This is a genomic window from Aeromonas schubertii (assembly GCF_000820105.1).
GTDB lineage: Bacteria > Pseudomonadota > Gammaproteobacteria > Enterobacterales > Aeromonadaceae > Aeromonas > Aeromonas schubertii.
On sequence record NZ_CDDB01000052.1, the window covers coordinates 1 to 54,187 of the forward strand.

The 54,187-nt window shown below is 63.1% G+C and carries 56 protein-coding genes (1 of these 56 cut by a window edge); 27 read left to right on the top strand and 29 right to left on the bottom strand.

The genetic code is table 11. The features are described 5' to 3' along the window. Positions 1-406 precede the first annotated feature (406 nt). Both BN1133_RS10540 and BN1133_RS10545 read right to left on the bottom strand, forming a co-directional pair. A complete protein-coding gene (locus tag BN1133_RS10540) occupies positions 407-1,363 on the bottom strand; it encodes a hypothetical protein (RefSeq protein ID WP_136614211.1) in 957 nt (318 codons plus the stop codon). Between the two features lie 18 nt (positions 1,364-1,381). Continuing rightward, positions 1,382-2,614 (bottom strand): DEAD/DEAH box helicase, encoded by a 1,233-nt coding sequence (locus BN1133_RS10545; protein WP_050666490.1) that lies wholly within the window; start codon positions 2,612-2,614, stop codon positions 1,382-1,384. A 255-nt stretch (positions 2,615-2,869) separates the two neighbouring features. On the opposite strand from BN1133_RS10545, the gene BN1133_RS10550 reads away from it, so the two are divergent. Continuing rightward, positions 2,870-4,327: a DUF2235 domain-containing protein gene (locus BN1133_RS10550; protein WP_050666491.1), complete on the top strand. Its 1,458-nt coding sequence runs from the start codon at positions 2,870-2,872 to the stop codon at positions 4,325-4,327. A 79-nt stretch (positions 4,328-4,406) separates the two neighbouring features. Here the strand turns inward: BN1133_RS10550 and BN1133_RS10555 are convergent, their stop codons facing one another. The 5 genes from BN1133_RS10555 to BN1133_RS10575 all read right to left on the bottom strand — a co-directional run bounded on the left by BN1133_RS10555 (position 4,407) and on the right by BN1133_RS10575 (position 10,288). Then, complete coding sequence (locus BN1133_RS10555; RefSeq protein ID WP_050666492.1) at positions 4,407-5,525, bottom strand: ABC transporter permease; 1,119 nt, start codon at positions 5,523-5,525, stop codon at positions 4,407-4,409. Then, the gene (locus BN1133_RS10560; RefSeq protein WP_050666493.1) at positions 5,515-6,444 is read right to left on the bottom strand and encodes an ABC transporter ATP-binding protein; all 930 of its coding nucleotides are present in this window, start codon (positions 6,442-6,444) and stop codon (positions 5,515-5,517) included. Before BN1133_RS10560 ends, BN1133_RS10555 begins: the two co-directional genes overlap by 11 nt. After that, the gene (locus tag BN1133_RS10565; RefSeq protein ID WP_050666494.1) at positions 6,441-7,385 is read right to left on the bottom strand and encodes an HlyD family secretion protein; all 945 of its coding nucleotides are present in this window, start codon (positions 7,383-7,385) and stop codon (positions 6,441-6,443) included. The genes BN1133_RS10560 and BN1133_RS10565 overlap by 4 nt, the downstream gene beginning before the upstream one ends. Beyond that, positions 7,382-8,023 (bottom strand): TetR/AcrR family transcriptional regulator, encoded by a 642-nt coding sequence (locus tag BN1133_RS10570; RefSeq protein ID WP_050666495.1) that lies wholly within the window; start codon positions 8,021-8,023, stop codon positions 7,382-7,384. Before BN1133_RS10570 ends, BN1133_RS10565 begins: the two co-directional genes overlap by 4 nt. A 129-nt stretch (positions 8,024-8,152) precedes the next feature. Beyond that, a complete protein-coding gene (locus BN1133_RS10575; RefSeq protein ID WP_050666496.1) occupies positions 8,153-10,288 on the bottom strand; it encodes an AsmA family protein in 2,136 nt (711 codons plus the stop codon). 160 nt (positions 10,289-10,448) lie between these two features. Here BN1133_RS10575 and BN1133_RS10580 point away from each other — a divergent pair, with 160 nt between their 5' ends. Then, complete coding sequence (locus BN1133_RS10580; RefSeq protein ID WP_050666497.1) at positions 10,449-10,739, top strand: hypothetical protein; 291 nt, start codon at positions 10,449-10,451, stop codon at positions 10,737-10,739. Between the two features lie 224 nt (positions 10,740-10,963). Here the strand turns inward: BN1133_RS10580 and BN1133_RS10585 are convergent, their stop codons facing one another. After that, entirely contained in the window at positions 10,964-11,164 is a 201-nt protein-coding gene (locus BN1133_RS10585; protein WP_050666498.1) for a hypothetical protein, read from the bottom strand. A gap of 206 nt (positions 11,165-11,370) precedes the next feature. Here BN1133_RS10585 and BN1133_RS10590 point away from each other — a divergent pair, with 206 nt between their 5' ends. After that, complete coding sequence (locus BN1133_RS10590; protein WP_050666499.1) at positions 11,371-12,072, top strand: SDR family NAD(P)-dependent oxidoreductase; 702 nt, start codon at positions 11,371-11,373, stop codon at positions 12,070-12,072. Here BN1133_RS10590 and BN1133_RS10595 read toward each other — a convergent pair. Both BN1133_RS10595 and BN1133_RS10600 read right to left on the bottom strand, forming a co-directional pair. Beyond that, positions 12,069-12,524 carry a 2-amino-4-hydroxy-6-hydroxymethyldihydropteridine diphosphokinase gene (locus BN1133_RS10595; protein WP_050666500.1) on the bottom strand — a complete coding sequence of 152 codons (456 nt, stop codon included), beginning with the start codon at positions 12,522-12,524 and terminating at the stop codon, positions 12,069-12,071. The two genes, BN1133_RS10590 and BN1133_RS10595, sit on opposite strands and share 4 nt — an antisense overlap. 91 nt (positions 12,525-12,615) lie before the next feature. After that, a complete protein-coding gene (locus BN1133_RS10600) occupies positions 12,616-13,593 on the bottom strand; it encodes a preprotein translocase subunit SecY (protein ID WP_050666501.1) in 978 nt (325 codons plus the stop codon). Positions 13,594-13,762: 169 nt separating this feature from the next. Between BN1133_RS10600 and BN1133_RS10605 the strand changes: the two genes are divergently transcribed. From BN1133_RS10605 to BN1133_RS10615, 3 genes are read left to right on the top strand one after another with little or no spacing between them, the layout of a single operon-like run. After that, positions 13,763-15,178 (top strand): sensor histidine kinase, encoded by a 1,416-nt coding sequence (locus BN1133_RS10605; RefSeq protein ID WP_050666502.1) that lies wholly within the window; start codon positions 13,763-13,765, stop codon positions 15,176-15,178. A gap of 7 nt (positions 15,179-15,185) precedes the next feature. Further along, complete coding sequence (locus BN1133_RS10610; RefSeq protein WP_224160258.1) at positions 15,186-15,686, top strand: hypothetical protein; 501 nt, start codon at positions 15,186-15,188, stop codon at positions 15,684-15,686. A gap of 5 nt (positions 15,687-15,691) precedes the next feature. Then, entirely contained in the window at positions 15,692-16,972 is a 1,281-nt protein-coding gene (locus tag BN1133_RS10615) for a sigma 54-interacting transcriptional regulator (protein ID WP_050666504.1), read from the top strand. A gap of 46 nt (positions 16,973-17,018) precedes the next feature. Here the strand turns inward: BN1133_RS10615 and BN1133_RS10620 are convergent, their stop codons facing one another. After that, complete coding sequence (locus BN1133_RS10620; RefSeq protein ID WP_050666505.1) at positions 17,019-17,492, bottom strand: DUF1097 domain-containing protein; 474 nt, start codon at positions 17,490-17,492, stop codon at positions 17,019-17,021. Between the two features lie 357 nt (positions 17,493-17,849). On the opposite strand from BN1133_RS10620, the gene msrP reads away from it, so the two are divergent. Together msrP and BN1133_RS10630 are read left to right on the top strand one after the other, a co-directional pair. After that, positions 17,850-18,827: a protein-methionine-sulfoxide reductase catalytic subunit MsrP gene (gene msrP / locus BN1133_RS10625; protein WP_050666506.1), complete on the top strand. Its 978-nt coding sequence runs from the start codon at positions 17,850-17,852 to the stop codon at positions 18,825-18,827. Continuing rightward, positions 18,818-19,465 carry a protein-methionine-sulfoxide reductase heme-binding subunit MsrQ gene (locus BN1133_RS10630; RefSeq protein ID WP_050666507.1) on the top strand — a complete coding sequence of 216 codons (648 nt, stop codon included), beginning with the start codon at positions 18,818-18,820 and terminating at the stop codon, positions 19,463-19,465. Before msrP ends, BN1133_RS10630 begins: the two co-directional genes overlap by 10 nt. On the opposite strand, the gene BN1133_RS20575 is transcribed toward BN1133_RS10630, so the two are convergent. Then, positions 19,350-19,604: a PepSY domain-containing protein gene (locus BN1133_RS20575; RefSeq protein WP_224160297.1), complete on the bottom strand. Its 255-nt coding sequence runs from the start codon at positions 19,602-19,604 to the stop codon at positions 19,350-19,352. The genes BN1133_RS10630 and BN1133_RS20575 overlap by 116 nt on opposite strands. On the opposite strand from BN1133_RS20575, the gene BN1133_RS20470 reads away from it, so the two are divergent. The 8 genes from BN1133_RS20470 to luxS all read left to right on the top strand — a co-directional run bounded on the left by BN1133_RS20470 (position 19,536) and on the right by luxS (position 25,256). Continuing rightward, positions 19,536-19,685: a hypothetical protein gene (locus tag BN1133_RS20470; protein ID WP_224160300.1), complete on the top strand. Its 150-nt coding sequence runs from the start codon at positions 19,536-19,538 to the stop codon at positions 19,683-19,685. The genes BN1133_RS20575 and BN1133_RS20470 overlap by 69 nt on opposite strands. Positions 19,686-19,721: 36 nt before the next feature. Next, positions 19,722-20,060, top strand: coding sequence for a PepSY domain-containing protein (locus BN1133_RS10640; protein ID WP_050666509.1), 339 nt, complete (start codon positions 19,722-19,724; stop codon positions 20,058-20,060). A 17-nt stretch (positions 20,061-20,077) separates the two neighbouring features. Continuing rightward, complete coding sequence (locus tag BN1133_RS10645; protein ID WP_050666510.1) at positions 20,078-20,734, top strand: AHA_4052 family stress response regulator transcription factor; 657 nt, start codon at positions 20,078-20,080, stop codon at positions 20,732-20,734. Then, positions 20,731-22,080, top strand: a complete 1,350-nt coding sequence (locus BN1133_RS10650) for an ATP-binding protein (protein WP_050666511.1) — start codon at positions 20,731-20,733, stop codon at positions 22,078-22,080. Before BN1133_RS10645 ends, BN1133_RS10650 begins: the two co-directional genes overlap by 4 nt. Positions 22,081-22,158: 78 nt before the next feature. After that, the gene (locus tag BN1133_RS10655; protein WP_050666512.1) at positions 22,159-23,781 is read left to right on the top strand and encodes an NAD+ synthase; all 1,623 of its coding nucleotides are present in this window, start codon (positions 22,159-22,161) and stop codon (positions 23,779-23,781) included. 9 nt (positions 23,782-23,790) lie between these two features. Next, positions 23,791-24,129: a nitrogen regulatory protein P-II gene (gene glnB, locus BN1133_RS10660; protein WP_005358847.1), complete on the top strand. Its 339-nt coding sequence runs from the start codon at positions 23,791-23,793 to the stop codon at positions 24,127-24,129. 5 nt (positions 24,130-24,134) lie between these two features. Further along, positions 24,135-24,728: a transglycosylase SLT domain-containing protein gene (locus tag BN1133_RS10665; protein WP_050666739.1), complete on the top strand. Its 594-nt coding sequence runs from the start codon at positions 24,135-24,137 to the stop codon at positions 24,726-24,728. An 18-nt stretch (positions 24,729-24,746) separates the two neighbouring features. Next, entirely contained in the window at positions 24,747-25,256 is a 510-nt protein-coding gene (gene luxS / locus BN1133_RS10670) for an S-ribosylhomocysteine lyase (protein ID WP_050666513.1), read from the top strand. Positions 25,257-25,324: 68 nt separating this feature from the next. Here luxS and BN1133_RS10675 read toward each other — a convergent pair whose 3' ends face one another. Continuing rightward, a complete protein-coding gene (locus tag BN1133_RS10675; protein WP_050666514.1) occupies positions 25,325-26,347 on the bottom strand; it encodes a GGDEF domain-containing protein in 1,023 nt (340 codons plus the stop codon). Between the two features lie 125 nt (positions 26,348-26,472). Between BN1133_RS10675 and rnr the strand changes: the two genes are divergently transcribed. Beyond that, the gene (gene rnr / locus BN1133_RS10680) at positions 26,473-28,851 is read left to right on the top strand and encodes a ribonuclease R (RefSeq protein ID WP_050666515.1); all 2,379 of its coding nucleotides are present in this window, start codon (positions 26,473-26,475) and stop codon (positions 28,849-28,851) included. 864 nt (positions 28,852-29,715) lie between these two features. Here the strand turns inward: rnr and BN1133_RS19715 are convergent. Continuing rightward, complete coding sequence (locus tag BN1133_RS19715; RefSeq protein ID WP_197273671.1) at positions 29,716-33,621, bottom strand: hypothetical protein; 3,906 nt, start codon at positions 33,619-33,621, stop codon at positions 29,716-29,718. Positions 33,622-34,632: 1,011 nt separating this feature from the next. Between BN1133_RS19715 and rlmB the strand changes: the two genes are divergently transcribed. From rlmB to BN1133_RS10705, 3 genes are read left to right on the top strand one after another with little or no spacing between them, the layout of a single operon-like run. Further along, a complete protein-coding gene (rlmB, locus tag BN1133_RS10695; protein WP_050666518.1) occupies positions 34,633-35,382 on the top strand; it encodes a 23S rRNA (guanosine(2251)-2'-O)-methyltransferase RlmB in 750 nt (249 codons plus the stop codon). Positions 35,383-35,391: 9 nt separating this feature from the next. Next, positions 35,392-35,958 carry a Crp/Fnr family transcriptional regulator gene (locus tag BN1133_RS10700; RefSeq protein WP_050666740.1) on the top strand — a complete coding sequence of 189 codons (567 nt, stop codon included), beginning with the start codon at positions 35,392-35,394 and terminating at the stop codon, positions 35,956-35,958. A gap of 55 nt (positions 35,959-36,013) precedes the next feature. After that, positions 36,014-36,463 carry a GNAT family N-acetyltransferase gene (locus BN1133_RS10705; protein WP_050666519.1) on the top strand — a complete coding sequence of 150 codons (450 nt, stop codon included), beginning with the start codon at positions 36,014-36,016 and terminating at the stop codon, positions 36,461-36,463. A 3-nt stretch (positions 36,464-36,466) separates the two neighbouring features. Here the strand turns inward: BN1133_RS10705 and BN1133_RS10710 are convergent, their stop codons facing one another. The 9 genes from BN1133_RS10710 to BN1133_RS10750 all read right to left on the bottom strand — a co-directional run bounded on the left by BN1133_RS10710 (position 36,467) and on the right by BN1133_RS10750 (position 42,740). After that, the gene (locus BN1133_RS10710) at positions 36,467-37,150 is read right to left on the bottom strand and encodes a hypothetical protein (protein WP_050666520.1); all 684 of its coding nucleotides are present in this window, start codon (positions 37,148-37,150) and stop codon (positions 36,467-36,469) included. 57 nt (positions 37,151-37,207) lie between these two features. Next, positions 37,208-37,546 carry a hypothetical protein gene (locus tag BN1133_RS10715; RefSeq protein WP_136614194.1) on the bottom strand — a complete coding sequence of 113 codons (339 nt, stop codon included), beginning with the start codon at positions 37,544-37,546 and terminating at the stop codon, positions 37,208-37,210. Positions 37,547-37,677: 131 nt separating this feature from the next. Beyond that, the gene (locus tag BN1133_RS10720) at positions 37,678-38,148 is read right to left on the bottom strand and encodes a PACE efflux transporter (RefSeq protein WP_224162234.1); all 471 of its coding nucleotides are present in this window, start codon (positions 38,146-38,148) and stop codon (positions 37,678-37,680) included. A gap of 91 nt (positions 38,149-38,239) precedes the next feature. Next, positions 38,240-38,476 (bottom strand): hypothetical protein, encoded by a 237-nt coding sequence (locus BN1133_RS10725; RefSeq protein ID WP_050666522.1) that lies wholly within the window; start codon positions 38,474-38,476, stop codon positions 38,240-38,242. Between the two features lie 60 nt (positions 38,477-38,536). After that, complete coding sequence (locus BN1133_RS10730) at positions 38,537-39,613, bottom strand: L-dopachrome tautomerase-related protein (protein WP_050666523.1); 1,077 nt, start codon at positions 39,611-39,613, stop codon at positions 38,537-38,539. A gap of 20 nt (positions 39,614-39,633) precedes the next feature. Next, the gene (locus tag BN1133_RS10735; protein ID WP_082177987.1) at positions 39,634-40,428 is read right to left on the bottom strand and encodes a glycine betaine ABC transporter substrate-binding protein; all 795 of its coding nucleotides are present in this window, start codon (positions 40,426-40,428) and stop codon (positions 39,634-39,636) included. Next, entirely contained in the window at positions 40,383-40,832 is a 450-nt protein-coding gene (locus BN1133_RS10740; protein WP_050666525.1) for a VOC family protein, read from the bottom strand. Before BN1133_RS10740 ends, BN1133_RS10735 begins: the two co-directional genes overlap by 46 nt. Before the next feature lie 44 nt (positions 40,833-40,876). Further along, positions 40,877-42,058, bottom strand: a complete 1,182-nt coding sequence (locus BN1133_RS10745) for an MFS transporter (protein WP_050666526.1) — start codon at positions 42,056-42,058, stop codon at positions 40,877-40,879. A gap of 10 nt (positions 42,059-42,068) precedes the next feature. Further along, on the bottom strand, positions 42,069-42,740 hold the full coding sequence (locus BN1133_RS10750; RefSeq protein ID WP_050666527.1) for an SDR family oxidoreductase: 672 nt from the start codon (positions 42,738-42,740) through the stop codon (positions 42,069-42,071). Between the two features lie 124 nt (positions 42,741-42,864). Between BN1133_RS10750 and BN1133_RS10755 the strand changes: the two genes are divergently transcribed. Further along, positions 42,865-43,758 (top strand): LysR family transcriptional regulator, encoded by an 894-nt coding sequence (locus BN1133_RS10755; protein ID WP_050666528.1) that lies wholly within the window; start codon positions 42,865-42,867, stop codon positions 43,756-43,758. Here BN1133_RS10755 and BN1133_RS10760 read toward each other — a convergent pair. Further along, on the bottom strand, positions 43,749-44,600 hold the full coding sequence (locus BN1133_RS10760; RefSeq protein WP_050666529.1) for an alanyl-tRNA editing protein: 852 nt from the start codon (positions 44,598-44,600) through the stop codon (positions 43,749-43,751). The two genes, BN1133_RS10755 and BN1133_RS10760, sit on opposite strands and share 10 nt — an antisense overlap. 100 nt (positions 44,601-44,700) lie before the next feature. Next, a complete protein-coding gene (locus BN1133_RS10765) occupies positions 44,701-45,924 on the bottom strand; it encodes an Nramp family divalent metal transporter (protein ID WP_050666530.1) in 1,224 nt (407 codons plus the stop codon). Between the two features lie 225 nt (positions 45,925-46,149). Between BN1133_RS10765 and rpsF the strand changes: the two genes are divergently transcribed. The 4 genes from rpsF (at position 46,150) to BN1133_RS10785 (ending at position 48,148) form a co-directional block, all read left to right on the top strand. After that, positions 46,150-46,548, top strand: a complete 399-nt coding sequence (gene rpsF / locus BN1133_RS10770) for a 30S ribosomal protein S6 (RefSeq protein ID WP_005349590.1) — start codon at positions 46,150-46,152, stop codon at positions 46,546-46,548. A gap of 30 nt (positions 46,549-46,578) precedes the next feature. Continuing rightward, entirely contained in the window at positions 46,579-46,809 is a 231-nt protein-coding gene (gene rpsR, locus BN1133_RS10775) for a 30S ribosomal protein S18 (RefSeq protein ID WP_005308890.1), read from the top strand. A 48-nt stretch (positions 46,810-46,857) separates the two neighbouring features. Then, positions 46,858-47,304, top strand: coding sequence for a 50S ribosomal protein L9 (gene rplI, locus BN1133_RS10780; RefSeq protein WP_050666531.1), 447 nt, complete (start codon positions 46,858-46,860; stop codon positions 47,302-47,304). A gap of 100 nt (positions 47,305-47,404) precedes the next feature. Next, positions 47,405-48,148, top strand: coding sequence for a ferredoxin--NADP reductase (locus tag BN1133_RS10785; RefSeq protein WP_050666532.1), 744 nt, complete (start codon positions 47,405-47,407; stop codon positions 48,146-48,148). 43 nt (positions 48,149-48,191) lie between these two features. Here the strand turns inward: BN1133_RS10785 and BN1133_RS10790 are convergent, their stop codons facing one another. Continuing rightward, positions 48,192-48,752, bottom strand: coding sequence for a gamma carbonic anhydrase family protein (locus BN1133_RS10790; protein ID WP_050666533.1), 561 nt, complete (start codon positions 48,750-48,752; stop codon positions 48,192-48,194). 105 nt (positions 48,753-48,857) lie between these two features. Next, positions 48,858-50,150 (bottom strand): MFS transporter, encoded by a 1,293-nt coding sequence (locus BN1133_RS10795; protein WP_050666534.1) that lies wholly within the window; start codon positions 50,148-50,150, stop codon positions 48,858-48,860. Between the two features lie 179 nt (positions 50,151-50,329). Here BN1133_RS10795 and BN1133_RS10800 point away from each other — a divergent pair, with 179 nt between their 5' ends. Further along, positions 50,330-51,013, top strand: coding sequence for a Dph6-related ATP pyrophosphatase (locus tag BN1133_RS10800; protein ID WP_050666535.1), 684 nt, complete (start codon positions 50,330-50,332; stop codon positions 51,011-51,013). 33 nt (positions 51,014-51,046) lie between these two features. On the opposite strand, the gene yjgA is transcribed toward BN1133_RS10800, so the two are convergent. Beyond that, positions 51,047-51,571 carry a ribosome biogenesis factor YjgA gene (gene yjgA / locus BN1133_RS10805; protein WP_050666536.1) on the bottom strand — a complete coding sequence of 175 codons (525 nt, stop codon included), beginning with the start codon at positions 51,569-51,571 and terminating at the stop codon, positions 51,047-51,049. Between the two features lie 118 nt (positions 51,572-51,689). Between yjgA and pmbA the strand changes: the two genes are divergently transcribed. Next, complete coding sequence (pmbA, locus tag BN1133_RS10810; RefSeq protein ID WP_050666537.1) at positions 51,690-53,033, top strand: metalloprotease PmbA; 1,344 nt, start codon at positions 51,690-51,692, stop codon at positions 53,031-53,033. A gap of 56 nt (positions 53,034-53,089) precedes the next feature. Here the strand turns inward: pmbA and murA are convergent, their stop codons facing one another. Next, positions 53,090-54,187, bottom strand: the 3' portion of a protein-coding gene (gene murA, locus BN1133_RS10815; protein ID WP_050666538.1) for a UDP-N-acetylglucosamine 1-carboxyvinyltransferase. It continues 159 nt past the right edge of the window; 1,098 of the gene's 1,257 nt are visible here — the last part of the coding sequence; its start codon lies beyond the right edge, outside the window — the gene reads right to left on this strand; its stop codon occupies positions 53,090-53,092.

Consider the following 54,187-nt stretch of genomic DNA (forward strand, 5'->3'; position numbering starts at 1 on the left):
GGCCATCGGTCACGGCGTGGCACGAGAGCGTTACGCCCACCACTGCGGCCAGCGACGGTGTCACCAGCCGGCTTATTGACTCAGCATTAAACCCATCTTGTAAGCCTCTATCCAGTGATGTTAGCGTCATTGGCTGGTCGTTATTGTGCTTGTTTTCAAATCCTCACACAGTGAGCCTGAAATCCTGACAATTCTGGGCGAATCGGGCTGACATCCCACCCATGAACGATGTGCACCGCTTTACCATTACGCGATAGATAAATGATGGATGTCCCACAATAGAAAGTCCCACAATAGAAAGAAGAGATCGGTGAATTGATGGGTGTCCAAAAAAGAGAGGGTTGGAAATGTCGAAAAGGGAGGAAAAGAGGCGGCCCAAAACGCCCATCAGGGCATTTTGGGGGTTTTAGTGGGAGCTTAGCCAGGGAGAGCTGGTGCTCCAAAAGATGATATCGGCCCCCAGATAGTCATCGGCAAAGGCCACAAATTCCTTCTTGGTGAAGGGCTTGCCACTGGCGGGGTTGGTATAGGTGAGGGTCGGCTCTTGCACTGCCATGGCGACCAGCGGGAGCTTGCCCTTGTAGCGGTGGAAGAGGGGGTAGGCATTTTTCATCTGGGCCTTGCGGTGCGGCACTATATCCGGTCCACCGAGGCCGATCCGGTTGGCGTGGGCAAAGGCAAACAGGCGCCCCATGTAGTCGTGGTCGTTATCCCATTCGCAGGGCCAGAAATTGACATACTGCACCAGGTGCGAACGGGTAAAGAGGCGGCGCGCCGCGGCAAGGTTATCCATCTCACCCTCAAAGTAGCGATCGCAGGTAAACCCCTCGGGCGGACGCTTCTCGTCCGGATCGATCGCCGTCTCGGGCAGATTCACGCCATAGACGCGGCCATCAAATTGCCGGGCCAGCGCGGCGAGGAGCGCCTGATAGCGGGCTCGCACCGCCGGATCCCACTGGCGGGCTACCCAGCCCGATCCGACCGGCTTGCCTTCCCCCGGATTGTCGAACTGGGGGGCGAGGCCACCGTGATAGGCGGGATCCTGCATCAGGTAGTCGGGCACATAGCGGGCGTCGGGTTCGAAGAAGCGATCCTGGATCTGGATGAAGAGCTGCTTGCCACTCGCTTGCAGAGTCTTTAAGTCCCGCTCGATGGCGGAGAAATCGTAATGCCCCTTGGTGGGCTCGAGGGCTCGCCAGCTGTAAACAATCTGGGCACCGTCGATGTCGCTGCGCGCGAGCAAGGGCTGTGCTGCGGCCAGTTCTCCTGAACTCGTGTAGATAAAATGGCGTGGTTCAGCCGCCTGCAAGAGCGGGGTGACACACAGGGCGGCGATCAGCGCCAGCTGTCTTGACCACATCATAACGTGCTCCTCTTGCGCTCAGCGTTTACTGCCCTTGCCCAGGGCCTGGCGTCTGGCCTTCTGCTTCAGGGCCCCCTTGCTGCTGCGCCCCTTGCTCGGTGCCTCGCGGGTCAGATCCGGCTCAAAGCCCGGGAACCACTGCTGGGGCAGCCGGGTGTCGAGCACCGCCTCGACTTTTTCCATGAGCGGTGTGTCTTCCGGGCTGAACAGGGTAATGGCTAGCCCCTTGTTGCCGGCGCGGCCGGTGCGGCCGATGCGGTGCACATAGTCCTCGGCCACGAAGGGGAACTCCATGTTGATCACATAGTTGAGATCGCTGATATCGAGCCCGCGCGCCGCCACGTCGGTGGCCACCAGGGCCTGCAGGGTGCCGGCGCGAAACTCGATCAGCACCTTCTCCCGTGCCCCTTGCGTCAGGTCCCCGTGAAAGGCCAGCGCATTGATGTCGCCCTGGGTGAGCCGCTGGGCCAGCTTGTCGGCCCCCTGGCGGGTGCGGCAAAAGATCAGTGCCGGCGCCCACCCCTTGACCTTGATAAGGTGCTGCACCAGCGCCACCTTGCGTTCGCTGTCTACCGCATAGACCCGCTGCTCCACCTCGGCCGCCGTGGTGTTGCGGGCTGCCACCTCAATCAGCTCGGGGTCCTGCAGCAGTACCTTGCTCAAGGCAAACAGGTTGTCATCACAGGTGGCCGAGAAGAGCAGGGTCTGGCGATCCGCCGGGATCTGTTTGAGCAGCGCGGTGATCTCGTCCATAAACCCCATGTCGAGCATGCGGTCGGCTTCGTCAAACACCAGATGGGTCACTGCCGACAGGCTCACCACCCCGTGGCGCAGGTGATCGAGCAATCGGCCCGGGGTGGCGATCAGGATATCCACGCCCGTTTTGAGGGCCTCCACCTGGGCGGCGATGCTGACCCCGCCGTAGACCAGTGTGCTGGTGAGATCTGTGCCCTTGGCGTAACGCACGACGCTCTCTTGTACCTGCACCGCCAGCTCGCGGGTCGGCACCAGCACCAGGGTGCGCACCGGCCGCGCCTCGCCGGCCGGCGCCTTCAGCAGTCGTTCAATCAGCGGCAGCACGAAGGCGGCGGTCTTGCCGGTGCCGGTCTGGGCGCCAGCCAACAGATCGCGTCCGGCCAGGATGAGGGGGATGGCGCGCTCCTGGATCGGGGTCGGCACGCGATAGCCAAGCTCGCAGAGGGTCTGCTGCAGGTGCTGGGATAGGCCGAGTGCGGTGAAGGTCGTGGACATAACAGGCGTCCCTTTGGATTGCATGGCCAGAGGCCGGGATAGAAAAATGGTGACAGGGGGGAATGGTATCAGAGGCGCGGTGTAAAGCGCAGCAGACAGAGCTTCAACCAGAAGGTCGGCGGAACTCATCGGGGAGCCGGCAGATTGTGATCACCTTCTCGGGGCGGATTAACGCATGGTCTAGTATGAGTCTGGTTGTGGGCGTTCGGTATCCTTGATGGACCGAACCGGGTTAGCCAGGATGGGGGACGAGTGATGGCCAGAAAATTGATCGTTTGCTGTGATGGAACCTGGAACAGCGCGGATAACAAAGATGAAGGCGTACCGGCGCCGACCAATGTGTTCAAGCTGTTCAATGCCCTCTGCTGCGATGATTCGCAGTTGACTCGTTATCAGAGCGGAGTGGGTAGTGGTGGCCTGATGGACAAGGTGCTGGGAGGCGCTGTCGGTTATGGGCTCAGCGAAGATATTCGTGACTGCTATCAGTGGTTGGCGACTCATTATCGCGAAGGGGATGAGATCTTCCTGTTCGGATTCAGCCGCGGTGCCTTCACCGCCCGTAGCCTTGGGGGGATGATCGGGCGTTTCGGGCTTGTTCGGTTCCATGCCGATGAGGGGCGCGGCAAGGTGGTGGAGCGTATCTATCGGCAAGGGTATCGGGAGGGGCGCTCGCTCGGCGATCTTGATTTTCACCCCAACTCCACCGCCATTCGCTTTATCGGGGTGTGGGATACCGTTGGTGCTTTAGGCATTCCCGATGACAAGGGGGTGCTCAATTTGTTCGATAACCCCGACAACTACCGCTTTCATGATGTGAAACTGGGCACCCATGTGCAGAGTGCGCGTCACGCAGTCTCTATCGATGAGAAGCGCAGCAGTTTTACACCCACCCTGTGGAGAGAAGAGCCGGGCAGGGATATCAAGCAATATTGGTTTGCCGGGGTGCACAGCGATGTGGGAGGGGGGTACAAGGATCATGGCCTCGCGGACATCACGCTGAAGTGGATGATGGAAGAGGCGCAGCAATCTGGTCTCGCGTTCAAGCCGGTACCCGTAGAACAGCTGCAGCCGGACCCTTCGGGATGGCTGCATGAGTCGCACGTCGGCTTGATGAAGCTGTTACTGAGCCGGCCACGTGGTTTACCCAGGCTGGACTCGGCGCAGTACCACCCCTCGGTGCAGGCGCGGCGCCTGGCATCACCCATCGCTCAGCTCCCCTATCTACCCACTCGCGACTGGTCGCCACAAGGCTCAATTACGCTCGATATTTATGCCCGCCATCCATGGTATTGGACCGGCATCTATCTGGAAGCCAACCATCAGTACCGCTTTAGTGCCCAGGGTGAGTGGTATGACTCTCATATTCCCGCCGGGCCGGATGGGGAGTACAGCACGGCCTTTACCCACCAGATAGCCAATATGCTCGGCAAGCTTGAGAGTGTGTACGGTAAGGTGACGGATAATCCGCAGGTCAACCTCATGGGAACCAAGCGAGTGGAAGGGGCGAAGTGGTTTACCCTGATAGGCGCTCTGGCCAATGGGAACAACCCGAATGAGGATGGAACACCTGCGCCACTGATCCCGTTTGTTATTGGTAAGGAGTGTACCCACACCCCTGAGCAGAGCGGTTATCTCTACTGTTTTGCCAACGATGCCTGGGGGTTTTATGAAAACAACCGCGGCTTTGTGACCTTGACGGTGACGCGTGAGTAAATCACCTCTGTATGGAGTGGGCCTTCTTGTGAAGGCCCTTCTTGTATGACAGGGGTTGAAGACCTGTATTTATCGATATTCAGTCCAGGTGTTTGGTGAAGCGGCGCGAGGCGGTCAGCAGGCCGAGGGCGGTAAAGCCGAGCAGCCACAGGGCGTCGCGGCCGAGCTCGCTCACCTCGGCGCCGCGCAGCACTATGGCCCGCACCATCCGCATGAAGTGGGTGGCAGGCAGGGCCTCGGCGATCCACTGGGCCGCCACCGGCATCGCCTCGTAGGGGAACATAAAGCCCGAGAGCAGGATGGAGGGGAGCAGGATAAACACCGTCATCTGCATCGCCTGCAACTGGGTCTGGGCCAGGGTGGAGATGACCAGCCCCAGGGTCAGGCTGGCGCAGATAAAGAGCAGCGAGGCCAGCGCCAGGGAGTCGAGGCCGCCGCGCACCGGCACCGCAAACAGCAGGTGGCCGGCCCCGAGAATGATGGCCACCTGGATAAAGCCCACCAGCACATAGGGGACTATCTTGCCCAGCATCAGCTCCAGGGGGCGTACCGGCGTGGTGATGAGAAACTCCATGTTGCCGTGCTCGCGCTCGCGCACTATGGCAGCCGAGGTGAACAGCACCATGGTCATGGTGAGGATCACCCCGAGCAGGCCGGGCACTATGTTGACCACGGTGCGCTGCTCCGGGTTGAAGTACTGCACTACCTCCAGTGTCGGCTCTGCCTCGGCCACAGGGCGGCCCAACACCTCGTCGATGGGCATCTTGCGCAGGGTGCGGATGGTTGAGGCGACGACCGTGTCCGACCCATCCACCAGCCACTGGCCGAGAGGGGCGGGCATGGCGTGCCCACCGCTCTCGGGGCGGCGCATCAGGCGGGAGGCAAAGTCCGGCGGCAGGTAGAGCACCCCCTTGACCTCGCCCCGGGTGATGGCCACCTCGGCCTCGGCGGCGCTGGCATAGGTGCGGATGAAGTGCACCACCTGGCTTGCCTCGATGGCCTGTACCAGGGCGCGCCCCTGGGAGGATCCGCTGAGATCCACCAGCCCCGCCGGGAGCTGGCGCACATCGGTGTTGATGGCGTAACCAAACAGCATCAGCTGCACCAGGGGGATCATGACGATCATGGCGAAGGTCATGCGATCCCGGGCGAGCTGCTGAAACTCCTTGATGATGATCGCCAGCATCCTAAGCCCCATGGTGACCCCCTCTCTCCCCGGTGCAGGTGACAAACACATCCTCCAGGCTGGGGCGCACCTCGGCAAGTGGCCGCCCCTCGACCCGAGCGGCCAGCCAGCCCAGAGGGTCGGGGAGATCGCTGCGTACCAGCACCCTTAGCCTGCTTCCAATCTGGGCGGCGCTCAGCACCTCGGGGGCCTGGGTCAGGCGTTGGCGCAGGGGGCGCAGGGTCTCGCCTGCCACCTCGATGACCCGGGCCCCCATGGCCGCCATCAGCGCCTGGGGGGCGCCGTCGGCCCGCTTGACGCCGCGCTCCAGTATGGCCAGGGCATGGCAGCGCTCCGCCTCGTCCATGTAGTGGGTCGAGACCAGTATGGTGGTGCCGGCGGCGCAGAGATCGAACAGCCGCTCCCAGAACTCCCGGCGATTCTCGGGATCGACCGCCGAGGTGGGCTCGTCGAGAAAGAGCAGCTCGGGCCTGTGCAGGGTGGCGGCCGCCAGGGCCAGGCGCTGCTTCTGGCCACCGCTCATGGAGCCCGCCATCTGGCGCTCTCGCCCGCCGAGCTCATAGAGGGCGATCAGCTCGGCGATCCGCGCTTTCGCCTCGCGTCCGCCAAGGCCGTGAATGCGGGCCACGAAGCCCAGGTTCTCGGCCACCGTCAGGTTCTCGTAGAGGGAGAACTTCTGGGTCATGTAACCGATGCGCCGGCGCAGGGGCTCCTCGGCGCCGGGCAGGGACTCCCCCAGCACCCGGATCTCGCCGCTGGTGGGGCGCAGCAGGCCGGTCAACATGCGGATGGAGGTGGACTTGCCGCAGCCGTTGGGGCCGAGAAAGCCATAGATGGTGCCGCGGGGGATGGCGAGGCTCAAACTGTCCACCGCCTTGAGATCCCCGAAGCTGCGGCTCATGCCCCGGGTCTCGATGGCCAGCTCGCTCATGGGGTCGGCTCCTCGAGTATCACCTCCAGGGCCAGGCCGGCGGGGAGCTCTTCCCCCCCTTCGATGTCGATGTCGGTCAGGTACATCAGGCGGGCGCGATCGCGCTCGTTGAGCGCGTAGTAGGGGGTGAAGGCGGGTTCGCTGCGGATGGTGCGCACCCGGCCAGGAATGGGATCGGCGCGTCCATCCACCCGGATCTGTACCCGGCTGCCGGGGGCGAGCCGGGTCAGGTAGGGGGCTGGCAGATAGACCCGCACATAGGGGGCATCCTCGGCCAGCAGACCGACGAGTTGGCTGCCGGCGGCCACCCTGTCCCCCACCCGCCAGGGCAGCAGCTCAACCCGGGCGTCCCGGGCCGCGCTCAGGGTGAGATCGGCGAGGGCCTTGCGCGCCTGGGTCAGGGCCGCCTTGGCGGCGGCCACGGCGGCGCGGGCCTGATCGATCTGCTCGCTGCGGGTGCCGTTTTCGAGCTCGCTCAGGCTCTGGGCCGCCTGCTCCCGGCTGGCTCTTGCCCCGTCGCGGGCGGCGCGGGCGGCATCGAAGTCGGCGACGGTGAGCACCTGGGTCTTGAGCAGCCGCTCGGTGCGGCCATAGCGCAGCTCGGCTTCGCGAAGGGCCGCCTCGGCGCCGGCCAGGGCGGCGCGGGCACGCCCGAGCGCTTCGCTGCGGGCGCCCTTGAGCAGCTCGGCCTGCCTGGCCTCGGCCTGAGCCAGCTCGGCCTGACGGCGATCGACCTCGGCCCGGGCCGAGCGCGAGTCCAGGGTGAGCAGCACCTGGCCCGCCTTGACTCTGTCCCCCTCCCGCACCGGCTGGGTGGCGATCTGCTCGCCGACCGGGGCGGTCAGGGTGAGGCGATCCCGCTCCACAGTGCCATAGATATGCGGCGCGGGGCTGTCGCAGCCGGCGAGCAGGGCGAGCAGCAGCAGGGAAACGGCTCTCATGGGTGGCTCCTTGTGGCGGCGGGGGGGCACAGCCCCTCGGTCAGCAGTCGGGTGTTGTGTTCGATGAGGGGGCGCATCCCCTCCGGGGTGAGCGAGAGGCCAAAGCGGGCCATCAACACGGGAGGGACGATGAGGGGAAAGACCATCAGGCTGACCAGGCTCAGGCGTGCCAGCTCGGGGTCCGTCCCGTTCTCGAGCCGACTCCCTAGCAGGCGATCGAAACCCAGGCGCGAGTGTTCGATGATCTCGTCGAAGACGCTCAGCATAGCCCTGTGAGCCTCGCCGCCCGGGGTCTCTTGCAGAACGCGCACCACCAGGCGTGGCAGGCCGGGGTGGGGCAGCATGATGTCGTAGTAGAGGGCCATGAAGCCGGCCAGATCGGAGGGACTCTCCTCCCGGGGCAGTTGACGCAGGCGCTGCAATACCGGCGACAGGGTCTCACGCACCATCTGCTCAAACAGACCCCCCTTGCTGCCGAAGTAGTAGCGAATAAGGGCGGCATCGACCCCCGCCTCCCGGGCCAGGGCGCGGGTCGATACCTGGCGGTAATCCTGACGGCTAAACAGGTTCAGGGCCGCCTGAATGAGGCGAATGCGTGCATCTGACTCGCCCTTCGGCCGTCCCGGTGTGCTCTGCATGGGGGCTCTCCATTAACTCCTCGCGTGATGAAGATGCTAATGAAGGGGAGGGGGAAAAGACACGGTTTTTATTCCCGCTTTTGGCGCAAATGAGGAATAAGGGCCGGCCCTGGCGGCCGGCCCGGGGGGTCAGTTAAACAGCCCCTTGAGCAGCTTGTCGGCGGCCTCCTTGAGGGCCGGATCACCCTTGTCACCGAGCAACTTGTTGATGCCGCGCTCGGCCTCCTTGCGCGCCTTCTCCTCGAGCAGCTTGTTGTTTTGCAGCAGCGCCTTGAGATCGAGGGCGTAGCTGGGCTGGCTCCAGCTCCCCGTGATACGCACCGGTATGGTCACCTCCGCGAGCTCGCCCACGTCGCGGCCACCCTGGCCCTTGCCGGTGCCGACCACAGAGGTATTGAAGAGGAAGTCGAGCCCCTCGCTCACCAGGTCGGTCTCGCCGTTGCCGTGTACCCGCAGCGCCGGGGCGAAGAGCTGGATGTCGTTGCTGCGTGCCTTGCCGCCCCCGAGCTGGAAGCTGGCGGTGAGGGCGCTGAAGTCGGTCTTGCGCTCCTCTTTCACGTACTCGGCGCGCTGACCCTTGAGGGTTGCCTTGGCCTCGCGGATCATCTCGGGCAGGTTGACGCCATGCAGGGCACCGTCCTCCACCTTGAGATGAGCCTGGCCCGCGATGCCACGACGCAGGGCCGCCTGGGAGAGGCCATGCCCCTGCACCGCCAGGCTCAGGCTGGTGCGCCCCGACAGCAGATCGCTCTGGGCCAGTTGTTGCAGCAGGGGGCGGATCTGCACATCCTTGCCCTGGGCGTTGAGGCGGTAGCTGGCCGGGTGCTGGCGGGCATCAAGCTGGCCGTTGGCGTTCAGGTGCCCCTGATCGAAGCCGCTCTTAAAGCGCTTGAGGGTGAGCAGCCCCTTGTCGAGCGTCAGGGCGATCTCGGGCTGGGTCAGGGTGAGACCGGCGTAGGTGAGCCCCGCGAGTCTGAGCTGGCCGTCGAGGTTGACCCCCTTGAGGGCCGAGAGATCCGGCTCATCCTGAGCCTGTGCTCCCCGGGGCTGTGTCGCCCCCTGCGGGGCGGTGGCCGGGGCCTTGTCTGTCGTGCTCTCCTGAGCCGCAGGCGCCGTGGTGGCGAGCCACTCATCCAGACCGAAGGCGCCGCCTTGCAGATTAAAGCGCACCAGCGGCGTCTCCTGGAGAGTGACAAAGGCCTCTCCCCCCAGGGTCAGGTCACCGCTCCGGGCCTTGAGGGTGGTGAGACTGAGGCTGCGCGCCGCGCTGTCGTAGGCGATATCCCCGTTGAGATCCAGCGCCAGGGGAGTGCGGGGCACGCCGGCGCCCTCCAGCGTTGCGGTCAGGTGGCTGCCGCCAAGCCGTACCGTTTTCCCCTCGCCGTCTGCCGAGAGGGTGGTGGTGAGCTTGAGGTCAGCCTGGCGAACCCCGTCTCCCCCCTTGAGGGTCAGGGTCAATGGAGAGGGGGTGGCCAGGGCGAGGTGCTCGGCCTTGAGGGAGAAGGCCTCAATCTTGAGCGGGCCACGCTGCAGGCTTCCCTCCACCGAGAGGCGGCGCAGTGCCGTGGTGGCCATGGGCTGACCCAGGCGCAGCTCACCCTGTCCACTCAATCGGTACTCTGCCGCTTGCTCCTTGGCCAGTAGACTCAGGGTCAGCGGCATCCACCCCTCCCCATCGGCACCGCCCAGAGTCAGGTCGAGGTTGTCGAGAGTGAGGCGGCGGCCTGTGCGCCCATCGAGGATGAGGGCACTGGCCTGCTCCAGGGCGATGCCGCCGAGCCGGATCTGCCAGGCGGGGGCGTCAGAGGGGGTCGCACCCGGGGCCGTAGTGGCCTCGCCATTGTGCGGCGCCTCCTTCCCTGTGGCTGCCTCGGGCACGGGGCCCATCTGCTCCAGATTGTTGCGGCCGTCCTTGCGGGTTTCCAGCAGCAGGTGGGCCCCCTGCAGACGGATCTCACCGATCTCGAGGCGGTGGGAGAGCAGGGGTAGCAGGGCGACCGAGGCGCTGGCCCGCTCGAGACGGATGAGGTCAGGCTCGGAGAAGCCGGCCGGGTTGCGCAAGGCGGCCCGGTCGACCGTCAGGCCCAGACTGGGCCAGAAGCGCCAGCCAATCGGGCCATCGAGCCGAAGCTCGCGCCCCGTCTGGTGTCGAACCTGCTCGACCAGCAGCGGCTTGAACTGCTCCGTGTCGATGGTAGAGAGCAGTGCGCCGCCAACGAACAGGGCAAGCAGCAGGGTCAGGGGCAAGATGAGCAGCTTCTTCATAACTGGCTCCATGAGGATGAGATCGGCCAGACTATAGCATGATCGCCTCTCCCTATCGGGTATCGAATGTCTCCTTACGAACGATGGTGACGGGGGCTGCCGGGGGAGGAGAGGGCGTGGTAGGCTCTGGCGTCATCGGAGTATGAGAGGAGAGATGAGGATGCGTATCAGCCTGTTGGTGGTGTCGGCCCTGCTGATGGCCGGTTGTAGTCCGGCCACGGACCGTGAGGCGGACATGGCGCGCCTGCTGGAGATCTGCAAGCAGCAGGCCCTGCCCAATACCCTGGCCGCTGGGGAGAAGGGGGATGCGCAGCGACTCGCCGATGAACGCGAGCAGCTGGAGGCCCGCTTTGCCGACGAGGACAACCGTGCCTGGCTCGAGACCCGGCACAGGGACAGCGAGCTGGAGCAGACCTGTCTTGAGGAGACGCTGGAGCGGTTGGAGAAGTAACATCAAGAGCCCGCCGGCGGCGGGCTCTGTGGGCTCAGGCAAAGATCAGGGTGCACAGGGTGATGATCATCACCAGGGCCCCGCCGGTCGTCAGGGCGGCCATCTTCAGCTCGGTACTCATCTACGGCTCCTTGTTGGAATGAGTCATATGGGCCTTGTTAATCTAGCGCATTTTCCCCTATGCCTCTGTGAGCTGGCGCTAATCCTCGATCTTGTATCCATCTTCAGTGGTGGATTTGCCAGATGATCTCCTGGATCAACGCCCCCGACATGACCATCACCAGTGCCGGTAGCAGCCACTGCGTCAGGGAGAGGGTCTTACCCCTGGATCGGGGAAGGGCCCGCTCGGGGCGGGGGCCGGCGACCCGCTTTATCCGACGCTCGAAGCGTGCCAGTCGCTGCAGCAGATCTTCTTCGTGGTTCATGATCTCTTCCCCCTCTGATGCTCTTCAATCCGGGTAATGCAAGTGCTCTGCCAGAAGCGAGAACCCTGTCGTGGCGCCCCTCGGGAAGGGGGGCACCCTCAATTGCCACGCAAATTGCAAAGGGCCGGGAGAGGGGCGTTGAAAAATGGGAGTCGGGCGATGGGTTCGGGCTATGCTGGGCTCATGCCATGGATGAGGAGAGAGCAATGCGTGCCTTGGTGACCGGCTGTGGCCGGCGATTGGGATTCTATCTTTGCGAGCGACTGCTCGCGGCGGGTTGGCAGGTGGCGGGCTGCTATCGCACCGAGCGACCCGAACTGGCACGACTGCGAGAGGCGGGGGCCGAGCTGTGGCAGACTGACTTCACCCGTCTCGAGGAGGTGGCGCAGCTGGCGCAGGCGGTCGCTTCGGGTGGGCTGGATCTGCTGGTTCACAACGCCTCGGGCTTCGAGAACGGGTCGCCGGATCCGGCCGAGGAGGCGCGCCAGTTCGAGCGCTTCTTCCGGGTTCATATGCAGGCGCCCCACCTGCTTAACCGCCTGCTGGGCGAGTCCCTGGCCAGGAGTGGGCGCGGGCTCATCGTTCACATCACCGACATCTATATCCACGCCCCGCCCCCCGAGCTGGCCGCCTATGTGGCCACCAAGGCCGGAGCCCATGCCCTGGCCATGAGCGCCGCCCGGGAGCTGGCCCCCGGGGTGCGGGTCAATACCATAGAGCCGGGGCCAATCCTGTTTCTCGACGAACATGGAGAGGCGTGGCGGCAAGAGGTGCTCTCGCGCACCCCTCTGGCCAAGGAGGGGGGGCTGGAGCCCATCTGGCAGGCCCTCGAGATGGTGATGGCCAACGACTATATGACGGGGGCCAGCCTGAGGGTGGATGGGGGGCGCGCCCTGGCTCGGCTTTAGTGGCTGAGCCGGCGAGGAGCGGTGCCGACCCGTTGGCCGCAGGGATAGAGGGCCGTCTTGCCGGTGAGGGTGACCGCCTCCCCGCACAGCTCCGCGAGCAGGGCCTCCAGATAGCTGTCGACCCGGGCGGCACTGAAATCCCCCAGAGGATGGCTGGCCAGGATGTCGATATCGAGGGGACGATCCTTGACCTTGCACAGGGGATCGCTGCGATCCCGCCCGTGGGCCTGCTCCAGAGCGACGAAGTGTCCCTTGAGCTCACCGCTGGAGAGGGGGCTCTCCACCACGAACAGACAGTTGAGAAAGTCGTGAGGGCTGGTCATTCCGACCGGCTTGGTTTGGATCACCGAGCTCAGTGAAAGCTGCCCAAACTGGGTGACCAGCTCACCGATGGCACTGCTGACGTGGTGATGGGGCTCCATATTGGAGCCAATGCTGCACAGGTAGAACATGCCTCCTCCTTGAAACGGGTGGCCGGGATGACTCCCGGCCTCTCGAGGAGAAGGTAGTTCATTGCGCGATCAATTGTTGCGCTTTGGGTCATTAATTGGGCGTTGGCGCCATCGCGTCGGCTCTCAGGAAGTAGTGGCGATTGGGGGCCTGGGCCAGTACGCCTTCACCGAGCAGCTGGGCAAAGAGGCGGTCGACCTCCTCCATGGGCAGGCTCAGATGGGCGGCAACCTGCCGCTTGCTGGGACGCAGCTCCCCCCCTTGCAGGGCCGAACGCAGAGGCGCCAGATGGGGAGAGATCGGCTCGGGCGGGCGTCTGCTCGCCACCTCGTTATCGTATTCGGGGGGGCGTGGTATGAAGGTGCGGCGAAAGCGCTGCTCCTCGCCGATCAGCCCCACGAAGAAGGCGCCGAAGACGTCGAGCAGTATCGAGAGAAAGCAGACCAGCAGAAATTGCACCTGCCCCACCGCCAACCCCATCCCCTCGGACAGGCTCTGGATCAGCCCCATCATGGCCGACTGCTGGCCGCTGGGGAGCTGGTCACGCTCCTGGCGCAGGGTGTCCTGCTGCAGCCGCAGCCGGGTGTTCTCCTGTTGCAGCCGGCTGACCCCGCTCGAGATACGCTGCATATCGATGTACTTCTTGGCCGCCTCTTCGTTGAGGCGGATCTGCCGCTCTATGCTGGCGATCTGCTGGTCGAAGCGGGCGACCTCCCGCTGGTGGCGGGCCTCCTCACTCATCAGGGTGTTGGTGGCGCTGTTGATGCCCCCTATGCTCCCCCCGACCGAGATGGCGGCCAGGATGGCGTAGAAGAGCAGGGCCCAGGCCGAGCCGCTCACATCGCGGCGGGCACGACGCTCCCCGTACTCGTACCAGACATAGAACTTGCCCAGTTCGAAGATGATGGCGAGCCCCCCGAACAGCATCTGCATCACCGGCTCCTCGTGGAGCGAGAGAAAGAGCAGCAGGGAGAAGACGATGGAGGCGGCGATGGCGGCACCGGTGAAGCTGTAAACGGTGGCCAGGGCGAACCAGCCCTTGGGATGGCGGATGAAGGGTTCGGTAGTCATGGGAGGGTATCGGGATGGAGAAAGGGGGCGATTATAGTGGCGTCGGGCGACGAGAGAAGGGGGCGTGGTGCCGAGCGCCGACTATTTGATCAGCTCGGGTGGGATCGTTGCTTTTGTGGTCGCAGGGGCTATCCTGTGACCCCTCGATAGTGCGGAGGCTGGCTCGACTATGTTCAAGGTGGGTAACAAGTTTCAACCCCGCTCCCTGTTAACCCTGGTGCTGACCGGTTATCTGCTGGTGCTGTTGCCGCTGATCCTGATGATCTGGCACGACTACAACACCCTGACCCGGATCAGTCAGCGGGTGGAGGAGGGGTCGGTCCGCATGGTGCAAGATACCCGGCGTGCCATCCAGCTCACCGCCCTGAGCGAAGAGCTTGAGCGCACCCTGCGCCGTTTTGCCGTGCTCGAAGACGAGAGCCTGCTCGGCCGTTATCGGGAACAGCTTGAGACCTATCAGACCCTGCTCGAGGAGCACAAGGCCGGCGTGCCGGCCCCCGCGGAATACCGCGAGCTGGATGCGGATCTCGCCTGGTTGCAGGAGCTGGAGGGGCTCGAGCAGGCCAGAGCCAATGCCGACAGTCCCCGTTTTCTCGATGTGCATCGCCACCACGAGGCTCTGGAGGAGGCGACCAACGCCTGGGTCGATACCATGGTGAACGAGGCCCAGGATCGCATCACCCGGTTACAGAACGAGCTGTGGTGGGTTTCCGGTGTGGTGGGCACTCTCACCCTGCTGGCGGCGCTGCTGTTTACCTATCTCATCATTCATCCCATGCGCCAGCTGGAGAGCCGTATCCTCAGCCTGGGTGCCGGCATCGAGCCGGAGCGAACCCCGGTGGAGGGGCCGGCCGAGCTGGTGCTGCTCGGGGAGCGGCTGGCCTGGTTGCACGACAAGTTGCAGGAGCTGGAGCAGCAGAAATACCGTTTCCTGCGCCACGTCTCCCATGAACTCAAGACCCCTCTGGCCTGTCTCAGAGAGGGGGCCGATCTGCTCGGCGAGGGGGTGGTGGGCCCCCTCAACGGGGATCAGAAAGATATCTGTGACCTGCTTACCGACAACAGTCGTCGCTTGCAAACCCTGATCGAGCGACTGCTCGACTTCAATCGACTGAGCCAGCAGGAGTCTTTTGAGATGAGTTCGCTACCATTGGCGCCCCTCTTTGCCTCCCTGCTCGACACCTATCGGCTGCCCCTCGAGAGCAAGGGGATGCGGGTCGAGTTGCCAGCTATTTCCAGCGCTGTGCGGGGGGAGCCCTATCGTCTCGGCCTTATCCTCGATAATCTCTTCTCCAATGCGGTCAGCTATGGGCGCGATGGGGGAACCATCTGGCTGCGCACCCGCCAGGAAGGAACGCGCATGGTGGTCGAGGTGGCCAATCAGGGCTCTCCCATCGAGGAGCAGGAGAGGAGCCGTATCTTCGAACCCTTCGAGCAGGGCTCTTCCCTGCGTCAGGGGTTGCTCAAGGGGTCGGGGATTGGCCTCTCCATCGCCCTGGAGTCGGCCCGCAGCCTGGGGGGGGAGCTCACCCTGGTGGAGGATGAGATGGCCGATGTCTGTTTTCGTTTGACCCTTGATGCGTGATAGGACCATGAGATACGCGATAGTTTTCTTTACCATGGGATTGGGAGGGTGCGCCATGCTGGGCACCGTCAACACCGAGCCCACGCCGGCCGTGATGGCCCAGCGCCAGGTCGATTCACTTCATCAACTGCAACTGCGCATGCAGTACAGCAACTGGTTGCTGGGCAGCCATCCCCAACAGCGGGAGCAGGAGCGGCGACGGCTCAAGGGGGAGAGCTCCCTCGCCAATCGCCTCAATCTGGCCATGGTCAACAGCCACCCCGACGAGCCCGCCGCCCGCCGCAAGGAGGCGCTGGCCACCATGGAGCGCCTGTTGCCCGAGACCGGGCTCGACGAGCAGGCCTACCTGCGTACCTGGCTGCTGCTCTCGCGCAGCCGTCCCCAGGCCACTGGCCAGGAGGCCGAGGTGGCCAGGCTCAGGTCACAGATCCGGGAGCTGGAGGAGAAGATCGCCAAGCTCTCGGCCATCGATGAACAGATCAACTCCCGTAAACAGGGCAAGGGGTAAGACCCATGGCAAAGGGACGCATTCTGCTGGTCGACGACGACCAGAGCCTGCTCAAGCTGCTCACCCTGCGTCTGCGCAGCGAGGGATATGAGGTCACCACCGCCGAGAGCGGTGAGCAAGCCATCATGGCCCTGCGCCAGCAGAGGCCGGATCTGGTGCTTACCGACTTGCGCATGGGGGGGATGGATGGGCTGGGTCTGTTCGAGCGCATTCAGGGGGAGTGGCTGGGGATGCCGGTCATCATCATGACCGCGCATGGCACCATTCCCGATGCTATCACGGCGACCCGCTCCGGTGTGTTCAGTTTCCTCACCAAGCCCATCGACAAGCAGATGCTGCTGCAGACCCTGGAGCAGGCGCTCAGCATCACGGCCCCTCTGGTGGTGGACGAGCTGGAGAGCCGCTTCCCGACCCGTAGCCCGCGCATGCAGCAGAGCCTGCAACAGGCCCGTAGCGTGGCGGCCATGGAGGTGAACGTCCTCGTCACCGGTCCCTCTGGCTGTGGCAAGAGCCGGCTCGCCGAGGCGCTCCACCTGGGAAGCCCACGGCGGGATCACCCCTTCCTGGCCATCAACTGTGCCGCCACCCCCTTTGCCGAGCTGGAGCTCGCCCTGTTTGGAGAGAAGGGAAAACCGGGCCTCTTCGAGCAGGCCCGGGGGGGCACCCTCTGTCTCGACGAGATCGGCGATCTCTCCGCCACCCTGCAGGCCAAGCTGCTGCGGGTGATGGGGGATCCGGGGGCGGCGGCCAGGGTGCGGGTCATCGGCACCACCCACAGGGATCTGGTCAAGGGGATGGAGGAGGGACTCTTTCGCGAGGATCTCTACTATCGCCTCAACGTCGCCAATGTGACGCTCCCTGCCCTGGAGGAGCGCAGCGAGGATATCCCCCTGCTGGCGCGTCAGGCACTGGATCGGGTGCGCCTGCGTCAGGAGGGGGTGGCCGCCGGCTTCGCCCCCGAGGCGCTGGCCCTGTTGGCCAAGGCCTCCTGGCCGGGCAATGTGCGCCAGCTCTTCAATCTGGTTGAGCGGCTCGCGGCGCTCTGCCCGAGCCCGGTGATCGGTGCCGTCATGGTGGAGTCGGCCCTCTCCGGGGTCGAGGTGGCGGTACCCTCGTTTAACGAGGCGCGGGCAGAGTTCGAGAAGGAGTATCTGATCCGCCTGCTGCGCATCACAGAGGGGAACGTGACCCTGGCCGCCAGCATGGCCGAACGCAACCGCACCGACTTCTACAAGCTGCTCAGTCGCCACAACATAGAGGCGGCCCACTTCAAGCAGAAGGGGTAACAAACGAAGAGGGGTGACCAGTGGTCACCCCTCTTTCATCAGCGCCTCAGGCGGCGTCCGGCAGCGCCTCGCGCGGCTGGGTTCGGCGGTGCAGCCAGAGGCCGGAGGCCTTCATGGCCCAACCAAACAGGGCGCCGATCACCAGGGAGGGGAGCACCAGTTGCCACTGGCCGGCGGCACCGAAGGTGGCGCAGCAGCCGGCGAAGGTACCGGGAATGTAGGAGAGCCACTGCTGGCGCCCCTGCACACACATCAGGGTGGCGACGATACCGGTCATCAGGTAGCCGGCGACGCCACTGCCCCACCACTCCCCGCCGTGGATCAGCAGCAGGGCCCAGAGCATGCCACTGGTGTTGCACAGCTGGGTCTTGAGCAGCGCCTTGTAGCCCCCTTCCGAGGCAAAGTAGCTGGTGCAGCCGAGGAAACCGACCCAGGAGAGCAGGCCGAGCAGGGTGGCCAGCCAGCCCCAGACGGCAGACAGAACGCCAGTGGTGAGCGCGATCGCGATAAGCGGTGACACGAGATTGACTCCGTCCGATGCGAAAAGGAGGCCAGCCTACTCCGGTCGGGAGTGGGTGCAATTTGGTGGGCCGTGGGGTGTGATCCCGCTCACGTCGCCATCATCAGGAATACGCTTGCGCTCGCGAAAAAGGTTTCATGGAAGGGGCGGGGGAGCTGGTCCATAGTTAGAGGCCCTGTCACAAGGAGGAGTGAGCATCATGCTCAAGGGTCTCATCTTGCCCCCCCTCATGGTGCTGGTACTGCTGTTTCTCTCTGCCCACCTGAGCCGGGTTCTGGCCTGAAATGGTATCGGTGTAATTTTTCTCTTCCTCGTCGGGTCTAGTCTGTATCAAGGTCCCTGCGAGGAAGAGAAGTCATGATCATCAAACGCCGCTCATCGCTCACCGAGCACGCCGTCACCCCGGAATCTGTCTACCTGGATCGCCGCCGCCTGCTCAAGGGGTTGGGGCTGGGGGCTGCCGCCCTGGCGCTGCCGGCTGAGGCCGGCGTGCTCGATCTGCTGGCACCGCGCGAAGCGGAAAACCCCGGGCGCCCCCTTCAGGCCAAGGCGGCCGCGCGCGGCGATCTGGTGCTCACCCCCGAGAGCAAGGTGATCAGCTACAACAACTACTACGAGTTCGGTACCGACAAGGCCGATCCGGCGCGCAATGCGGGTTCGCTGCGCACTGAGCCCTGGACCTTGCGGATCGAGGGAGAGGTGGAGAAACCCCTGACTCTGGATGTGTGGGAGCTCATCAACCGGCGGCCGCTGGAGGAGCGCATCTATCGCTTCCGCTGCGTCGAGGCCTGGTCCATGGTGATCCCCTGGCTCGGGATTGGGCTCGGGGAGCTGCTCAAGGAGGCGGCACCCACCAGCCGCGCCAAGTACGTGGCCTTCGAGACCCTCTACGACCCCGAACAGATGCCCCTGGCCCGCCGCAGCGGGATCGAGCTCCCCTATCGGGAGGGGCTGCGCATCGACGAGGCGATGCACCCCCTGGCCTTGCTGGCGGTCGGCCTCTACGGCAAGACACTGCCACCGCAAAACGGCGCCCCCATCCGGCTGGTGCTCCCCTGGAAGTACGGCTTCAAGAGCATCAAGAGCATCGTCACCATCCGCCTGCAAGAGCAGATGCCTCCCACCACCTGGAACATGCTGGCGCCCCAGGAGTACGGCTTCTACGCCAACGTCAATCCGCAGGTGGATCACCCGCGCTGGAGCCAGGCCAGCGAGCGCTTCATCGCAGAAGGGGGGGCCTTCGGTGCCAAGCGTCAGCCGACATTGATGTTTAACGGCTACGCCGACGAAGTGGCGAGCCTCTACCAGGGGATGGATCTCGGCCAATGGTACTGAAAATCAGCGCAAGGCAGGCTCGCGGCCTGCAACTCATGGTGCATCTGGGGGCGATTTCAGCCCTGGTCTGGCTGGGCTGGGCCATCCCGAGTGGCTGGCTCGGGGGGGATCCTGTGCCTGGCATCATCCACTGGCTTGGCAAGGGGGCGCTCAACCTCTTGCTGCTCTGTCTGTGCGTCTCGCCCCTGGCCAAAGGGCTCAAGGCGGGGGGGCTGATGCGGCTGCGCCGGCCACTCGGCCTGTGGGCGCTGGCCTATGCCTCGTTGCATCTGGCCAGCTGGTTGCTGCTCGATCTGCAGCTCGACTGGGCGCTCATCGCCGGCGAGCTGGTCAAGCGCAGCTACATCGTCGTGGGGATGGGGGTCTGGGGCATACTGCTGGTGCTCGGCATCACCTCGCTACCCAGGCTGGTGCGTGCCATGGGACCGCGTTGGCAGCGACTGCACAACTGGGTCTATCTGGCCCTGTTACTGGCGCCGGTGCACTATTGGTGGTCGGTCAAGAGCGGCTGGGTCGAGCCACTCATTTACCTGCTGCTGGCGCTGGGGTTGCTGGGGCTGCGCCAGCGGAAGCTGCTGCGGGGATGGGCCTTGCCGACTCGAGCAATTCGCCGCTGTCCGAGTCCAGATAGACAGTAACCTTGCGTTCGCGGGCGTCGAGGGCCTCGACCTGATAGTGGCCCTCTTCCAGGGCGATCTCGCGAATGTCGTGATAACCCTGCTGGAGCAGGAGCCGGATCACCGCCTCTATTTCCAAAACCTGATTATCGGCCTTCACCAGCAGGGGGTGGAGACCGACAATCAGCAGAAGAGTGCGGGGGATCATATTCATGACGGATTCATGGCTGGCAAAATATAAACGCCATTATGTTATGAACCAGGAGATTAATCACCCATGAACAGGGTTCTCCCCCTGCTGGCCCTCTTGCTGCCCTGCTGGGCCACGGCGCTGGCGCCCAGTGACCAGATGCTGCAGCGGGCCCTGACCGAGGGCAAGATCCGCCCCTTCAGCGAGGTGATGAAACAGGCGCGCGCCCTGCCCGGTGAACTGCTGCGGGTCGATCTCAGGGAAGAGGCGCCGGGACGCTGGATCTATGAGCTCAAGCTGCTCGACCGTACCCAGAATGTGATCAAGGTGGGTTATCGGGCCGACAGCTTGCGCATGGTCTATCTAAAGGGACATCATCTGGAACATCTCTTCTTTCCTCCCGCCACCCCCGCCGACGCGCCCTAACCATCAGGTAAACACAGATGCGAATTCTGATTGTCGAAGACGAAAAGACCCTGGCCGCCCAACTGGCCGAACAGCTTAACCAGGCCGGCTTCGTGGCCGACCTCTGCCACGACGGGGTCGAGGCCTCCTTCCTCGGTGCCACCGAGCCCTATGATGCCATCGTGCTCGATCTCGGCCTGCCCGGTCGCGACGGCCTGAGCGTGCTCAAGGAGTGGCGCAGCCAGGGCATGGACAACCCGGTGCTGGTGCTCACCGCCCGGGGTCAGTTGCACGAGAAGATCGAGGGGCTCAACGCCGGGGCCGACGACTACCTCACCAAGCCATTCCAGATGGCCGAGCTGGTGGCCCGGGTCCATGCCCTGGTGCGCCGGGCCGCCGGCAACGCCAGTTCGGTGCTGGAGATCCGCGGGGTGCGCCTCGACATGGCCGCCTCCCAGGTGTGGTATGAGGGCACCCCCATCAAGCTCACCGCCCACGAGTTTCGGGTGCTGGCCTATCTGATGCAGCACAAGGGGCGGGTGGTGTCGCGCAGCGAGCTCATCGACCACATCTATGCCCAGGATTTCGACCGCGACTCCAACACGGTGGAGGTCTTCATCGGCCGGATCCGCAAGAAGACCCACCCAGATCTGATTGAGACGGTGCGAGGCCTCGGCTACCGGATCGACGAATGAGGGTAGTGCGCACCCTGCGCGGTCGCCTGCTGGTGATCGCCCTCATCTGGTGCGGCCTGTTCCTGTTTGCCACCGGTTTCAGCCTGCAGCGGATGCTCACCAACTACTGGCAGCAGGCGGAGGCCGATGGTCTTCGCCTGCAGCTGTTCGATCTGCTCTCCCGTCTCGAGCTGGGCGAAGATGGCTTGCCCATGCTGACCGAGCCCCTGGCCGATCCCCGCTTTCGTCAGCCCTACTCGGGCTTTTACTGGCAGCTCGAGGCCCATGGTCAGGTGGTGGCCAAGTCCCGTTCCCTGTGGGACAGCCAGCTGGTGAGCGAGCGCCTCAGGCCTGCCTTCGGCGACAAGGGGCTGTTTCTCGGCAAGGGGCCGGGGGGAGAGCCGCTGCTGCTGATGACTCGCAGCGTCCTGTTGCCCGGCTCTGATCTTCCCCTGCGCCTGGTGATGGCCAAAGACAGCAGCGTGCTGAACCAGACCCTGAAGAAGACCCGCCTCAGCCTCTTCTTCGGCCTGGGGTTTGCTGCGGCCGGCCTCATCCTGGGCTTTTTGTTCCAGGTGCTCTATGGCCTGCGCCCCCTGCACCTGCTGCGGCGCGAGCTGGCCCGCATCCACCAGGGACATCAGGAGAAGTTCGAGCAGCGCTATCCCCTCGAGATCCAGCCCCTGGTGGAGGACATCAACCGCCTGCTCCACCACTATGGGGAGCTGCTCTCCCGGGCCCGCAGCCACACCGGCAACCTGGCCCACGCCCTCAAGACGCCCCTCTCGATCCTGCGCAACCAGGTGCCGCAGCTGCCGCCGGCCGAGCAGCCGGCCATCACGGAGCAGCTCGACCAGATCCAGCGCCATATCGATTATCACCTCGGCAAGGCCAGGGTGACGGGGGCGGCAAAGGTGCTGGGGGTCTCGACCCCGCTGCGCGCCCGCATCGAGTACATCTGCCGTGCCTTCTCCCGCCTCTATCCGGGGCGCGAGCTGGCCATCGATGTGCCGGCGACCCTGGCGGTGGGAGTCGAGGAGCAGGACTTCGACGAGATGGTGGGCAACCTGCTGGAGAACGCCTACAAGTGGTCGAGCCAGCGGATCCGGGTCTCCACCGCCGAGCTGGGGGGCTGGATCACCCTGCGTATCGAGGATGATGGCCCCGGCATGACCGAGGATCAGATGGCCCGTGCCATCGAACGGGGAGTGCGCCTGGACGAGAAGGTGCCCGGCTCCGGGCTTGGTCTCAACATCGTTTCGGATCTGGCCGAGGCCTACCGTGGCAATCTCATCATGGGCCGGGCCGAGCTGGGCGGGCTGGCGGCTTGCCTCTCCCTGCCCAAGGTGGCGCGGATCGAGCGTTGATCCCGTGGCGCCCTGGCTGGCACAGGGCGCCCCTTTTCTTTATCATTCCCCATCATTTCGGTTTGAAGACCCAATACCATGGCCAGAGCCCTCTCTCTCCAGCTTGCCCAGTTGAATCTGACGGTAGGCTCCATCGAAGAAAACTGTGACAAGATCCTGGCGGCGGCCCAGCGGGCAGATCAGGCGGGTGCCGATCTGCTGGTCTGCTCCGAGCTGGCCCTGACCGGCTATCCGCCCGAGGATCTGTTGCTGCGTCCCGACCTGATGGGGCGCGTCAAGGCGGCCCTGGCCCGGCTGGCCGGCTGGGGGGGCAAGGCGGGCATTCTGGTGGGACACCCCTGGCGCGACGGAGAGCATCTCTATAACGCCGCCTCCCTGTTTGAGCACGGCAAGCTGCTGGCCCGCTACTACAAGCGCGAGCTGCCCAACTACGGGGTGTTCGACGAGAAGCGTTACTTCAGTGCCGGGGAAGAGACCTGTGTGGTGCCGTTTCGCGGCCACCTGCTGGGGCTGCTCATCTGCGAGGACATCTGGCAGCCGGGCCCGGCCCTGGCCACCCGGGAGGCCGGCGCCGAGATCCTGGTGACCATCAACGCTTCCCCCTATGACATGCACAAGCCCTGGCTGCGCCGGGAGCTGTTCAGCGAGCGCTGCGCCGCCACCGGCCTGCCCCTGGTCTACCTCAACCAGGTGTGTGGCCAGGACGAGCTGGTATTCGACGGCTGCTCCAAGGTCTTTAACGGTGCCGGCGAGCTGACCCAGCGGCTGGCCGCCTTCGCCGAGCAAGAGGCGCTGGTGAGTTTTATCGATGGCCAGCCGGTGCCAAGCGGAGAGGTTGACTATGCCCTGCCTCCCCTGGGTGAGGTCTATCAGGCCCTGGTGCTGGCGGTGCGTGACTACGTCAACAAGAACGGTTTCCAGGGCGCCGTGCTCGGCCTCTCCGGCGGCATCGACTCGGCCCTGACCCTGGCCATTGCCGCCGATGCCCTCGGCAAGGAGCGGGTGCAGGCGGTGATGATGCCGTTTCGCTACACCGCCCAGATGAGTGTCGAGGATGCCCGCGAGCAGGCCGAGCGGATGGGGGTCGAGTTCGACATCGTCTCTATCGAGCCCATGTACGAGGCCTTTATGGGCCAGCTCACCCCCATGTTTGAAGGCACGGCGCGCGACACCACCGAAGAGAACCTGCAGGCCCGCTGCCGTGGTGTGCTCTTGATGGCGCTCTCCAACAAGCGTCGCCGCATCGTGCTCACCACCGGCAACAAGAGCGAGATGGCGGTGGGCTATGCCACCCTGTACGGGGACATGGCCGGCGGCTTCGACGTGCTCAAGGATGTGCCCAAGACGCTCGTCTTCAAGCTGTGCGAATACCGCAATTCCATCGAATATGTGATCCCGCAACGGGTCATCGACCGTCCCCCTTCGGCAGAATTGGCGCCGGACCAGGTGGATCAGGACAGCCTGCCCCCCTATGACATCCTCGATGCCATCCTGCTGCGCTATGTGGAGCAGGACGCCTCGGTGGCCGACATGGTGGCCGAGGGCTTCGACGAGGCGGTGGTGCGCAAGGTCATTCGCCTCGTGGATCTCAACGAATACAAACGCCGTCAGGCAGCCGTGGGGCCGCGTATCTCGGCCCGTAACTTTGGTAAGGATCGCCGTTACCCCATCACCTCCGGGTTTGGCAGACAGAACTGGTAAGGAGAAGTCATGAAGAAGATCGAAGCCATCATCAAACCCTTCAAGCTCGACGACGTGCGCGAAGCCCTCGCCGAGATCGGCATCAACGGCATGACCGTCTCCGAGGTGAAGGGGTTCGGCCGCCAGAAGGGCCACACCGAGCTCTATCGCGGGGCCGAGTACATGGTCGACTTTCTGCCCAAGGTGAAGGTGGAGCTGGTGGTGCAGGACGAGGATCTCGACGCCTGCATCGAGGCCATCCAGAACACCGCGCGCACCGGCAAGATTGGTGACGGCAAGATCTTCGTCTGCGACGTGGAGCGGGTGATCCGCATCCGTACCGGTGAAGAGAACGAAGACGCCATCTGATGAGGATGCGCCTTCTCACGGCGGCGGGCCTGCTGCTCGGCCTGACCGCCTGCAGCGCCACGCCACCGGCCCAGCCGGAGAACCTGTGCCAGATCTTTCGGGAGAAACCCGAGTGGCACAAGGCGGCGCTCAGGATGAACGAGAAGTGGGGCACGCCGGTGCAGGTGGTGATGGCCATGATGTATCAGGAGTCCTCCTTCGTGCATGACGCCAAGCCGCCCATGCAATATTTCCTGTTCATCCCCACCGGCCGGGCCAGCTCGGCCTACGGTTATGCTCAGGTGAAAGACGAGACCTGGGCCGACTATCAGAGGGAGACGGGGAACAGCTGGAGCGATCGCGACGACTTTGCCGACGCCATCGACTTCATGGGCTGGTATACCCACAAGGCCCAGCGCCTCAACGGCACCTCCAAGTGGGATGCCTACGGCCAGTACCTCAACTACCACGAGGGGTGGGGCGGCTACCGGCGCGGCTCATACCGCAGCAAGGGGTGGCTGATGCGCACCTCGCGCAAGGTAGAGGCCCGGGCCCAGCGCTACGGCGCCCAATATCGACAATGCAAGGACCAGCTCTCCTCCGGGGGCTGGTTCTGGTAACCAAACCAGGAGTCACAGATGCCATTACTGGACAGTTTCAAAGTTGACCACACCCGCATGGAGGCTCCTGCTGTGCGGGTCGCCAAGACCATGCAGACCCCGCACAAGGACACCATTACCGTGTTCGATCTGCGCTTCTGCCTGCCCAACCAGGAGATCCTCTCCGAGCGCGGCATCCACACCCTGGAGCACCTGTTCGCCGGCTTTATGCGCGATCACCTCAACGGCTCCGATGTCGAGATCATCGACATCTCCCCCATGGGCTGCCGTACCGGTTTCTACATGAGCCTTATCGGCACGCCGAGCGAGCAGAGCGTGGCCGACGCCTGGCAGGCCGCCATGGAGGACGTGCTCAAGGTGGCGGATCAGAAGCAGATCCCCGAGCTCAACGAATACCAGTGCGGGACCTACTCCATGCACTCCCTCGACGAGGCCCAGGCCATCGCCCGCCACGTGCTGGGGCGCGGCATCGGGGTGAACCACAACGAGGAACTGCTGCTGCCGGACGAGAAGCTGCAATCCCTGTAAGGGGCGCCATACGACGAGGGCCGGTCATTGACCGGCCCTCGCTGTTTTCAGTGGCGGATACGCCGGCGCTACATGGCGAGCGGCATCACCCGGTTGCGGCCGAGCTCCTTGGCCTTGTAGAGCAGCTGATCGGCCCGCTCCACCAGATCGTCCCCGTGCTCACGACCGTCAAATTCGGCCACCCCGAACGAGGAGGTGATGTTGTCGACCCGGCGGCCGCTCTTGCGATCGAGCACCGAGAGCTTCTCGGTGGCCCGGCGCAGGCTCTCGGCCAGCTGGCGGGCCAACTGTACCCCCTTGCCCGGCACCAGCAGGGCAAACTCCTCGCCGCCGAAGCGAAACACCTGGGCCCCCTCCTTGCAGCCATCCTTGAGGCGGCGGGCAAAGGCACGCAGCACCTGATCCCCGAGCAGATGGCCATATTCGTCGTTGAAGCCCTTGAAACGATCGATGTCGGCCAGGATGAGGGAGAAGCCCTTGCCACTGCGGCACAGGGCATCGAGTTCGTGGTTGAAGGCGCGGCGATTGGAGAGGCCAGTGAGGGGATCCTCGTTGGCCTGTTTGCGGGTCTCGTCGAGGGCCTTTTTCAGCTCCTTGATCTCCTTCTCGGCATTGCTGATCTGGCCGCGAAAGTGCAAGGTCGCCATGCGGATATCACGGGACTCACGCACCAGCTCGCGCAGTACCCCCATGGTCTCTTCCAGGCTCAGCCCCTCCTCGTCGATCTGCCCCAGCTTGCCAAAGCTCTTGTCGAGCATGTCCTGAAACAGGCCGGTGTCGGTCAGGGCGTCCTGCATGGTCTGGGCTATCTGGGTGGTCATGGAGGCGAGGTTGAACTTGACCGCCTCCAGCTCTTTCTCCTGGGCGCTGGCCAGATGCTGGTGATAGAGGCGCTCGCAGGTGACCTGGGAGCAGGTACCCTGCTGCCTGAGGGCCTCGTCGAGGGCCCGGGTCAGCTCGGGATAGGTGGAGGCCACGTAGTTGTACCAGACGGCATAGTTGGCCGGGGTCGTCGGGATCTGATACTTGGTCATCAGGGGGATGGCCTGTTTGAGATAGCCCGCCGACTGGCTGAAAAGATCCTTGTTCATGGAGACCTGGTCTCTACTCCTGGAAAGTGCCCTCTAGTATGACAGAGGCATAACAGAAACGGCAGGGTGCCTTGCCCCCCTTACTGGGGATATAATGGCCCCGAATCCTACCAGAAGGCCTGCCTATGTCTCATAACGATCCCTTCCTCGAACGCGAGGCCGAGAAATACGAGAATCCCATCGCCAGCCGCGAACTGCTGCTGAAGATCATCGAGGACCACGTGCGTCCCATCTCTCGCGAGGAGATCGCGCGCGAGCTCAAGCTCAAAGACGAGGAGCATCTGGAGGCCCTGCGCCGGCGCCTGCGTGCCATGGAGCGTGACGGCCAGCTGGTCTTCACCCGTAACCAGTGCTATGCCCTGCCCGATCGCCTCAATCTGGTGAAGGGGTACGTGCTCGGCCACAAGGATGGCTTCGGCTTCCTGCGTCCGGATGGGGGTGGGCAGGATCTCTATCTGAACAACCGCGAGATGCAGCGCCTGATGCACGGGGACTATGCCCTGGTGCAGCCGACCGAGATCGACCGCAAGGGTCGCCAGGAGGCGCGTCTGGTGCGCGTGCTCAAGGCGCGCGAGATGGATATCGTCGGGCGCTACTTCGTCGAGAACGGGGTAGGGTTTGTGGTGCCGGACGACAGCCGCATCGGCCAGGACATCCTGATCCCGGAAGGGGAGAACAAGGGGGCGCGCCAGAGCCAGGTGGTGGTGGTGCGTCTGACCCAGCGTCCGACCGGCCGCCTCAACGCCCTCGGCACCGTGCTCGAGGTGCTTGGCGAGAACATGGCGCCGGGCATGGAGATCGAGATCGCCCTGCGCAACCACGGCATCCCCCATACCTGGCCGGAGGCGGTCACCCAGGAGATCGTCAACCTCACCGACGAGGTGCCCGAGAAGGCCAAGCTGGGCCGGGTCGACCTGCGTACCCTGCCCCTTGTCACCATCGACGGGGAAGATGCCCGCGACTTTGACGACGCCGTCTTCTGCGAGAAGAAAAAATCCGGCGGCTGGCGCCTCTGGGTCGCCATCGCCGACGTCTCGGCCTATGTGAAGCCGGGCACCGCCCTGGATGCCGAGGCCTATCAGCGCGGCAACTCGGTCTACTTCCCCGAGTTCGTGGTGCCCATGCTGCCCGAGGTGCTCTCCAACGGCCTCTGCTCCCTCAACCCGCAGGTGGATCGCCTCTGCATGGTGTGCGAGATGACCATCTCCGCCAGCGGTCGCATGTCCGGCTACACCTTCTACGAGGCGGTGATGAACTCCCACGCCCGGATGACCTACACCAAGGTGGCGGCCATTCTGGACGGGGATCCCAAGCTGCGTCAGCAGTACGAGCCGCTGGTGGGTCACCTCGAGGAGCTGAGCCACCTCTACAAGGCGCTCAAGCACGCCCGCCACCTGCGCGGTGCCGTGGAGTTCGAGAGCGAAGAGACCCGCTTCATCTTCAACGCCGAGCGCAAGATCGACCGCATCGTGCCCCTGGTGCGCAACGACGCCCACAAGATCATCGAAGAGTGCATGATCCAGGCGAACGTGGCCGCCGCCCGCTTCATCGAGAAGCACGAGGCCGCCGCCCTGTTCCGGGTGCACGACCGTCCGGGCGAAGAGCGCCTGACCGGTTTCCGCCAGTTCCTCGCCGAGCTGGGACTGGAGCTCAAGGGGGGGCTCGAGCCCGAGCCGCGCGACTTTGCCGAGCTGGCCGACAAGTTCGAGGGGCGCCCGGATGCGGAGCTGCTCTCCACCATGCTGCTGCGCTCCATGCGCCAGGCCATCTATCAGGCCGACAACATAGGTCACTTCGGCCTGGCCCTGAAGTCCTACGCCCACTTCACCTCGCCGATCCGCCGCTATCCGGATCTGATCCTGCACCGGGCCATCAAGTACCAGCTGGCCAAGGCCCAGGGCAATCCCCGCCACAAGTGGACCCCGAGCGGTGGCTATCACTACAGCCAGGACGAGATGGACCCCATGGGGGAGCACTGCTCCCTGACCGAGCGCCGTGCCGACGACGCCACCCGCGACGTGGCCGACTGGCTCAAGTGCGAGTACATGCAGGACCACGTGGGTGACGAGTTCGACGGCGTCATCGCCAGCGTCACCGGCTTTGGCTTCTTCGTGCGTCTGGCCGAGATCCACATCGACGGCCTGGTCCACGTCAGCACCCTGACCAACGACTACTACCAGTTCGACCCCATTCACCAGCAGCTGATCGGCGAGAACTTCCGCCGCCGCTACCGCCTCGGTGACAAGGTGCGGGTCAAGGTGATGGGGGTGAGCCTGGACGATCGCAAGATCGACTTCGTGATGGTCGAGGAGCCCCTCAAGATGACCGGCAAGGGCGCCAAGCAGGCGGTGCGCAAGATGGCCGACATCAAGAAAGAGAAGGCCAAGACCGAGCGTCGCCGCGACAAGCGCAAGGCCGAGGGCAAGGAGAAGAAGAGCGGTGGCAGCGCCAAGCCGAGCAACCGCCGCCCCGGCAAGCGCGCCCGCGACAAGGCCAAGGGGTAACCCATGGCGTGGGTCTGGTGACCCCTGCCTTGGCCGTGAGGGGCTGATGGCCCCGGGTTATCTCCCTCAAAGCCAGACCGCCCCTTGAGAGCAAAAAAATCCGAACCCTGTTACCGGGGTTCGGATTTTTTATGGTCAGCGAAAAGGGGGGCTCAGCCCTCGGCGGAGCTCGGCCAAGCTCCGTGCCTATGGCGAGCATCTTGATGCGACTGCGCCGCATGGGGCGCGAAGGCGTTTCGCCAGCCCTTCGGGCTATGGCGAGTGACTTTTCTTTGCGTGGCCAAAGAAAAGTCACCAATCGAGCGGCCAACCCCGCTGATTCGCTCTCCTGCGTCGAGTCCCCTCGCCACCGCCACGATGCCGACGGGCCTTTGGTCTACGCCATCCATGGCTTCGACCCAAGCCCGCTTCGAACATCCTTGTTCTCGCGCCAAATCGGGGTCGAGCAGTGCTCGCCCTGATCCGAATTGGCCCTTGGCCCGCCGCAGCTCGCTCGACATCCCTGTCTCGCGGCCTGGCAGCGTGCCTTCGTCTCGGCGCATCAGAGGGGGAACCAATACCGTGCCCGACTGTGACTGGGTTGGCAGGTTGCTGGTCTGTTGGCCGCTACGCGGCACTCAAAATGGTGGGTGTCCCATTTTCACATTTTCACACACCCGTCATCCCTGACGGCACTACTGACCCGCTCAACTCGCCTCGGCGACTTACAGGGGGAGCCAATATCGTGCCTGACTGTGACTGGGTTGGCAGGTTACGGGTCTGTGGGCCGCTACGCGGCGCTCAAAATGGTGGGTGTCACATTTTCGCGCTTCACATTTTCGCGCTTTGATAACCATGTTGGTCTCAGAATAGCTATCGTGATTTTTATTCAAATCGCTGTTCTTGCTCCATATCATCCCGTTGCTCTCGTTCTTTCTGGCGCTCAATTAGCTGAACCAAGTTTGCAGAGACTGTTTGAGCCGCAGTCGAAATATCTGCTCTTTCATGTTCAACCAACTTATGAATTGCCTCCGCTCTGGACTGCATTACTTTTGCTCGGCTACCAGACCAAGATGAAGGGGTGACACGCTCGGCGAATATTTCCAAAACAACAGCAGTGTTAGGAGATGACTCAAGCAGCCTGAGGGCTAACTCTGACATCCTGAGTCCTTCAATCTCGTCATTCTTTTCCCACAAGTTAATGCTTGCTGCAATAACTACCCATACGTGGGGCTTATTTTTGGCACAACACCACGGAATCAGAAAATCCATATTAATATGGGCAAGAGGTGAGAATCGTAAGTCTCTATTACAAATAAAAAAACGCCGTCGTTCTTGTTGCTCTTCAGTGCATTCAAAGACTCTATTTAAAAATGCTTCTGGCATCAGCGCAGCTGTTGTCTCAATGGCACTTTCATATGAATGAACGTAACCATAGTGCAGATCAACAACAGCAAAAATCGCGTCCAACCACTCCTGTTTTTCTGGCTCATTGCCATCGAAACGTAATGCAGCATTGATGACGCACTCCATGTTGTAACCATCCCCCCCATAGGAATCACAATGATCCTTTGGCAGACTCAGCCTCGCAGCTTTAAGACCTATTTGTCGAAAATCAGGGCCAAGCTTGTCCGCGGTCCCTTCTTCACCGTGTAACCGCATACTTAGCGCACGCAGCACCACATCACTACCTCCCGGTTTACTCAGGAGCCGCATCGCAAGATCGAGTAGTCGGCCTCTGGATAAATCCCCATATTCATCCCACCATAGGATTGATTCATACATACTCGGGTGAATATCAGGGTCATCCATAATCGCCATACAACGATCCAGGTCGGCTTCTGTGAAGCTCCTTCGAGGATGCAGCTCAACCAAACCGTGTCGAAGTTGAGGATGTTGTGCACACTGATCAAGTAATGCCTTTGCAAGAGCTGGCTCGATACGGTCAACTTCTTCGATAAAGCCCTCAAACACTGACAAATTTTTATGTCCTGCAGGCTGTAGATCAAGATACTCAACAAGTTTTAGCCAAGCGGAATATAAATCCAGCCCCCCCTTGGCCAAACCTCCCCCGAATGCTGCACGGTAAGGCATGTAGTCATTAGAAAATAGGTTAGGTCCCAGCTCATCGAGCTCATGACTTGAGACAGCAAACCCCTCACCCAATTGAAATGCCTTGGTTTTAAGCCGCCTTTCAGCTTCCTGATATTTGTTATGATCGTCGTGATCAAAATCAGCATCCAGCGTCCAAGGACCATGTGCTCTGCTGAGCACATACATCATGATTGTCGGAAGCAAATCATGAGGTTCCAGCTCTTTCTCCAGTACAATAAGGGAATCTGCTATGAGCTCAACATTATTCGTTTTTTTGCTCTTGGTATGATGATGGAAATAGATCATCGTACGAATGGCTTTCCAACCTTCGCCCCAAGGATGATGTTCATGTAATTTTCGAGCAGCATCGATAAGCTTTTCCCTTATCGCTGACTGGCCCCACATCCCTCGAAATGTATTCGCCATGATCTGCCGCGTGGGGACTTCAATAGCGGGATCGCCAGAGGTGCCCAACTGTACGGCCACATCGATAAAAGTAGTGCGCCATTCTACAAGTTCATCATGACTAGGGTGAAGTCCATAGTCTCTCGGTCGAGCACCAAATGGATTAACTCCAAAGCCAGTCCAGCGATCCTCAAGGGCTGTGGAAAGCATCTTGAAACCCAATGATTTACGTCTAGGAACATCCGATGAAAAACATTCATTCATAATGGCAATGCGTTGTTCTAAAGTAGCGTGCGTTCCGGATAGATATGTTTGAAAAAAATTCGTTATCTGCCTTGTTAGCGAGTTGTTACCATCGTTCTCCTTCTCATAATCGGCTAAATTAATGAGAAGTCTGATACACCGTTCGAAGGCGTTTGCTTCATAAGCCAATAAACATAATAGATTAATAATTGACGTTCTTCTTGAATTGTAACCTGGCTTCATACCCATAAAACCAGAGGAAACAAGTACAGTCTCAATCCTATCGAGAAGAATTTCTGGAGAAACAGGTGCAATATAATCCAGCATTCGTGCCGATATATCGTCCAATGTAGTTATTCGCCCTAATAATCCATCAGGCTCAAGCCAATTCTCCACAATCTCTTTCGCCACAGAATGATCGTGCAACAGCCCTAACCTGTGTGCAAATGACATGAGTAAGCGTTGGTTGCCATGAATTTCAAAAATCGCTCTTAGTTGATTAACCGGGATACAATTCAGTGCCGATGACGCCAGCCTGTTGGCAATTGCATGAGGCAAAATGGCCCGCCAATGAGCCCTCTTCTGTACGATATGGCGTTCTGACAACCTGCTTGTTGCTCGGAATAACTGGCTTACGGAATGCCCCGAGATAGATCCCAACACCTCCAGTTCGTTTTGCCCTTCCTCAACCGATGAAACTGAAAAAGAATAGACCAGAGACAATATTTCAGCTTGCTCCCGTAAACCATCATCCGGATTGTTTCGCTGTTCGAACAAACGGTTAAATAACTGTGCATCTGAAAGCTGGGCCAGACTTTCACCTTCCTCCACTCTCTCAGCAATAGCCAAGGAAACGCGTGCATTACCATCAGAAAACTCTGCTATTCGGCGGGCGTTGTTCCGACCGATATTGGGAAAACGACAGAGAATAAGCTGCTCGGCAACCTCTGGCCCCACCGCTTCAATCTGGATGACCTCTGTGGTCTGAGGCTTGTCATCTTTAATGTCATACTCAACAGTAATAAGGCTGACCGTACTATTGGCTGCTACTTTACTGGCTAGAAGTGTGTGCAATTCAGAAGGGCAATTATCAAGGATCATAATGGCCCGTCGCCCCTCAGCAATCAGTCGTTCCAGCATTGCTGTTGCAGAGGGATCTGGGTTTTCACCTGTATCAACATAAACTGCGATAGTCCGATCGAGCGCATCTGCTCCGACCGTTTCATCGAAAAGAGCCTGTACAATTCGGGTCTTTCCAACACCGGATAATCCCGTAATGCGGACAGCTTTATTGGTTGAACGAACCAGATCACGCATTGGCCCGATAGCGTCCTGAATGGCTAGCTGTTGTCCTTTTCCTGATGGCAGAGAAATTATCACCCCTGGTGCTGAAATCAAGGTATCTTCTGACCCCTGAGGCGGATTGCTCCAAGCCCCATATGGCTTCCACCCAGAATATCCCTGACCGAGTATTTTTTTGGCCCAGAGCATGACTGACGGGTGCTGCCGCAACCATTGCGCCAGTTTCGAGCGGTCGTAAAAATCCAAGTGAATATTGGAGTGGTTAGGTTCACCCGCTACCGCATACTGCATTGCTTGCAGGCGATCAACTTTCATAAGAGGAGAACAATCATCATCTAAGCTGACGATGATATAGCTCCCTCCCTTTGCCACTTGCTCAGAGATCGTCGGTGATAATGCCCCATCAGTAGTCATTTCTGAGGTTATCGCAGCCCTCGGCATTGTATGCTTTTTGGCTTGAAAAATCGTATCAGGTCTTTCAATAAAGCCCGTGCTCATTTGCTCGACCGGTACTTTAACGTGCACATCGATACCGCCATCGGGAGCATTTATAGAGCCTGACCAGTGTACATAGGCAGGGCTATGACCATGGGCTGCAATTTCCGCCTCGGCAAGGCGCGCTATTAACTCTTCAAGTTGGGTATCAGAGAGCCGGAGTAAGTTGTCTTTTTCAATATCAAAAATGGCCACAGTGCCCTCTGATGTGCTCGAAGCATGACTCGAATATGGTATTCGTATATAAATCAACAATCTACTTTTAGGCCCCTACATTGGGACACCGATCATTCTGAGCGCAGAAAGATTCTGGGACACCCACCGTTTTGAGCGCCGCGTGGCGAGCTCACTTGGCTACTGTCGGGCACGGTATTGGTCCCCCCTGCAATCCGCCGAGGGGAGGGCGCAAGGTCAGGAGCGCCATCAGGGATGATGGCGCAGCCGCAGCGGGGCAGGGATGCCCCATCTGCGGCGGTCCGCCCGACCTGGTGCCTGACCCGAGGGCAACCGCGTAGCGGNNCAGGGCGGGCGAAACCCCTTCTAGGGCAGCGCCCTCGCGTGCAGGGTGCCCGTCATAGGTCAGGAGCTTGACCGGAAAATTCTGGGAAAATTCTGGGACACCCACCGTTTTGAGCGCCGCGTGGCGAGCCCACTTGGCTGCTGTCGGGCACGGTATTGGCTCCCCCTTCAATCCGCCGAGGGGAGGAAGCAAGGTCAGGAGCGCCATCAGGGATGATGGCGCAGCCGCAGCGGGGCAGGGATGCCCCATCTGCGGCGGTCCGTCCGACCTGGTGACCGACCCGAGGGCAACCGCGTAGCGGCCGGATTGGCGGGGTTGGCCTTTCTTTTGGTGACTTTTCTTTGGCCACGCAAAGAAAAGTCACTCGCCACAGCCCGCAGGGCGGGCGAAACCCCTATGCGGCGTAGTCGCATCCCATTCATCCGGTGCAATGCGTCGCGCTTATTGCACCCTACCCTGATGCGGCGCAGCCGCATCAAGAGCCGAGCCATAGGCCAGGAGCTTGACCGAGCTCCTCCGGATGGGCGGGCGAAACCCCGCATAGCGGCAATCCCGCAGGGATTGGGATGCTTGGCATAGGCGAAGGAGTTTGGCTGAACTCCCTCGCGACGGGTGTCTCTGGTATGATGCCCCATCATTATTTCGCGACCGGTGACGCCGCCACTTTAATGGCGGTCAGGTTGCCGGTAGGGCCATTTTCCCCCGGGGCGCATTCATGCGACCCGACACCACGGATTTTGAACATGAGCAGTGAACTGATTTACGGCATCCACGCGGTGGCCGCCCTTCTCGAGCGCGAGCCGGAGCGTTTTATCGAGGTGTGGGCCCTCAAGGGGCGTGAAGACGAGCGCCTGCTGCCCCTGCTGACCGAGCTGGAAGGGCTCGGCATCCGGGTCCAGCCGGTGGGTCGCAAGGCCCTCGATGAGAAGAGCGAAGGCAATAACCACCAGGGGATCATGGCCCGGGTCAAGGAGGCGCCGCGTCTGTCCGAGCACGATCTCGCCACCCTGCTCGACGAGCTCTCTGCCACGGCCGAGGCCCCCTTCCTGCTGGTGCTGGACGGGGTGACCGATCCCCACAACCTGGGCGCCTGCCTGCGCAGTGCCGACGCCGCCGGGGTGCACGCCGTGGTGGTGCCCAAAGACAAGGCGACCGGGCTGACCCCGATCGTGCGCAAGGTAGCCTGCGGCGCCGCCGAGGTGATCCCGCTTATCCAGGTGACCAACCTGGCGCGCACCCTGCGCGAGCTGCAAGAGCGCGGCGTCTGGATCGTCGGCACCGCCGGCGAGGCGGACCACGATCTCTATCAGGCCAAGCTCACCGGCCCCATGGCCCTGGTGATGGGCGCCGAGGGCAAGGGAATGCGCCGCCTGACCCGGGAGCACTGCGACGAGCTGGTCAGCATTCCCATGGCGGGGGCCGTCTCCAGCCTTAACGTCTCGGTGGCCACCGGCGTCTGCCTGTTCGAGGCGGTGCGTCAGCGTCGCGGCTAATCCCCGATGATCGATCGCTCCCCCTTCGATTGGCTGCGGGTCTCGGATCAACAGGAGGCCGCGCGCCTCCTCTCGTTTGCCCGTCCCCAGGTGCTCCCCGCCAAGTCCTGCCTCTGGCACGCCGGGGAGCGCCCGGATCTGTTGGTGCGGGTGGAGCAGGGCTTGCTGCGGGCTCGGGTCGAGCTGGCCGACGGGCGCGAGTACATCAAGGAGTTCTACTGGGAGGGGGATGAGTTTGTCGATTTTCACCACCTGCTCAGCGGTGAACCCGCCCGCTACAGCGTGGAGGCGCTGGAGCCCTGCCGGTTACAGCTGTTTCGGATCAGCGAGTTGCGCCGGCTGCCCCTTTGGGGCACCTGGTACCAGCATCTGCTCGAGGTGCAACTGCGCATCAAGGAGGAGAAGGAGTTGCTGCTGCTGACCGCCGGCCCAGAGGCCCGTTATCGCCACTTTCTCACCCACTATGCCCCCCTCGATGCCCGCCTGCCCGATCACCAGATCGCCGCCTACCTCGGCATCACCCCCATCAGCCTGAGCCGGATCCGCAGACGATTGAAATCCCTTAACCAAGGTTAATGTGTCCACCGTTTGTCCCGCTTATCCTGAGATCCCATCTGATAAGGAGTCGATGATGAACTGGAACCTGAAATCCTGGAGTGAACTCTCCACCGATGAGCTGTATGACCTGCTGGTCCTGCGGACCCAAGTGTTCGTCGTCGAGCAGACCTGTCCCTTCCAGGATCTGGACGGGCTGGATCGCCAGGATGGCGTGTATCACCTGCTCGGCTGGCAGGGAGAGACGCTGGCGGCCTATGCCCGTATCATGGCGCCCGGTGTGGCCGATGAGCAGGGGGCCGTTATCGGCCGGGTGGTCACGGCGCCGGCCTGCCGGGGTGGCGGTCTGGGTCATCGGCTGATCGCCGAGGCGGTGCAGGTGTGTGAGACGCACTGGCCCGCGCACTCCATCTGGCTCGGCGCCCAGGCTCATCTCCAGGGCTTCTATGGCCGCCACGGCTTCGTGCCGGAAGGGGCCGAATATCTTGAGGATGACATTCCTCATATGGGCATGCGCAGGGGGTGAGTGTCAGGGGTGGGCCGGCTCCCCCTTCGTCCCTTGGTTGGCAAACAGGGTGAGCAGCCTCTGTTGCATCTGTCGCCAACGGCCGCTTAGCATCAGCCGCTGCTGGGCCTCTTCCAGTTGCCGGGCTGCCGGCTCCAGATCCCGTCTCAGATAGAGAAAGTAGTCGAGGCGAGCGAGCCGGTGCCCCTGCTCCCCCCCTCTCTCCTCGGCCCCGGGCCAAAATTGGATCAGCCACTGGATTCGCCCCCGCCTGAGCATCAACTCCCCCTGCTCCTGATCGTTGAGCCAGGTGATCTGCTGCGCCGGGAGTTGCCGGCGGCACCAAAGGGAGCCGCGCAGGCAGCCATATTGATCGCCCTCGGCCGGCGGCCAGCTGCCGCTGCCGATGGCATAGACCCTGACGGTGCCAATGGGGGCACCGACCGGTTTCAGCGCGGGGTGCGCACTCTCATAACCGCTTATTCTGACCAGCTCGCCATCGATCTCATCGCTGCCCTCGATCAGGCGCTCGCAACGGGCCGGCGTGCAGGGGGTGAGCGCATATTCCAGCCCTGCGGCCTCGAGCCACTCCTGATAGAAGGGGGTGAGCAGGGGTTGGTAGTGGGCGATCACCAGCAGTTGCAGGGGTCGGGCCCCGACCAGCAGCGGTAGCCAAAAGAGCGCGATCACCAGCATGCCTCTGTTCATCCTCTGCCATCCTGTACCGCCCTGATGAGAGGAGTGTAGTCGCGGCCGTCGGGCCGGCTACTCTGCCTTCCCCCTGCTGGCCAGGGAGTCGGAGGGCTGCAGGACACACTCCAGTGCATCCCGCTTGTTGCGCTCGCTGTAGCTGATCCCCGGGGGCGTCATGGCCCGGGAGAGGCTGATGTCGATCACCTTGTCTCCCCTCTGTGCCCGGTAGGCATAAGCCGTGAAGGCGTGCACGATCGCCATCTTGTCGTTGATATAGACCCGGCCATCGCGGGCCCATACCCGGGTATGGGGGGCGCAGAGGGCATCGAAATTCGGAATGGCGGCCATGCCCGGTGCCATGGTGAGGGCTGCGAGCATGACCAGAGGGGGGAGCCTGACGCTGTGATTCATGGTGTCCTGCTGAGGAGAGAAAGGGGTGCAAACGTGTGGGCAAGCTACCCCCTGCGCTCCCTGGCAGGCAGTGAAATAAAATGAAAAGTTATGTGGCCCTGTTCGAGATCATTCTGTTTTTAATCAGTATGTTAGTTATTTTGTTCGCCCATTTGGAGGCCGCCGGCCGGGGAGAGGGCGGCGGGGATCGGCCAGATGCGATCGTAGGCCCAGGTGAAGAGGATGATATAGACCAGATAGAAGCCGACGAAGCCGAGATCCAGGGCCAGCGCCTGCCACCATCCCATATCGAGCCAGAGCATGACGCAGGGCAGGGAAAAGGCCATGAAGCTGGCCTCATACCCAAGGGCGTGCAGCACCCGATCCCGTGGCCGCTTGTCGGTGCGCCCGCACCAGCGCAACAGGGCCTTGTCGAACAGCAGGTTCCAGCCATAGGTCCAACCGGTGGCGACCACGGAGAAGAAGATGGCGAGGCTGCCGACGGCGGCCACCTCTTTGTCGAATACCCGGCTGATGAGGGGGGAGACGAGGGCCAGACCGATCGCCTCGTAGAGAAACAGATAACGCAGGCGATCGCCCGTGCTGCGCAGTTGGGTGCTCATGATACTCCTCCTGTGGGAGGGGCATTCTAGTGAGCGGATGGTTAAAAGAGAAGCGATGTTCAAAAAAGAGGCGGGGGCGAGCCCCCGCCGACTATTGACCGAGCAGCCTGAGTGCCTCGGCCAGTTTTTCCACCGAACCCTGGTGATCCCCCTGCTTGTGCAGGGTCTCACCCTCGGCGCGCAGCGCCTTCACCCTGGCCAGCGCCTCCTGGCTCAGGGGTGGCTTTTGGGCCAGCAGTTCGTCGATCTTCTTCATGTCGGCCGGGCAGTGAAATGCCAGGGCCGGGGCCGCCAGCAGCAGGGCCAACAGGGTCATCCAACGCTTCATCGCTCACTCCTTGTGACAGGGCCTGGGGCCCTGCATCAAGGGTAGCGTCCCGGCGCCGGGTTACCTGGTCTGCAAGTCCAGTTTCAGGATTTCCACCGGCCAGCGGGTGCGGTTCTTGCCCCCCTGAAACAGTGAGACCCTGTCCATCTGGGGGACCGGCATCCAGATGACATTCTGATCGTCGATCACCGGCGCATCGACCCAGTGCAGGCGCTCATCCTGAATGACGGTCTCGATGCGCCCGTCCGGCAGGCGGCGCTTGAGTGCGCTCTGCTCCAGATCCGAGAAGTAGAAGGTGCCATCTTTCCCCATGGCCGTTCCCCCGGTGGGCGGCATGTCGAACCAGACCTCAACCTGTTTGGCCAGTGCCGCGTCGTCGAGGGCCGGGTTGTCCAGGGCCCGGGTGGGGATGCGGTACATGGGGCCATTGAGCGGGCCATAGTAGAGCCATTGCCGGTCGGGGCTGAGCTCCAGCGGATCGGCATTGACCTTGAGCAGTGAGCCATCGGGCGTGAGCACCACGTTGTTGCCGGCCCAGATGGCCTTGTCGCTGGCCCGGGTCGAGGGGCTGTCGGTCAGCACGCGCCGCGCCGCACCGCTCTCCAGGTCCAGGACGATGAGCCCGGGCCAGCCCGCATCGGTGAGGTAGGCGTGCCTGCCCTTGATGCGCACGTCATCCACATAGCTGTGATCGCCGGCGATCTCGGGGCCGAGATAGTAGATCCGGTCGGTGTTGCCGGTGGCGATGTTGAACACCACCACCTTGGCGCCCTGCGGCAGGGGCTTGCCCCCGAAGTCGGGGGCGCCGGTGTCGACGACCCAGAGCTGATCGCCGATGCGGCGGATGGCATTGATATTGATGAAGTGCCGGGCGGCCGGTTGGCCCAGGGTCCAACTGTTCCACTGGCGATCGGGCCAGGCGTGTTCGTCGCCTGCCTGATCGATCCAGACCAGTTGGGGACCTCGGGAGCGGGTCCAGCGAGGGGCGGCGGCAAACAGAGTGTTGTCCGCCCTGGGGGCCACCGCATTCCAGTTATGGGTGTGGCTGCTGGCGGCGACCGTCAGCTCGGTGCTCTGGGCCAGAGCGGGGGTCGCCAGGGCCAGGGCGATCGCCAGGAGAGAGGGGTTGAGTTTCATAGGGTCAATCCTGTTGGGGATCAGGCGCTCTGCCCGATCAATGGTTGCATGGCGGTGATGGCCTCAAGGGCGACCTGCTCCAGGGGTTCACCGAGGCGGCTGACCCGATAGTCGAGGCGCTCGATGAGCTCGTTACCGAAGCGCAGGGCGTCGAGAGCCACGACGCACTCTGCCCCCAGGGCCTCGATATGCTCCTCCGGCGCCAGCAGCACGGCTCTGTCTGTGCCCCCCAGCAGGCCCTTGGGCTCTTGCAGTTCGCGAATGGTGTGGATGGCGTGCAGGAACTGGGGCCGCCACAGGGGGACGACCACCCAGCGCCCCTCTGCCACCGCCTGCTCGAAGGCGGCCAGGCAGTCGGCCTCACTGCCGCTGCGAAACTCATAGCCGGCCTCCTCCAGTTGGTATTCGGCCATGATGCGCCGGGAGAAGCGGGTGATGCCGGCCCCTTCGCCAATACCCTGGATGAGCGGTGTCATCTGCCTGACCACGTCGGGAGCGAGCAGGTCCTGCACCGAGCCCACCCGATCGGCGGGTACATAGTCGGGCACGCCCCAGAGGGCATAGGACTCATAGTGCAGGCCCAGCTCTCGCACGGCCCGGCGCTCCCTGACCCGCTCCAGGTAGCCGCCGTGACTGTGAGGCAGCCAGGCTGAAGTGAGCAGATCCAGCTCTCCGGCGGCCAGGCGCTCGAAGTTGGCCTCGTGGGGGGCGTAGTGGGTGGTCACCTGGTGACCCTGTTGTTCCAGCACGGTACGCACCAGGGCGCCGGTCATATGGTGAAAGGAGAGATCGGTGACTCCGAGTCTGATGAGCATGTTGCCTCCCGGGCGGTGAAGATGAGTTCGATGGTGACCCCGTTGTTATCCTCCAGAAAGAGTTGCCACTCCTTGAGTTCGGGGACCAGACGACGGGTGTAGGGGGTGTGGTGAGCCTCGAGCCGGGCCGTCATGGCGGCAAGGCCCTCGGCCCGCAACGAGATGTGGTCGATGGCGCCGCTCCCGCTCAGGCCAGGGCGATAGCCGAGGTAGTCGGTGAGCCCCTCCTCCTCTGTGACCGGTAGCAGGTGCAGCAGGGGGCGCCCCTGGCTATAGAGCCAGTGGCCGGGAAAGGGGAAGGGGGGGCGTGCTCCCTCCTCCAGCCCCAGACGATCCCGGTAGAAGGCCAGGGTTTGGTCGAGATCCCGGGTGCGCAGGGTGAAGTGATCGATGGCATGAATCACGGCATTCTCTCCTGTGGGCCGCCCCGCAGGGCGGCGAGGGTGGATCAGAGGGCGCTACCGGGTTGCGGGGCCCGGCCCGTGCGCTCCTGGGTGAGGATAAAGAGCAGACCCAACAGCGGGAGCAGGGCGCCGAAGAAGGGGAGACTCGCCGGCCCGAAGTGGCTGTCGACCACGGCGCCCCCGATCACCCCTCCCAGGGCGTTGGCGACATTGAAGGCCGAGATGTTGGCGGTCGCCGCCAGCTCGGGGGCGCGGGTGCCGTGGCGCATGACACGCATCTGCATGGCGGGCAGGTTGGCGAAGGTAGCGACGCCAAACAGGAAGGCCGCCCCCAGGAAGAGCCACTGGCTGCCGGCGACCAGCCCGACCAGCAACATGGAGGCCAGGGTCATCAGCGGCCAGATCCGCAGGGCGCGCTGCAGGCTGTGGTCGGCACTGTGCCCCCCAATGCTGTTGCCGATGACCAGGCCGAGACCCACCACGACCAGTACTCCGGTGATGCTCTCGCGCTCGAAGCCGGCCACCTGCTCCGCGAGGGGGGCTATGTAACCATAGAGGGCCATGAAGCCGGACCAGCCGAGGACGGTGAAGAGCAGGCTGGCGATCAGATCCCAGTTGCGAAACGCCCCCAGTTGATGACCGAGTGAGCCCCCCTGCTCCGCGGGTTGGCGGGGAATGGCCAGGGCGATGGCCAGCAGGGCGATGACGCCGAGCAGGGCCACGGCCAGGAAGCTGGTGTGCCACTCCATGGCGTTGCCAATCCAGGCGCCCGCCGGCACCCCCAGCACGTTGGCCAGGGTCAGCCCTGCAAACATCTGGCCGACGGCACGGCCTGCCATCTTCTCGCTCACCATGCGGGTCGCCACTACGGCACCGATGCCGTAGAAGGGGCCCTGGGTCAGGCCGGCCAGGATGCGGCTCACGATCAGGGTGGTGTAGTCGGTGCTGTAGGCGGCGATCAGATTGGCGATCACAAAGAGCACCATCAGGGCCAGCAGCACATTGCGCTTCTCGAAGCGGGCCAGCCAGAGGGTGAGGATGGGGCCGCCGAAGACGATGGCCAGGGCATAGGCGGTGATGAGGTTGCCCGCCTGACCTGCGGTGACCCCCAGGGTGTCGGCCACCTGGGGCAGGATGCCGGCGATCAGAAACTCGGCGGTGCCGATGGCAAAGGCGCTTAAGGTGAGGATCCAGATCCGGGCCGGTAAGGTTTGACGCTGTTTCATTCTGGTCGCCTCAGTTGATCAGGGCGCCGCCATCGATGTCGATGATGGCGCCGCTCATGAAGGGGTTGTCGATAGCCAGCAGATAGCCGGCGGCCAGATCGTCGGCCCGACCGTGGCGGCCAACCGGCAGGGTGGCCGCAGCCCGGCTCAGCATCGCCTCTTTGGCTTCCCCGCTCATGGCACCGTAGGCCTCGGTGTCGGTGAGGCCGGGGCTGACCACGTTGACCCGGATAGGGGCCAGCTCGCGGGCCAGTATCTTGGCGGCCGCCTCGAGGGCGGCATTCATGGTGGTCTTGACCAGGGTGCCCGGGACCGTCTTGCGGGCCAGGAAGCCGCTGGTCAGGGTGATGGTGCCGCCGGGGGCCATATGGGAGGCGGCACAGCGAATGACGGCCAGGGTGCCCCAGAACTTGATGTCGAAGGCCGCCTTGGCCGCCGCCAGATCCAGACCGAGCAGATCTCCGCTCGGCGCCTGGGATCCGGCGGTGATCACCAGGTTATTCACCTGGCCGAGGGGGGCGAGGAGCGCCTCGATGGAGGCGATGTTGGTGATATCCAGGCCGCTTCTGCGGCTGGCGGTGATGACACGGCCGGGGCGCTGACCCAGGGCCTCGGCCACGGCGCGACCAATACCTGTGTGGCCACCGATGATGACGGACAGAGTGTGCTGATGAAATGGCATGGGCATGATCCTCTCTGAGACGGCGGGCAATCCGCGCCTTTGTCTGCTGGAGAAGATAGATTGGACGGTGTATTTTGATAATTGCCGTAAAATCTAAAACATAATTCGGAATATCAATACAATCATGCTCGACAACCTCAACCTGTTTCTGGTCATCGTGGAGAAGGGGGGGCTGGCCGCCGCCGGGCGCGAGCTGGGCCTCTCCCCGGCCACCGTCTCGGAGCGACTGGCCGCGCTGGAGCGCTACTACGGTGCCACCCTGCTCAGCAGGACGACCCGCTCCATCAGCCTCACCGAGGAGGGGCGCCTGCTGCTCGAGGAGGGGCGCCACCTGTTGGCCCAGGCCGATGGTCTGCGGCGCCGGCTGCGTGACGGGGGAGACGAGATGAGTGGCCTGCTGCGCATCAGCGCCCCGCTGGACTTCGGCACCAGCCGTTTGGTTCCCCTGCTCGATCGCTTTATGGCGCAGCATCCGGGGATCGCCCTCGATCTCAATCTGACCGACGGTTATCTGGATCTGGTGGGACAGGGGGTCGATCTGGCCCTGCGTTACGGGGATCTGGCCGATAGCACCCTGAGAACCCTGTCGCTGGGAGAGAATCGTCGGGCCGTCTGTGCCTCACCCGACTATCTGGCGCGTCGGGGTGTGCCGACCCATCCGGAGGAGCTGTCCGCTCACGACTGCCTGCTGATGCGCTTCGGGGAGCATCCGGAGCGCTGGTGGTCGTTTCAGATAGGGGGGGCGCTGAAGCGGGTGATGGTCCAGGGACGGCGCATCAGCAACAACGGCCATCTGGTGCGCCAGTGGTGCCTGCGGGGGGAGGGCGTCTGCCTCAAGTCCCGTTGGGATGTGGGGCAGGATCTGGCCAGTGGACGCCTGGTGGAGATCCTGCCCGAGTTTGCGGCGCCGGCATCGCGCTTGCAGATTGTCTACCCCTCGGGGCGTCACCAGCCACGCCGGGTGCGGGCTCTCATCGACGCCCTGGTGGCCGAGTTTGGTCGCCCCGCTCAGGGGTAGACCCGGGTCTCCATCACCAACCCCTCGTCGGTCGGGGAGAGGTTGACCTGTACCCGGCCCAACTCGGCCAGGGCGGTGGCATGGGTGCCGCCGCAGGGAATCGTCACCTCGCGCCCGTCCAGGGTGCAGTGCCACCAGCGTGAATCGATGATGGCCTCCCCGTCGCGGCTGCGGCGGATCGCTCCCCCCGTGGTCATCCAGTCGGCGAGCCGGGCGTTGACCGCCTGCTCGATGGCCGGCAGGGCCGCCAGCAGCTCGGGCCCCATCACCCCCTTCTTGCGTAGACTCTTGCCAATGCGGTAGTGCTCGCTCGAGCCGTGAGGTTCGACCCGGGAGCGGGTAATGGCGAGACGGTCGAAATCGGGTTGGTCGAGGGCATCGCGCTCGGTTGGCTCTTTCTTCCAGAAGGGGATGAGCGCCTGATTGAGGGCCAGGGCCGCCAGATGACAGCCGCTGTGGCCAAGGGAGAGGGGGAGGCGGTGGGCCCCGTCGACCCGCAGGGTCACCGGCGTGCCGGCGCTCAGGGCGTGCACGCCCTGAAGAGGGTGCACCACCACGAAGGCCCAGCCCGGCTCACCGCGCTTGACCGGAATGGCCCGGTCGACGAAGAGCGCTCCCTCCGGACTCACTGCCCCCATGCGGCAGGAGGCGATGGGCGCTTCGCCCCCCTCCCAGTGCACACTCCCCAGATCCCCCGGTTGATCGGGCCAGAGGTGGCTCTCGGGATGGAAAGGCGTGAGATCGGTAACCATCAGGGTCTGGTTGTCGGCGATCTGGGTGAGCAGTACATGAGCCTGCTCCTCCAGATGGCCCAGCACGAAGCTGGCGCGGGTATGTTCCATGGGATCCTCCGTCGATGATGGGGGGAGGATACCGTAAAAGCGGCGGGCGCCTCATTAACCGATGTTAATGGGCGCCCGCGATATCCGGGTGATGAGGACGCTACAACAGGGAGACCAGGAGATAAGCGTTGAGGCCCACCACCAGGGTGACGATGACGCGCCCCAGGGCCTGGGTCAGGGGGTGGTTGCGGTGCACGCCCATCAGGGCGCGCTCCCCGGTCAGCATCAGCAGCGGGATCAGCGCCAGCGCGATGCCAAAGCTCAGCACCACCTGGCTCATCACCAGAATCTCGGTGGTGTTGAGCCCCATGGCGATCACCACGAAGGCGGGGGCCATGGTGATGGCACGGCGCAGCCAGAGCGGGATGGTGAAGCGCACGAACCCCTGCATCACCACCTGGCCGGCCAGGGTGCCGACCACGGTGGAGCTGACTCCCGAGGCGATCAGCGACAGGCCGAACAGGGTGGCGGCGGCCTGACCGAGCAGGGGCGTCAGGGTCGCGTAGGCGGTCTCGAGCTCGGCTACCTGCTGGTGGCCGCTGGCGTGGAAGGCGGCGGCCGCCATCGCCATCATGGCCAGGTTGACGAAGCCGGCGATGGTCATGGCGATGGCCACATCCACCCTGGTCGAGTGCAGCCGCTGCTCCACGCTGGAATCGGCCTGCTGGCCCTGGGTCAGGGCCGAGTGCAGGTAGATGACGTGGGGCATCACGGTGGCGCCGAGCACCCCGGCGGCCAGATAGATAGCCTGATCATTGGGCAGGGAGGGCAGCAGGGCCCCCTCGAGCAGGCTCGGCAGGTGCGGGCGGGAGAAGAGCAGTTCGACCAGGTAGGCGGCGGCCACAAACAGCAGCAGGCCCCCGACCACGAACTCCAGCGGCTTCTGGCCGCGGCTCTGCAGCATCAGTATTCCCCAGGTGATGACGGCGGTGAGGCAGGCGCCCTCGAGCAGGGTGACCCCCAGCAGCAGCTGGAAGCCGACGGCGGCCCCGATGAATTCGGCCAGATCGGTCGCCATGGCGATGATCTCGGCCTGTACCCAGTAGGCCCAGACGGCGGGGCGTGGCAGCCGGTCACGGATGTGTTCGGCCAGGTTCTTGCCGGTGACGATGCCGAGTTTGGCCGACAGGGTCTGTACCAGCATGGCCATCAGGTTGGCCCACACCACCACCCACAGCAGTTGGTAGCCGAACTGGGAGCCGGCCTGGATGTTGGTGGCGAAGTTACCCGGATCGATATAGCCGATGGCGGCGATAAAGGCGGGACCAAGCAGGCTGAGCCTGAGTTTTCTCTGCTGCGGCAGGGCCAGTGCGGTGGGTTGCATGATGTGACCTCCCAAGTCTGATGAAGAGAGGATACATGCAAGTGAGAATTATTATCAATTGGTTGTGGGTATCGGATCCATCGGCATCACCTTGCCTGTTGCAGTCGGGGCCTGCATTTCGTACAATACGCCGCCCTAGAAAGCAGCGTCTACACATACACGTTCCTTGCCTCCGAGGTTTGGCTGCACCCGGGCGGAGGCTGATTAACCCGTAAGGAGCTGATAATGCGTCATTACGAAATCGTCTTCATGGTTCACCCGGACCAGAGCGAGCAGGTTCCTGGCATGATCGAGCGCTACACCGGCGCCATCACCACTGCCGGTGGTAAGATTCATCGCCTGGAAGATTGGGGCCGCCGTCAACTGGCTTACCCGATCGAGAAGCTGCACAAGGCTCACTACGTTCTGCTGAACGTGGAAGCCGAGCAGGCTGTCATCGACGAGCTGGAAACCAACTTCCGCTTCAACGATGCCGTTATCCGCAACATGATCATGCGTACCAAGCACGCCGTGACTGAAGTTTCTCCGATGGCCAAGGCCAAGGAAGAGCGTTCTTTCCGCCGTGACGACGTTCGCAGCGAAGAGTCTGCCGAAGCTGCTACCGAAGCTTCCGCAGAAGAGTAATTCCGGATCACTGAATAGAGGATAAAGGCAATGGCACGTTATTTCCGTCGTCGCAAGTTCTGCCGCTTCACCGCCGAGAACGTAACCGAGATCGACTACAAAGATATCGTTACCCTGAAGAACTACATCACTGAATCTGGCAAGATCGTACCGAGCCGTATCACCGGTACCCGCGCCAAGTATCAGCGTCAGCTGGCTCGCGCCATCAAGCGCGCCCGTTACCTGGCTCTGCTGCCGTACACTGATCTGCACAACAAGTAATCAGTCCGGCGCTTACGCCTAACTCAACGAATTTAAAGAGGAAAGGTAATGCAAGTTATCCTGCTCGATAAGATCGCCAAACTGGGCGGTCTGGGTGATCAAGTCAACGTTAAGCCTGGCTTCGCCCGTAACTTCCTGATCCCGCAAGGCAAAGCCGTGATGGCCACCAAGGCTAACATCGCTTCTTTCGACGCCCGTCGTGCCGAGCTGGAAGCCAAGCTGGAAGCCACCCTGGTTGCCGCTCAAGAGCGCGCTGCCAAGCTGGGCGAACTGGCTGCCGTTGTTATCGCCTCCAAGGCCGGTGACGAAGGCAAGCTGTTCGGTTCCATCGGTACCCGCGATGTGGCTGACGCCATCACCGCTGCTGGCGTAGCCGTGTCCAAGAGCGAAGTTCGCATGGGCAACGTTCTGCGTTCCACCGGCGAGTACGAAGTTTCCGTTCAGCTGCACGCTGACGTGAAGGCTACCGTACAAATCCAGGTTGTTGCTGCCTAAGCAACAGGTCCTGGTTGAAAAACCCGCGCATTGCGCGGGTTTTTTATTGCCTGTGACAGGGGTAGAGTGGAGTCGTTATCACTGACAGAGGAGGCTTCCCATGGCCGACTGGGTCGAGGGTCGGGTGCTCGAGCGCATCGACTGGACCGATACACACTTCTCCCTGCGGGTACAGGCCGAGCTTCCCCCCTACAAGGCGGGTCAGTTCACCAAGCTGGCCCTCTGTGACGGCGAGCAGAAGGTGCAGCGCGCCTACTCCTTCGTCAATCCCCCCAGTGCCTCCTGGCACGAGTTCTATGTGGTCGAGATCCCGGATGGTCAGCTGACCCCCCGACTCGGCTCCCTGCAGGCGGGCGACAGCCTGCTGATTGCCGCCAACCCCAGCGGTTTTCTTACCCTCGACGAGATCCCCCCCGGCCGCGATCTCTGGATGCTCTCCACCGGTACCGCCATCGGTCCCTTCCTCTCGATCCTGGTCGATGGCGAGGTGGCGATGCGTTTTGACAACCTGGTGCTGGTGCACGGGGTGCGTCATGGGGAAGAGCTCGCCTATCAGCCCCTTATCGAGCAGTTGAAGGAGCGCTATGGGGGGCGATTGTGCTATGTGCCCATGGTGAGCCGGGAAGTCTGGGCCGGAGCTCTCTCGGGGCGGATTCCGGCGGCCATCGAGGGAGGCGCCCTGGAGCAGAGGGTCGGGCTGACCATAGCCCCGGAGACGAGTCAGGTGATGATCTGCGGCAATCCCGAGATGGTGCGCGATACCCAGCGGGTGCTCATGGAGCGGGGGCTGACCAAGAACCTGAGGCGAAAACCCGGCCAGATCAGCGCCGAGAACTACTGGTAAGCAGACAGGGGGCCGATGGCCCCCTGTCTCGTTGTACGCCTCATCAGAACTCGTTGGAGAGCGCCTTGTAGCCCTTCACCAGATCGATGTTGGTGTGGGCCACATCTTCCGAGAACTCGGCGGCGTCCACCGTCACCCTGGGGATGGTGGCCAGATCGCTCTGCTGATTGATGCGGGTGGTGGAGGGGACGTAGAACTCGGGGGGCAGATCGCAGCCATCCACCACCGAGTTGTGGCGTACCACGCAGCCATCACCGATGTGGCAGTTGAACAGCACGCTGTTGAAGCCGATGAAGACCCGGTTCCCCACTTCGCACGGCCCGTGCACTATGCTGCGGTGAGCGATGGAGCTGTACTCGCCGATGGTGACGGCGGCTCCCGACTTGGAGTGGATCACCACCCCGTCCTGAATGTTGGAGTTGGCGCCGATGACGATGGGCTCCATGTCGCCGCGCTCGTCGACCTCGTCGGCGCGGATCACGGCGTAGGGGCCGACGAAGACATTCTCGTGAATGATCACCTTGCCGCAGATGATGGCGGTCTTGTCGATATAGGCCGATTCGTGGATGACCGGCAGGTGGCCGGAGGGGTTCTTGCGGATCATGGGGCTTTCCGTGGGTTGCTGACAGAACGCCCCAGCTTACTCCTAAACAGTATTAGGTGAAACTGCCACACTCCTCCGGACACCGGGGCCCCGAAGGGCCCCGCCTTACGCCAAGGAGGCGGCCGGTTGACGGTCGCGACGCTCCTGGCGCCACAGCCAGAGCCCGACGAGGAAGCCGACGCCGCACAGGGCCGTCACATAGTGGGAGGGGGCCAGCACATCCTCTTTCATCCACAGGGTCACCAGCATGGGGGTGAGGCCACCGAAGATGGCGTAGGCGACGTTGTAGGAGAACGACAGGCCGCTAAAGCGCACCACGGGCGGGAAGGCGTTCACCATCACATGGGGCACGGCTCCGACGATGCCAACCGCGAAGCCGGCCAGCATGTAGTGGGTCACCATGTCGCCCCGCCCTGCCGCCAGACCGTGATAGAAGAGGGTGACGCTGATGGCCAGCAGCGCGCTGCCGAGCAGGAAGGTGCGACCGCTGCCAATGGCATCGCACAGGCGGCCGTAGAAGATGCAGCCGGCGGTCAGGGCCAGTATGGCCAGAGAGTTGGCCTGCAGGGCGTCGGCCGGGGCGATGGCGTGGATCTTCTGCAGGTAGGTGGGGGTCATCAGGATCACCACCACGATGCCGGCGGAGAGCAGCCAGGTGAGCAGCATGGAGACGATGACGCCCCCCTTGTGTTCGCGCAGCACGGTGCGCAGGGGCAACTCGTCGGCCAGTGCCTTGTTGGCCTGCATCTCGGCAAAGACCGGGGTCTCGTGCAGCCAGCGGCGCAGGTACATGGCCACGATGCCGAAGACGCCGCCGAGCACGAAAGCCAGACGCCAGCCCCACTGGCTCACATCGGCCGGGCTCATACCCTTGTTGATGGCGGTGGCCACCAGGGAGCCCAGCAATATGCCGGCAGTCAGGCCACCGGTCAGCACGCCGCAGGCGAAGCCGATGCGCCGGGCCGGCACATGCTCGGCCACGAATACCCAGGCCCCCGGCACTTCGCCACCGATGGCGGCGCCCTGCAGGATGCGCAGGGCCAGCAGCAGGATCGGAGCGGCGATACCCAGCACCGCATAGGTGGGCAGCAGGCCGATGAGCAGGGTGGGCAGGGCCATCATGATGATGCTTAAGGTGAACATCCGCTTGCGACCGACCAGATCGCCGAAGTGGGCCATGATGATACCCCCCAGCGGGCGGGCCAGGTAGCCGGCGGCGAAGATGCCGAAGGTCTGGAACTGGCGTAACCACTCGGGGATGTCGGCCGGGAAGAAGAGTTCACCGATCACCACGGCGAAGAAGACGAAGATGATAAAGTCGTAAAACTCCAGTGCGCCGCCCAGGGCGGCGAGGCCCAGGGTCTTGTAGTCCTGTCGATTGAGGGGGCGGGTCGTCATGGGTTCTCCTTGTGATTATCGCAGTGCGGTCCGTGCTCCCGTGCTGGGATGCCGAGTCTATGGAGGGTAAGATGCCCCGGCGTTCCAAGTAAATCGCGCAATCTGCAACACAGCCTTGCGTTTACCGAATGGAGCAGCTTCCTTCGGCACACAGTATGGGCGAGCATGAAGGAGTTCACATGGCCAAGGTTCTGCTCTCATGGAGCAGCGGCAAAGACAGCGCCTGGGCGCTGCACCGTCTGCGTCAGCAGCCGGGGATCGAGGTCGTCGGCCTCTTCACCACCACCAACGAGGTGTTCGAGCGGGTGGCCATCCACGGGGTGCGCGACGAGCTGTTGCACGCCCAGGCCGAGGCGGCGGGGCTGCCCCTGCAGGTGATCCCGCTGCCCTGGCCCTGCAGCAACGCCGACTACGAGGCGCGCATGGGCGCTTTTGTGGCCCACTGTCGCGAGATGGGGATTGATCACTTCGCCTTCGGTGATCTCTTCCTGGAGGAGGTGCGTCGTTATCGGGAGGAGGCGCTGGCGGGCACCGGCATTACTCCCCTGTTTCCGCTCTGGGGGACGCCGACCGACCAGCTGGCGCAAGAGATGCTGGCCGCCGGCCTCAAGGCGACGGTCAGCACCTGCGATCCGGCCCGGGTGCCGCGTCAGGTATCGGGCCACCCCTTCGACGGTGCCCTGCTCGCACTGCTGCCGGCCGGGGTCGATCCCTGTGGCGAGCACGGGGAGTTTCACACCTTCGCCTGGGACGGTCCCATGTTCCGCCATCCGGTGGTGTGCCACACTGGCGAGACGATCGAGCGGGAGGGGTTCCTCTACACCGATCTGTTGCCGGGACAGGGGTCACCAGGGGAGAGATAACAAAACGGGGATGCCTTGGCATCCCCGTGTCGTTTACAGCAGCTCTTCGATCTCGCTGCGCAGGTACTGGAACAGCTCGCGGTAGGCGGCGGGCGGCTTGTTCTGCTCGCGCTCCTTTTGCACCGAGCGCAGCAGTTGGCGCAGCTTCTGGCGATCCAGCTCGTGGAACTGGGCCAGCAGCTCGTTGATGGCGCCATCCCCTTCGCTGATCAGGCGCTCGCGCCACTGCTCCAGGCGGTGCTGGCGCGCGTTGGCGGTGGCATGACGGTTCTTGATGATGGCCAGCGCCTCGGCGATGGGCTCCACATCACGGCTGCGCATCAGGCGACCGATAAACTGCAGATGGCGGCGATAGGCTTCGTTCTTCTTGGGCTTGAGCTTGTGGGCCATGGCCACGGCGTCAGCCAGCTCCTCATCGAGGGGCACCTTGGCCAGCTCGCTGGGTTTGAGGTCGACGATCTCCTCACCCATGTTCTGGAGGGCCTCGGCGTCGCGCTTGAGCTGGCTCTTGCTGGGGCCGTCCCACTCGTCATGCTGGTCGTCGTTGAAATGACTCATTAATTTCGGATCCTGTGATGTTGTTCGCATCGGTTTGGCCGATATGGTACCAGCTTCTCCCGCCCTTTGCTGGGCTCTGTTATGCTTAGGCCCTTTCCCCACCTATCAGACTGGATGTATGGATCAGCAAGCGCAAATCCGCCAGGAGCAAGCCCAGCTCGAGAGTGCCGTGGCCGAGGCTCTCGACATTGCAAAGGCGTTGGGGGCCTCACTGGCCGAGGTCTCCATCAGCAAGCAGACCGGATTGTCGGTCAATACCCGTGGCGGTGAGCTCGAAAGCATCGAATTCAACAAAGACGGGGCGCTGGGCATCGCCGTCTATCGGGATGGCTGCAAGGGATCGTCATCCACCACGGATCTCGGCCGCGATGCGATCCGCGCCTGTGTCGAGGCCGCCATCGAGATTGCCCGCCACACCTCTCGCGATGAGGCGGCAGGACTGGCCGAATCCGAGCTGCTCGCCTGGGATGCTCCCGATCTCGAGCTCTGCCATCCGGTGGCCCTGGATCCGGCCGAAGGGACTGCCCTGGCCCTGGAGTGCGAGCGACTCGCCATGGGGCGCGATCCGCGCATCAAACACTCCGACGGGGCCGGCTTCACCAGCCATCTTGGGGTCAAGGTCTACGGCAACAGCCATGGCTTCGTGAAGGGCTATGCGGCATCGCGCCACTCCTTGAGCTGCGTGTTGATCGGCGAGCAGGACGGCGAGATGCAGCGGGACTACGGCTGGAGCTGCAGCCGCCGGATGGGGGATCTCTGGAGCCCGCAGCGCATCGCCGACGAGGCGGTGGAGCGCACCCTGTCCCGTCTCGGCGGGCGCAAGATAGGCACTCGTCATGCGCCCGTACTGTTTCATCCTGACACCGCCTCGGGCCTGTGGGGCCACCTGGTGATGGCCATCAGCGGTGGCAACCTCTATCGCAAGTCGAGTTTTTTGCAAGAGAAGCTGGGTCAGATCATTTTGCCCGAGTGGCTCACCATCACCGAGCACCCGCACCTCAAGGGGGGGCTCGCCAGCGCCCCCTTTGATGGGGAAGGGGTGCGCACCCGGGATCTCGATATCATCCGCGATGGCCGTCTGATGACCTGGCTGCTCACCTCCTACTCGGCGCGCAAGCTGGGGCTCACCACCACGGGCCACGCCGGCGGCATCCACAACTGGCAGGTCTCCCACAGCGGTCAGGATTTCCAGACGTTGCTCAAGGAGATGGGCACCGGATTGCTGGTGACCGAGCTGATGGGGCAGGGGGTTAATATCGTCAATGGCGACTACTCTCGGGGGGCGGCAGGCTTCTGGGTCGAGAACGGTGAAATCGCCTATCCGGTGGAAGAGATCACCATAGCCGGTAACCTGAGCGATATGTTTGGCCAGATAGTGGCGGTGGGCAGCGATGCCGACGAGCGCTCCAGCCTCAAGACCGGCTCTGTGCTGATCGAAAACATGAAGTTGGCCGGGCATTAAGCGCCGGTAAAAACCAAAACGGCACCCGAGGGTGCCGTTTTTATTGGTAGCAAGGATTACTCCTTGATGCGCTCGATGCGACCACCCAGCCCTTGCAGCTTCTGCTCGATCTGCTCGTAGCCACGGTCGATGTGGTAGATGCGATCGACCAGAGTGGCCCCTTCGGCCACGAAGCCGGCCAGCACCAGGCTGGCGGAGGCACGCAGGTCGGTCGCCATCACCTGGGCGCCCTTGAGCTGCTGGGTGTCGCGGCAGATGGCCACGTTTCCTTGCAGCTCGATATCGGCCCCCATCCGCACCAGCTCGGGCACGTGCATGAAGCGGTTCTCGAAGATGGTCTCGGTGATCATGCCGGTGCCTTGGGCCACGGCGTTGAGCACGGTGAACTGGGCCTGCATGTCGGTCGGGAAGGCCGGGTAGGGGGCGGTCTTGATGGTGACCGGCTTGAGGGTGCGGCCGGTCATGTCCAGGCTGATCCAGTCCTCACCTTTCTCAACCAGGGCTCCGGCCTCTTCCAGCTTGACCAGCACCGCCTCGAGCAGGCTCGGATCTGTGTTGCGGCAGACGATCTTGCCACCGGTGACGGCGGCGCCGACCAGGAAGGTACCTGTCTCGATACGATCCGGCTGGACTGTGTAGCTACCGCCGTGCAGACGCTCGACCCCGTCGATGGTCAGGGTGTCGGTGCCGGCACCCTGGATCCTGGCGCCCAGGGTATTGAGGAAGTTGGCGAGATCCACCACCTCCGGCTCACGGGCCGCGTTTTCGATCACGGTGCGACCATCGGCCAGGGCGGCGGCCATCATCAGGTTCTCGGTACCGGTGACCGAGACCATGTCCATCAGGATGTGGGCACCCTTGAGGCGGCCGTCGACACGGGCCTTGATGTAGCCGTCTTCGATGGTGATCTTGGCACCCATCAGCTCCAGGCCATGCACGTGCAGGTTGACCGGGCGGGCACCGATGGCGCAGCCACCGGGCAGGGAGACGTCGGCCGCGCCGTAGCGGGCGGCCAGCGGGCCCAGAGCCAGAATAGAGGCGCGCATGGTCTTGACCAGCTCATACGGGGCCACGTGATTGTTGACGGCCCCGGCCAGTACGGTGACGTTGCCGTTCACCTTGGTGGTGGCGCCCAGCATCTCCAGCAGCTTGAC

What these genes read in the sequence shown, in the direction of transcription:
- BN1133_RS10540 (WP_136614211.1), bottom strand. Translation starts at nt 1,363, where the DNA reads ATGATGTGGTCAAGACAGCTGGCGCTGATCGCCGCCCTGTGTGTCACC.
- BN1133_RS10545 (WP_050666490.1), bottom strand. Translation starts at nt 2,614, where the DNA reads ATGTCCACGACCTTCACCGCACTCGGCCTATCCCAGCACCTGCAGCAG.
- BN1133_RS10550 (WP_050666491.1), top strand. Translation starts at nt 2,870, where the DNA reads ATGGCCAGAAAATTGATCGTTTGCTGTGATGGAACCTGGAACAGCGCG.
- BN1133_RS10555 (WP_050666492.1), bottom strand. Translation starts at nt 5,525, where the DNA reads ATGGGGCTTAGGATGCTGGCGATCATCATCAAGGAGTTTCAGCAGCTC.
- BN1133_RS10560 (WP_050666493.1), bottom strand. Translation starts at nt 6,444, where the DNA reads ATGAGCGAGCTGGCCATCGAGACCCGGGGCATGAGCCGCAGCTTCGGG.
- BN1133_RS10565 (WP_050666494.1), bottom strand. Translation starts at nt 7,385, where the DNA reads ATGAGAGCCGTTTCCCTGCTGCTGCTCGCCCTGCTCGCCGGCTGCGAC.
- BN1133_RS10570 (WP_050666495.1), bottom strand. Translation starts at nt 8,023, where the DNA reads ATGCAGAGCACACCGGGACGGCCGAAGGGCGAGTCAGATGCACGCATT.
- BN1133_RS10575 (WP_050666496.1), bottom strand. Translation starts at nt 10,288, where the DNA reads ATGAAGAAGCTGCTCATCTTGCCCCTGACCCTGCTGCTTGCCCTGTTC.
- BN1133_RS10580 (WP_050666497.1), top strand. Translation starts at nt 10,449, where the DNA reads ATGCGTATCAGCCTGTTGGTGGTGTCGGCCCTGCTGATGGCCGGTTGT.
- BN1133_RS10585 (WP_050666498.1), bottom strand. Translation starts at nt 11,164, where the DNA reads ATGAACCACGAAGAAGATCTGCTGCAGCGACTGGCACGCTTCGAGCGT.
- BN1133_RS10590 (WP_050666499.1), top strand. Translation starts at nt 11,371, where the DNA reads ATGCGTGCCTTGGTGACCGGCTGTGGCCGGCGATTGGGATTCTATCTT.
- BN1133_RS10595 (WP_050666500.1), bottom strand. Translation starts at nt 12,524, where the DNA reads ATGTTCTACCTGTGCAGCATTGGCTCCAATATGGAGCCCCATCACCAC.
- BN1133_RS10600 (WP_050666501.1), bottom strand. Translation starts at nt 13,593, where the DNA reads ATGACTACCGAACCCTTCATCCGCCATCCCAAGGGCTGGTTCGCCCTG.
- BN1133_RS10605 (WP_050666502.1), top strand. Translation starts at nt 13,763, where the DNA reads ATGTTCAAGGTGGGTAACAAGTTTCAACCCCGCTCCCTGTTAACCCTG.
- BN1133_RS10610 (WP_224160258.1), top strand. Translation starts at nt 15,186, where the DNA reads ATGAGATACGCGATAGTTTTCTTTACCATGGGATTGGGAGGGTGCGCC.
- BN1133_RS10615 (WP_050666504.1), top strand. Translation starts at nt 15,692, where the DNA reads ATGGCAAAGGGACGCATTCTGCTGGTCGACGACGACCAGAGCCTGCTC.
- msrP (WP_050666506.1), top strand. Translation starts at nt 17,850, where the DNA reads ATGATCATCAAACGCCGCTCATCGCTCACCGAGCACGCCGTCACCCCG.
- BN1133_RS10630 (WP_050666507.1), top strand. Translation starts at nt 18,818, where the DNA reads ATGGTACTGAAAATCAGCGCAAGGCAGGCTCGCGGCCTGCAACTCATG.
- BN1133_RS10640 (WP_050666509.1), top strand. Translation starts at nt 19,722, where the DNA reads ATGAACAGGGTTCTCCCCCTGCTGGCCCTCTTGCTGCCCTGCTGGGCC.
- BN1133_RS10645 (WP_050666510.1), top strand. Translation starts at nt 20,078, where the DNA reads ATGCGAATTCTGATTGTCGAAGACGAAAAGACCCTGGCCGCCCAACTG.
- BN1133_RS10650 (WP_050666511.1), top strand. Translation starts at nt 20,731, where the DNA reads ATGAGGGTAGTGCGCACCCTGCGCGGTCGCCTGCTGGTGATCGCCCTC.
- BN1133_RS10655 (WP_050666512.1), top strand. Translation starts at nt 22,159, where the DNA reads ATGGCCAGAGCCCTCTCTCTCCAGCTTGCCCAGTTGAATCTGACGGTA.
- glnB (WP_005358847.1), top strand. Translation starts at nt 23,791, where the DNA reads ATGAAGAAGATCGAAGCCATCATCAAACCCTTCAAGCTCGACGACGTG.
- BN1133_RS10665 (WP_050666739.1), top strand. Translation starts at nt 24,135, where the DNA reads ATGCGCCTTCTCACGGCGGCGGGCCTGCTGCTCGGCCTGACCGCCTGC.
- luxS (WP_050666513.1), top strand. Translation starts at nt 24,747, where the DNA reads ATGCCATTACTGGACAGTTTCAAAGTTGACCACACCCGCATGGAGGCT.
- BN1133_RS10675 (WP_050666514.1), bottom strand. Translation starts at nt 26,347, where the DNA reads ATGAACAAGGATCTTTTCAGCCAGTCGGCGGGCTATCTCAAACAGGCC.
- rnr (WP_050666515.1), top strand. Translation starts at nt 26,473, where the DNA reads ATGTCTCATAACGATCCCTTCCTCGAACGCGAGGCCGAGAAATACGAG.
- rlmB (WP_050666518.1), top strand. Translation starts at nt 34,633, where the DNA reads ATGAGCAGTGAACTGATTTACGGCATCCACGCGGTGGCCGCCCTTCTC.
- BN1133_RS10705 (WP_050666519.1), top strand. Translation starts at nt 36,014, where the DNA reads ATGAACTGGAACCTGAAATCCTGGAGTGAACTCTCCACCGATGAGCTG.
- BN1133_RS10710 (WP_050666520.1), bottom strand. Translation starts at nt 37,150, where the DNA reads ATGAACAGAGGCATGCTGGTGATCGCGCTCTTTTGGCTACCGCTGCTG.
- BN1133_RS10715 (WP_136614194.1), bottom strand. Translation starts at nt 37,546, where the DNA reads ATGAATCACAGCGTCAGGCTCCCCCCTCTGGTCATGCTCGCAGCCCTC.
- BN1133_RS10720 (WP_224162234.1), bottom strand. Translation starts at nt 38,148, where the DNA reads ATGAGCACCCAACTGCGCAGCACGGGCGATCGCCTGCGTTATCTGTTT.
- BN1133_RS10725 (WP_050666522.1), bottom strand. Translation starts at nt 38,476, where the DNA reads ATGAAGCGTTGGATGACCCTGTTGGCCCTGCTGCTGGCGGCCCCGGCC.
- BN1133_RS10730 (WP_050666523.1), bottom strand. Translation starts at nt 39,613, where the DNA reads ATGAAACTCAACCCCTCTCTCCTGGCGATCGCCCTGGCCCTGGCGACC.
- BN1133_RS10735 (WP_082177987.1), bottom strand. Translation starts at nt 40,428, where the DNA reads ATGCTCATCAGACTCGGAGTCACCGATCTCTCCTTTCACCATATGACC.
- BN1133_RS10745 (WP_050666526.1), bottom strand. Translation starts at nt 42,058, where the DNA reads ATGAAACAGCGTCAAACCTTACCGGCCCGGATCTGGATCCTCACCTTA.
- BN1133_RS10750 (WP_050666527.1), bottom strand. Translation starts at nt 42,740, where the DNA reads ATGCCATTTCATCAGCACACTCTGTCCGTCATCATCGGTGGCCACACA.
- BN1133_RS10755 (WP_050666528.1), top strand. Translation starts at nt 42,865, where the DNA reads ATGCTCGACAACCTCAACCTGTTTCTGGTCATCGTGGAGAAGGGGGGG.
- BN1133_RS10760 (WP_050666529.1), bottom strand. Translation starts at nt 44,600, where the DNA reads ATGGAACATACCCGCGCCAGCTTCGTGCTGGGCCATCTGGAGGAGCAG.
- BN1133_RS10765 (WP_050666530.1), bottom strand. Translation starts at nt 45,924, where the DNA reads ATGCAACCCACCGCACTGGCCCTGCCGCAGCAGAGAAAACTCAGGCTC.
- rpsF (WP_005349590.1), top strand. Translation starts at nt 46,150, where the DNA reads ATGCGTCATTACGAAATCGTCTTCATGGTTCACCCGGACCAGAGCGAG.
- rpsR (WP_005308890.1), top strand. Translation starts at nt 46,579, where the DNA reads ATGGCACGTTATTTCCGTCGTCGCAAGTTCTGCCGCTTCACCGCCGAG.
- rplI (WP_050666531.1), top strand. Translation starts at nt 46,858, where the DNA reads ATGCAAGTTATCCTGCTCGATAAGATCGCCAAACTGGGCGGTCTGGGT.
- BN1133_RS10785 (WP_050666532.1), top strand. Translation starts at nt 47,405, where the DNA reads ATGGCCGACTGGGTCGAGGGTCGGGTGCTCGAGCGCATCGACTGGACC.
- BN1133_RS10790 (WP_050666533.1), bottom strand. Translation starts at nt 48,752, where the DNA reads ATGATCCGCAAGAACCCCTCCGGCCACCTGCCGGTCATCCACGAATCG.
- BN1133_RS10795 (WP_050666534.1), bottom strand. Translation starts at nt 50,150, where the DNA reads ATGACGACCCGCCCCCTCAATCGACAGGACTACAAGACCCTGGGCCTC.
- BN1133_RS10800 (WP_050666535.1), top strand. Translation starts at nt 50,330, where the DNA reads ATGGCCAAGGTTCTGCTCTCATGGAGCAGCGGCAAAGACAGCGCCTGG.
- yjgA (WP_050666536.1), bottom strand. Translation starts at nt 51,571, where the DNA reads ATGAGTCATTTCAACGACGACCAGCATGACGAGTGGGACGGCCCCAGC.
- pmbA (WP_050666537.1), top strand. Translation starts at nt 51,690, where the DNA reads ATGGATCAGCAAGCGCAAATCCGCCAGGAGCAAGCCCAGCTCGAGAGT.